47 protein-coding genes (2 of these 47 running past the window's edge) are annotated in these 57671 nt (G+C 53.1%); 29 read left to right on the top strand and 18 right to left on the bottom strand.

What is annotated here, in order from left to right; all coding sequences use genetic code 11:
* The 8 genes from PMI17_RS08145 to PMI17_RS08115 form a co-directional block, all read left to right on the top strand.
* Positions 1–3070 carry the 3' portion of a host specificity protein J gene (locus tag PMI17_RS08145; protein WP_007888103.1) on the top strand. Its footprint begins 107 nt before the window's first position, so 3070 of the gene's 3177 nt are visible here — the last part of the coding sequence; its start codon lies beyond the left edge, outside the window; its stop codon occupies positions 3068–3070.
* A complete protein-coding gene (locus PMI17_RS25700) occupies positions 3070–3378 on the top strand; it encodes a hypothetical protein (RefSeq protein ID WP_071531043.1) in 309 nt (102 codons plus the stop codon). The genes PMI17_RS08145 and PMI17_RS25700 overlap by 1 nt, the downstream gene beginning before the upstream one ends.
* Complete coding sequence (locus PMI17_RS25355) at positions 3378–4061, top strand: hypothetical protein (RefSeq protein WP_007888101.1); 684 nt, start codon at positions 3378–3380, stop codon at positions 4059–4061. Before PMI17_RS25700 ends, PMI17_RS25355 begins: the two co-directional genes overlap by 1 nt.
* An 89-nt stretch (positions 4062–4150) precedes the next feature.
* On the top strand, positions 4151–4378 hold the full coding sequence (locus PMI17_RS08135; RefSeq protein ID WP_007888098.1) for a hypothetical protein: 228 nt from the start codon (positions 4151–4153) through the stop codon (positions 4376–4378).
* A gap of 212 nt (positions 4379–4590) precedes the next feature.
* A complete protein-coding gene (locus tag PMI17_RS25695) occupies positions 4591–5958 on the top strand; it encodes a hypothetical protein (RefSeq protein ID WP_007888097.1) in 1368 nt (455 codons plus the stop codon).
* A 215-nt stretch (positions 5959–6173) separates the two neighbouring features.
* Positions 6174–6413 carry a hypothetical protein gene (locus tag PMI17_RS08125; protein WP_007888094.1) on the top strand — a complete coding sequence of 80 codons (240 nt, stop codon included), beginning with the start codon at positions 6174–6176 and terminating at the stop codon, positions 6411–6413.
* Positions 6413–7675, top strand: a complete 1263-nt coding sequence (gene umuC, locus PMI17_RS08120; RefSeq protein ID WP_007888092.1) for a translesion error-prone DNA polymerase V subunit UmuC — start codon at positions 6413–6415, stop codon at positions 7673–7675. Before PMI17_RS08125 ends, umuC begins: the two co-directional genes overlap by 1 nt.
* A gap of 53 nt (positions 7676–7728) precedes the next feature.
* Positions 7729–7971 carry a hypothetical protein gene (locus tag PMI17_RS08115; protein ID WP_007888090.1) on the top strand — a complete coding sequence of 81 codons (243 nt, stop codon included), beginning with the start codon at positions 7729–7731 and terminating at the stop codon, positions 7969–7971.
* Between the two features lie 129 nt (positions 7972–8100).
* Here the strand turns inward: PMI17_RS08115 and sapB are convergent, their stop codons facing one another.
* Positions 8101–9066 (bottom strand): putrescine export ABC transporter permease SapB, encoded by a 966-nt coding sequence (gene sapB, locus PMI17_RS08110; protein ID WP_007888087.1) that lies wholly within the window; start codon positions 9064–9066, stop codon positions 8101–8103.
* Positions 9067–9068: 2 nt separating this feature from the next.
* Positions 9069–10691: an ABC transporter substrate-binding protein SapA gene (gene sapA / locus PMI17_RS08105; protein ID WP_036620602.1), complete on the bottom strand. Its 1623-nt coding sequence runs from the start codon at positions 10689–10691 to the stop codon at positions 9069–9071.
* A 170-nt stretch (positions 10692–10861) separates the two neighbouring features.
* On the opposite strand from sapA, the gene PMI17_RS25350 reads away from it, so the two are divergent.
* A complete protein-coding gene (locus tag PMI17_RS25350) occupies positions 10862–11110 on the top strand; it encodes a hypothetical protein (RefSeq protein ID WP_157178874.1) in 249 nt (82 codons plus the stop codon).
* 43 nt (positions 11111–11153) lie between these two features.
* On the opposite strand, the gene pspF is transcribed toward PMI17_RS25350, so the two are convergent.
* Positions 11154–12152 carry a phage shock protein operon transcriptional activator gene (gene pspF, locus PMI17_RS08100; RefSeq protein WP_007888084.1) on the bottom strand — a complete coding sequence of 333 codons (999 nt, stop codon included), beginning with the start codon at positions 12150–12152 and terminating at the stop codon, positions 11154–11156.
* A gap of 164 nt (positions 12153–12316) precedes the next feature.
* On the opposite strand from pspF, the gene pspA reads away from it, so the two are divergent.
* From pspA to tyrR, 7 genes are all read left to right on the top strand, one after another.
* Positions 12317–12982 (top strand): phage shock protein PspA, encoded by a 666-nt coding sequence (gene pspA / locus PMI17_RS08095; protein ID WP_007888082.1) that lies wholly within the window; start codon positions 12317–12319, stop codon positions 12980–12982.
* 64 nt (positions 12983–13046) lie between these two features.
* Entirely contained in the window at positions 13047–13274 is a 228-nt protein-coding gene (gene pspB, locus PMI17_RS08090) for an envelope stress response membrane protein PspB (RefSeq protein WP_007888081.1), read from the top strand.
* Entirely contained in the window at positions 13271–13618 is a 348-nt protein-coding gene (gene pspC / locus PMI17_RS08085; protein ID WP_007888072.1) for an envelope stress response membrane protein PspC, read from the top strand. The genes pspB and pspC overlap by 4 nt, the downstream gene beginning before the upstream one ends.
* 58 nt (positions 13619–13676) lie before the next feature.
* Positions 13677–13925, top strand: coding sequence for a phage shock protein PspD (pspD, locus tag PMI17_RS08080; protein WP_007888070.1), 249 nt, complete (start codon positions 13677–13679; stop codon positions 13923–13925).
* The gene (locus PMI17_RS08075) at positions 13906–15303 is read left to right on the top strand and encodes a YcjX family protein (protein ID WP_007888068.1); all 1398 of its coding nucleotides are present in this window, start codon (positions 13906–13908) and stop codon (positions 15301–15303) included. The genes pspD and PMI17_RS08075 overlap by 20 nt, the downstream gene beginning before the upstream one ends.
* Entirely contained in the window at positions 15300–16373 is a 1074-nt protein-coding gene (locus tag PMI17_RS08070) for a YcjF family protein (protein ID WP_007888064.1), read from the top strand. Before PMI17_RS08075 ends, PMI17_RS08070 begins: the two co-directional genes overlap by 4 nt.
* Positions 16374–16586: 213 nt before the next feature.
* Positions 16587–18152 (top strand): transcriptional regulator TyrR, encoded by a 1566-nt coding sequence (tyrR, locus tag PMI17_RS08065; protein WP_007888059.1) that lies wholly within the window; start codon positions 16587–16589, stop codon positions 18150–18152.
* A gap of 81 nt (positions 18153–18233) precedes the next feature.
* On the opposite strand, the gene tpx is transcribed toward tyrR, so the two are convergent.
* Positions 18234–18737, bottom strand: coding sequence for a thiol peroxidase (gene tpx, locus PMI17_RS08060; RefSeq protein ID WP_007888056.1), 504 nt, complete (start codon positions 18735–18737; stop codon positions 18234–18236).
* A 156-nt stretch (positions 18738–18893) separates the two neighbouring features.
* Between tpx and ycjG the strand changes: the two genes are divergently transcribed.
* Positions 18894–19880 carry an L-Ala-D/L-Glu epimerase gene (ycjG, locus tag PMI17_RS08055; RefSeq protein WP_007888047.1) on the top strand — a complete coding sequence of 329 codons (987 nt, stop codon included), beginning with the start codon at positions 18894–18896 and terminating at the stop codon, positions 19878–19880.
* Here ycjG and mpaA read toward each other — a convergent pair.
* Positions 19849–20562 carry a murein tripeptide amidase MpaA gene (mpaA, locus tag PMI17_RS08050; protein ID WP_007888036.1) on the bottom strand — a complete coding sequence of 238 codons (714 nt, stop codon included), beginning with the start codon at positions 20560–20562 and terminating at the stop codon, positions 19849–19851. The genes ycjG and mpaA overlap by 32 nt on opposite strands.
* Before the next feature lie 210 nt (positions 20563–20772).
* Between mpaA and PMI17_RS08045 the strand changes: the two genes are divergently transcribed.
* The 3 genes from PMI17_RS08045 (at position 20773) to PMI17_RS25510 (ending at position 23921) form a co-directional block, all read left to right on the top strand.
* Positions 20773–22392 (top strand): ABC transporter substrate-binding protein, encoded by a 1620-nt coding sequence (locus PMI17_RS08045; protein ID WP_007888032.1) that lies wholly within the window; start codon positions 20773–20775, stop codon positions 22390–22392.
* 143 nt (positions 22393–22535) lie between these two features.
* Positions 22536–23519 carry a zinc transporter ZntB gene (gene zntB, locus PMI17_RS08040; RefSeq protein WP_007888030.1) on the top strand — a complete coding sequence of 328 codons (984 nt, stop codon included), beginning with the start codon at positions 22536–22538 and terminating at the stop codon, positions 23517–23519.
* Positions 23520–23774: 255 nt separating this feature from the next.
* Positions 23775–23921 carry a hypothetical protein gene (locus tag PMI17_RS25510; RefSeq protein ID WP_007888028.1) on the top strand — a complete coding sequence of 49 codons (147 nt, stop codon included), beginning with the start codon at positions 23775–23777 and terminating at the stop codon, positions 23919–23921.
* Positions 23922–23972: 51 nt separating this feature from the next.
* Here PMI17_RS25510 and ttcA read toward each other — a convergent pair whose 3' ends face one another.
* From ttcA to PMI17_RS08025, 3 genes are all read right to left on the bottom strand, one after another.
* Entirely contained in the window at positions 23973–24908 is a 936-nt protein-coding gene (gene ttcA / locus PMI17_RS08035; protein ID WP_007888027.1) for a tRNA 2-thiocytidine(32) synthetase TtcA, read from the bottom strand.
* A gap of 216 nt (positions 24909–25124) precedes the next feature.
* Positions 25125–28652 (bottom strand): pyruvate:ferredoxin (flavodoxin) oxidoreductase, encoded by a 3528-nt coding sequence (gene nifJ / locus PMI17_RS08030; protein ID WP_007888024.1) that lies wholly within the window; start codon positions 28650–28652, stop codon positions 25125–25127.
* A 138-nt stretch (positions 28653–28790) separates the two neighbouring features.
* Positions 28791–29447, bottom strand: a complete 657-nt coding sequence (locus PMI17_RS08025) for an MgtC/SapB family protein (protein ID WP_007888022.1) — start codon at positions 29445–29447, stop codon at positions 28791–28793.
* A gap of 189 nt (positions 29448–29636) precedes the next feature.
* Between PMI17_RS08025 and PMI17_RS08020 the strand changes: the two genes are divergently transcribed.
* A complete protein-coding gene (locus PMI17_RS08020) occupies positions 29637–29909 on the top strand; it encodes a DUF333 domain-containing protein (protein ID WP_007888020.1) in 273 nt (90 codons plus the stop codon).
* A gap of 16 nt (positions 29910–29925) precedes the next feature.
* On the opposite strand, the gene PMI17_RS08015 is transcribed toward PMI17_RS08020, so the two are convergent.
* A complete protein-coding gene (locus tag PMI17_RS08015; protein ID WP_007888018.1) occupies positions 29926–30918 on the bottom strand; it encodes a 2-hydroxyacid dehydrogenase in 993 nt (330 codons plus the stop codon).
* Between the two features lie 274 nt (positions 30919–31192).
* Here PMI17_RS08015 and PMI17_RS08010 point away from each other — a divergent pair, with 274 nt between their 5' ends.
* The 4 genes from PMI17_RS08010 to hhe all read left to right on the top strand — a co-directional run bounded on the left by PMI17_RS08010 (position 31193) and on the right by hhe (position 40644).
* Positions 31193–33811, top strand: coding sequence for a YdbH family protein (locus PMI17_RS08010; RefSeq protein ID WP_007888017.1), 2619 nt, complete (start codon positions 31193–31195; stop codon positions 33809–33811).
* Complete coding sequence (locus PMI17_RS08005; protein WP_007888015.1) at positions 33808–33996, top strand: YnbE family lipoprotein; 189 nt, start codon at positions 33808–33810, stop codon at positions 33994–33996. Before PMI17_RS08010 ends, PMI17_RS08005 begins: the two co-directional genes overlap by 4 nt.
* Before the next feature lie 11 nt (positions 33997–34007).
* Positions 34008–34328, top strand: a complete 321-nt coding sequence (locus PMI17_RS08000; protein WP_007888014.1) for a YdbL family protein — start codon at positions 34008–34010, stop codon at positions 34326–34328.
* 622 nt (positions 34329–34950) lie between these two features.
* Positions 34951–40644: a DUF4011 domain-containing anti-phage protein Hhe gene (gene hhe, locus PMI17_RS07995; RefSeq protein ID WP_007888012.1), complete on the top strand. Its 5694-nt coding sequence runs from the start codon at positions 34951–34953 to the stop codon at positions 40642–40644.
* Between the two features lie 168 nt (positions 40645–40812).
* Here hhe and azoR read toward each other — a convergent pair whose 3' ends face one another.
* Complete coding sequence (gene azoR / locus PMI17_RS07990) at positions 40813–41412, bottom strand: FMN-dependent NADH-azoreductase (protein ID WP_007888011.1); 600 nt, start codon at positions 41410–41412, stop codon at positions 40813–40815.
* Positions 41413–41644: 232 nt separating this feature from the next.
* Here azoR and hrpA point away from each other — a divergent pair, with 232 nt between their 5' ends.
* Positions 41645–45541, top strand: a complete 3897-nt coding sequence (gene hrpA, locus PMI17_RS07985; RefSeq protein ID WP_007888008.1) for an ATP-dependent RNA helicase HrpA — start codon at positions 41645–41647, stop codon at positions 45539–45541.
* 59 nt (positions 45542–45600) lie between these two features.
* On the opposite strand, the gene PMI17_RS07980 is transcribed toward hrpA, so the two are convergent.
* From PMI17_RS07980 to rstA, 5 genes are all read right to left on the bottom strand, one after another.
* Positions 45601–46407: a serine protease gene (locus PMI17_RS07980; protein WP_007888006.1), complete on the bottom strand. Its 807-nt coding sequence runs from the start codon at positions 46405–46407 to the stop codon at positions 45601–45603.
* Between the two features lie 279 nt (positions 46408–46686).
* Positions 46687–47157 carry an acid resistance repetitive basic protein Asr gene (asr, locus tag PMI17_RS07975; RefSeq protein ID WP_007888004.1) on the bottom strand — a complete coding sequence of 157 codons (471 nt, stop codon included), beginning with the start codon at positions 47155–47157 and terminating at the stop codon, positions 46687–46689.
* Positions 47158–47327: 170 nt separating this feature from the next.
* The gene (locus PMI17_RS07970; protein WP_007887996.1) at positions 47328–48815 is read right to left on the bottom strand and encodes a carboxypeptidase M32; all 1488 of its coding nucleotides are present in this window, start codon (positions 48813–48815) and stop codon (positions 47328–47330) included.
* A gap of 12 nt (positions 48816–48827) precedes the next feature.
* Positions 48828–50138: a two-component system sensor histidine kinase RstB gene (rstB, locus tag PMI17_RS07965; protein WP_007887993.1), complete on the bottom strand. Its 1311-nt coding sequence runs from the start codon at positions 50136–50138 to the stop codon at positions 48828–48830.
* Positions 50135–50860, bottom strand: a complete 726-nt coding sequence (gene rstA / locus PMI17_RS07960) for a two-component system response regulator RstA (protein ID WP_007887991.1) — start codon at positions 50858–50860, stop codon at positions 50135–50137. Before rstA ends, rstB begins: the two co-directional genes overlap by 4 nt.
* A 176-nt stretch (positions 50861–51036) precedes the next feature.
* Between rstA and PMI17_RS07955 the strand changes: the two genes are divergently transcribed.
* Complete coding sequence (locus tag PMI17_RS07955; protein WP_007887990.1) at positions 51037–51450, top strand: hypothetical protein; 414 nt, start codon at positions 51037–51039, stop codon at positions 51448–51450.
* Here PMI17_RS07955 and PMI17_RS07950 read toward each other — a convergent pair.
* Together PMI17_RS07950 and ydgH are read right to left on the bottom strand one after the other, a co-directional pair.
* Positions 51447–52838: an amino acid permease gene (locus tag PMI17_RS07950; protein ID WP_007887989.1), complete on the bottom strand. Its 1392-nt coding sequence runs from the start codon at positions 52836–52838 to the stop codon at positions 51447–51449. The genes PMI17_RS07955 and PMI17_RS07950 overlap by 4 nt on opposite strands.
* A gap of 211 nt (positions 52839–53049) precedes the next feature.
* On the bottom strand, positions 53050–54006 hold the full coding sequence (ydgH, locus tag PMI17_RS07945; RefSeq protein WP_007887988.1) for a DUF1471 family protein YdgH: 957 nt from the start codon (positions 54004–54006) through the stop codon (positions 53050–53052).
* Positions 54007–54544: 538 nt separating this feature from the next.
* Here ydgH and pntA point away from each other — a divergent pair.
* Positions 54545–56074: a Re/Si-specific NAD(P)(+) transhydrogenase subunit alpha gene (gene pntA / locus PMI17_RS07940; protein WP_007887983.1), complete on the top strand. Its 1530-nt coding sequence runs from the start codon at positions 54545–54547 to the stop codon at positions 56072–56074.
* Between the two features lie 11 nt (positions 56075–56085).
* Positions 56086–57474: a Re/Si-specific NAD(P)(+) transhydrogenase subunit beta gene (gene pntB / locus PMI17_RS07935; protein ID WP_007887980.1), complete on the top strand. Its 1389-nt coding sequence runs from the start codon at positions 56086–56088 to the stop codon at positions 57472–57474.
* A 77-nt stretch (positions 57475–57551) separates the two neighbouring features.
* Here pntB and uspE read toward each other — a convergent pair whose 3' ends face one another.
* Positions 57552–57671, bottom strand: partial view of a universal stress protein UspE gene (gene uspE / locus PMI17_RS07930; protein WP_007887979.1) — the final stretch only. It continues 837 nt past the right edge of the window; only the last 120 of its 957 coding nucleotides appear in the window; its start codon lies off the right edge, out of view — the gene reads right to left on this strand; its stop codon occupies positions 57552–57554.

Below are 57671 nucleotides of genomic sequence, written 5' to 3'. Positions count from 1 at the left end.
CCTGGCACTCGGAGAGGGTGAGTTTTATGGCGGATTGTCCGGTAAGCAGATTTTTCTGGACGGCACTGCGATTGAGAATGCTGACGGCTCTCAGAACTTCAGCGGTGTTGCGTGGGAGTTCAGACCTGGCACACAGGCGCAGAATTACATTCAGGGCATACCCGGCACAGAAAATGAAATCGCTGTTGGTACCGATATTTCCAGCTCAACCTCCTGGATTCATACCTTCACCAATACGCAGCTATCGGCGATCCGCCTGCGCCTCAAGTGGCCCGCACTTTTCAGGCAGGAAGATGATGGCGACCTTGTAGGTTACAGCCTGAATTACGCGGTAGACCTGCAGACCGACGGTGGCAGTTGGGTTACCGTGCTGAACACGTCAGTTACGGGTAAAACAACTACCGGCTATGAACGCAGCCACCGCATTGATTTACCGCAGGCCGGCAGCACGTGGACCATCCGCGTTCGCAAGATAACGCAGGATGCAAACAGCGCCAAAGTTGGCGACACGATGAGTCTCCAGAGTTACACAGAGGTAATTGACGCTAAACTGCGTTATCCAAATACAGCGCTGCTTTATATCGAATTCGACTCAAGCCAGTTTAACGGCAGCATCCCGCAGATCACCTGCGAACCCAAAGGTCGGATTGTTCGCGTTCCTGACAATTATGATCCTGTTACACGTTCGTATTCCGGCACCTGGCTCGGTACGTTTAAATGGGCGTGGACCGATAACCCCGCATGGATATTTTACGACCTTGTCGTTACCGATCGCTTCGGCCTTGGTGATCGTCTTACAGCAGCCAACATTGATAAATGGACGCTTTATCAGGTTGCTCAGTATTGCGATCAGATGGTTCCGGATGGAAGAGGCGGAAACGGCACCGAGCCGCGTTATAAATGTGACGTCTACGTGCAGACGCGTAATGATGCATACACGGTCATGCGAGACTTTGCGGCCATCTTCCGGGGTATGACGTACTGGGGTGGCGATCAGATTGTGGCGCTGGCCGATATGCCGCGCGATGTCGATTACAACTTCACTAATGCCAACGTGGTTGACGGGGAATTTGCGTATTCAAGCAGCACTACCAAAACGCGATATACCTCGGCGCTGGTTTCTTACTCCGATCCCGCAAATGGTTATGCCGATGCGATGGAACCTGTCTTCGAAAAAGACCTGGTGTCCCGCTACAAAGTTTATAACCAGCTTGAAGTGACCGCGATTGGATGTACTCGCCAGTCAGAAGCAAACCGTAAGGGGCGCTGGGGCATCCTGACAAACAACAAAGACCGCGTTGTTGCATTCTCTGTTGGTCTTGATGGCGACATTCCAATGCCTGGCTATGTCATCGCAGTTGCTGACGAATATCTTTCCGGTCTGGTAGCTGGCGGGCGCATCAGCTCCGTCAACAATCGCGCAATAACGCTTGATCGTGCTCCCGATGCTAAGGCGGGGGACCGGCTACAGGTCAATCTTCCGAACGGAACATCGCAAAGCCGGACCATTCAAAGCGTGAGTGGAAAAGTTGTCACCGTCACCGCTTCATACTCTCAAACACCAGAGGCTGAATGCGTATGGGTCGTGGAATCGACAGAGCTTTATGCACAGCAGTACCGCGTAACATCGGTAACTGAAAATGAAGACGGTACGTTTACCATTACCGCAGCAGCACATGACCCGGACAAATATGCGCGCATCGACACCGGCGCGGTAATTGATGATCGTCCTATCAGCGTAATTCCGCCCGGTAACCAGTCTGCACCATCTAATATCGTCATCGACTCATATTCGGTTGTTCAGCAGGGTATCAGCCTGGAGACGATGCGCGTGCAGTGGGATGCAACGCCAAACGCTATCAGCTATGAAGCTCAGTGGCGGCGTAATGATGGGAACTGGGTCAATGTGCTGCGCAACTCAACCACGTCATTTGAGGTGGGTAGCATTTACTCTGGCCGCTATCTGGTGCGCGTTCGCGCGATTAACGCCGCCGAGATTTCGTCAGGCTGGGGTTATTCTCTTGAGAAAACGCTGACGGGAAAAGTGGGCAACCCACCGAAACCTGTAGGGCTAACCGCGCTGGGCATCAACTGGGGCATCACTCTGACGTGGGGCTTCCCGGCGAATACGTCTGATACGCTGATGACGGAAATTCAGTACACACCTAACGCAGACCAATCCAGTCCTGTACTGCTCGCTGACGTTCCTTACCCGCAATCAACCTACACGCAGCTTGGCCTTCGTGCCGGACAGGTCTTCTGGTACCGCGCTCAGCTGGTAGATAAATCTGGCAACGAATCCGGCTTTACGGAATGGGTTCGCGGCATGGCAAACGACCAGGCATCGGATTATCTGGAAGACATTGCCGAGGACTTCTTTAATTCGGAAGACGGGCAGGCACTGCTTGAGCCGATTATTACCGACCCGGAAACCATACTGAAAGACATCCTCGCCAATTATGACGCGGTTGAACAGCAGTGGGCACAGTATGGTGATAACCGCGCGGGTATTATTCAGGCTCAGAAAGTAGCTGCTGATGCAGTGGCATCCGTGGCCGAATTGCGCACGGATGTTGTCGCTCAGTTTGCCGATCAGCAGGCTGCGATATCAGAAAAGCTCACAGCGTATGCTGATGCTTCTGGTGCCTCAGCAATCTACACCCTCAAGACAGGCATTAAATATAACGGACAGAACTACGACGCTGGAATGTCGGTAGCTGTGACGATCAACGGCTCGCAGGTTGATACGCGTTTTGCTGTGAACGCAAATCAGTTTGTCATTCTCAGCGGCACCGGCGATAACCGCTTTTCACCGTTTGCAGTGGTCGGTGGTCAGGTCTTCATGAATAGTGCATTTATTCAGGATGGGTCGATTGATAACGCCAAAATCGGTACTTACATCCAGTCAAACAATTATGTGGCTGGCTCGGTCGGTTGGCGAATGGACAAGGGAGGAAACTTTGAAAACAACGGTTCTGATAGCACAGGCCGCATGACCATGACCAATAATCAAATAAGCGTGTATGACGCTAATGGTGTATTACGCGTAAGAATGGGGAAATTGAGCTGATGGCATTCGGATATGGAACATGGGATGCAAATGGCAACGATAATAATACCGGACTTGTAAGGATAAATGCGTTAGGGACAATGACTATAAATGCATCAGGGAATTACAATCAGGCATTTTCATTACCATCTGGATACGTCCTTGATTTCCTCTTTCAGCCAACCGGAGAGCCGAGTAGTACTAACGCTAGGAAAACTATCGCCGTTAGTGGTTCATCTATCGTAGTAACTCAGGTTTCTAGTAGTAACTATTCAAATGGAACATTCCCCAATGTTCCGGGGATTATATTGGCATTCGCGAGGCTCTGATGTCATTCGGTTCTTTATTAACAGATCAGAGCGGCGTAGCTTTTTATATTGCTGATACACTGCCTCTAACCATGCTTGAAAAAAGAGTGCTGAATGTACCCTCTGCTTCTGGTGAGGGGAGCGTACAGGACCTTTACGCGAACGATGGAGTAATGCGATTTGTTTTCGTGAACAGCACAGGAGCTCAAGGCGGAAGCACAGAAACGTGTGAATTCCTGCAGCTCAATGGAAGCAATAATAGATGGCAACTGAACTGCAGAGGTGCAGCACGTACAGTTAACGTCTTCATATTTGGCTACCAGTTTCAGCCAATCCCTTCATGGGGCATACAAATAAATGATTCTCAGGGTAGGTGCATTTTAACCAATGAAACAAAGGTACTGCGGGATGTGCAAAACATTGGAGACTCTGGGAATCCTAACAATTCTGGTTACGTTATTAATCAAACGATTTCAGGCCAATGGGCAGTAGCGCCTACTATGACTGGGTATTTTGCCGGGGTAAATAACTCATCTGGTCAACCTATACCGGTAGTGGCTCGCTTTTGCTCCTCAGCGCGCTTTAATGGTAATTCAACACAGATTGCTAGCGGATATCTTGGCAACGTTGATGGAAATGCATCAAGTGCTACCTATACCAATTATCGAAACCGCATTACAGCCATAAATGTGGCTAGATATTAGTTTTATTTATCGTATTGATCTTCTATTGGATTTGATAGATTCACCTCACCTGCAATATAAAATATGCATATCAAATTATGGATGAAGAAATGAAAAAAATCATTGTTATTGCCTTGGGTATGTTGGCTGTAGGGTGTCAGTCTCTACCGCCTCAGCAATGCATTGCAAATGCAAAAATTGGCGGACAAGATACAAAGGTTTCTATTTACGGCGTAAGAAAGCAAGCCAATCAGACACAGTATTATGCAGGTAATCCATTTGGCTGGAAGTGGGTAAGCGCCAATAACTTCACAAGCTCCACTTGTGACAAAGCATAATCTGTTTACGACTTAATCATATTAAGATAAATTCCTTCTGCTGCTGTGAATCCCCCCTGTGCGGTGGGGCGACAGTCTATTTCTCTCGAAATATTGAATACAAACTAGACGCGGACCGACGACTGAAAGGTTCACCGGGAGGCACCCGGCACAGCAGCCCAATTATAAAGACCCGGCCATTGCGCCGGGTTTTTTATTGCCCGGAGAAAACTATGCCAGCAGGCACTATTGCATTAACGAATAATTCAGCCACTGTCACCGGCACTGGAACCAGCTTCACAACAGAATTTAAGGTGGGCGATTTCGTAGGCGTAATTGTAGGCAGCGCACCATACACAATGGTTGTCGCCTCAATTGCTTCAAACACTCAGCTCACTTTGAGCGTGCCATTCAATGGGCCTAGCGCTTCTGGGTTAGCCTGGTACGCGGTGCCTGCCTCACTGAAGATTGCCATCAGTCAGCAAACCCTGAACGACATTGGCACGAACGCGCGCGGCATGATTCTGCAGATGGATAACTGGCAGAAGATTTACAGCGATGCGGCATCAGTTACTGTGACGCGAACCGATCGGAGCACCTTTACCGGCCCGAGCTGGGGCTATATGGCTGCACAGTATTCCAATAAGGCAAACAAAGGGGCTAACAGCGACATTACTAGCCTGTCTGGACTGACAACACCGCTGAGTCTAGCTCAAGGTGGGCTGGGGGCTAACAACGCGGCTGGAGCTCGCAATACGTTAGGTCTGGGTTCGGCGGCTCAGCGTGATGCGGTGACATCTCAGGTAGACGCGACGGCAGGCCGTCTTCTTCAAGTTGGAAGTTTTGGTATTGGTGCACCAGGCCAGGCTTTGGCAGTAAGCGATACCTCACTACTAAATTTCATTTTTAAAGCTGGTATTGGTCAGTTTTATCGCAATGCATATGATACAGCGTACGGTTTCGCATACGGCGCATCTATCGTGGCTTGTGCTGGTGATACGTACACAAATCTTTGCGCGGGGTATGGCGGCGCAGGTGTGAGAGTAACGGCAGGAAATGCGACAACAAACGGTGTTATCTATAACCTTTACACTGACAGAAATACTACAAAAGCATCTGACGGCACTTTAAAGGCTGCATCTCCTGTCGCGCGCATTGTATGTTCGCAAGACAATACCCAGCGAGCTGATGTGGCAGAAGCCGGTTTTTCCTGGTGTGGATGTGGCACTGCGAACGAAGAGGCTGAAGGCATCACACTTTCACGGTTAGAAGCTGGCGTTTATGTTCTCACCGGTTCGGCAGGATTGGCCACAGAAGGTTGGCAGCTTCTTCCACCGCGCGATCCTAAAGGTTCTGGTGACCTGGGTATTGTTGAAGCCGAACAGACTGAAAGCGGCGGGCTGAAAATCAGTCTTTTTAAACGCCGCTACAAGCTCACAGATGACGGTGACATCGAAGTGGTCAAGGGCGACCTGATTGATGTCCCTGCCAACAGCTGGATTGATGTCCGCCTGGATATGCCGGAGGACTCTGCTTACAACCGCAGGCAGGCAGAGATGCAAAGTTCAGCAGTGGATGATGATCATCAGGCTGGAAGTTAAAAAAGCCCCGGCGACGGGGCAGCTTAGAACCGCGTCCATCTTCATGCAGGCTGCGGGGTGGGTGATTAAAGCCTAGTCACTTTCTCCGTACGCGCCCACCTAAATTCCTTTCCGAACCAACCCCTTCGCAAAAACCCTCATCAATCGACTTGATCAATTCCATCGATCGATATTACTGTATTTATATACAGTATCTATCAGGGAGGGAGATGACCATGCCCCGCGACTACGAAATCATGATGGCTTTTAAGCAGGCTATGAAGCGAGATGCAGCAGGACGCTTCACTATCAGCACGCTCGACTTTGTGAGCGAACTGGAGCGGCTCAACTGGCATTACACGCTTCGCGCAGCCAATAGCTGGATCGAGATGCACACCACCACTTTCCGCGACATTTCGACCGCAGATGGTGATGAGCGCACGTTTCAGGTGTTCAATCCAAATGGCGGCGTGTGATGTTTGCGCTCGTTGACGTGAATTCTTTCTACGCCAGTTGTGAGACGGTTTTCAGGCCTGATTTATGGGGAAAGCCGGTACTGGTGTTGAGCAATAACGATGGTTGCGTTATTGCCCGCAGCGCGGAGGTTAAGGCTTTAAACATCCCTATGGGAGCGCCTTACTTCAAGCTGAAAGAAGATATCAGGCGGCACAACATCACTGTGTTCAGCTCTAACTACGCTCTTTACGCCGATATGAGTAACCGGGTAATGACAACGCTGGAGCAAATGGCTCCAACCGTCGAGGTTTATTCGATTGATGAGGCGTTTCTCGACCTTACTGGCGTACGTAACTGCCGCGCCTTGGAGGATTTCGGGCGCGAAGTTCGCGAGCGAATCAAGCGTGACACACATTTAGTTGTCGGCGTTGGTATCGCCCAAACCAAGACGCTGGCAAAACTCGCCAATTATGCCGCTAAAAAGTGGACGCAGACTGGCGGAGTCGTCGACCTGTCGAATGTTGATCGGCAGCGTAAGCTGATGGCACTCGTGCCGGTAGAAGAGGTGTGGGGCGTTGGCCGGCGCATCAGCAAGAAGCTCAACGCAATGGGCATCATCACCGCTAAAGACCTGTCAGAGCAGAGCACGTACATCATCCGTAAACACTTCAACGTCGTGCTGGAACGCACTGTGCGCGAGCTGCGTGGAGAGCCATGCCTGGAGCTGGAAGAGTTCGCTCCAACCAAGCAGCAAATTGTTTGCTCCCGATCGTTCGGCTCTCGCATTACCGAATATGAAGATATGCGCCAGGCGGTTTGCTCCTATGCAGAGCGCGCCGCCGAAAAGCTGAGAAGAGAGCGGCAGTATTGCAGCCAGGTAGCGGTGTTTGTCAGAACCAGCCCGCATGCTGAAGGTGAGGTGTTCTACGGCAATCAGGCCATGGGCAGGCTACTTACCCCAACTAGCGACACTCGCGACATCATCCGAGTTGCTATGCAGGGGCTTGACCGCATCTGGCGTGATGGGTGCCGATACATGAAAGCAGGTGTGATGCTGGGCGACTTTTACAGCCAGGGCGTATCACAGCTCAATCTCTTTGATGAATTCAAACCACAGGCCAACAGCGAATCGCTAATGCGTGTCGTTGACGGTATCAACCAGAGCGGGAAGGGTAAATTATGGTTTGCAGGGCAGGGTATTCAGAAATCATGGGAGATGAAGCGCGAAATGTTGTCGCCGGCATACACCACCAGACTGTCAGACCTGCCCGTGGCGAAGTAACGTTTCTGCTTCAGCCGCTGCAGCATATCCTTCCTTCCAGCAATTCCTGCTGCATGGTGGAACTGAACGGACGCAGGTGCATTATCGACAAGCAGCGTTACCCGATAAACGGTGACACTGTGCTGATAGATATGTCGGGCATGTATGAGTGGGCGATGATTATGATTCAGCCGCGACGAATCATTACCGATGATGGTGCGTTCCTGATGGATGACTTGCTGGAGGATATTGCGGTGGTGGGCGTTGTAACTCATGAGGTACTGCAGATTCACGATGACGAGTTGCCAATAATTTAAATTATGCGGCAAAGGGTTAAACACGCCTTCAATGATGTGTATATAAAAGCGTGTCTTTATAGAGTTCTTATTATTTTATATAGAAAATACTCATTAAATATCAATATGTTGTGATTTAATGTGCATACCCTATCTAAGGGCATACCATTCCTTATGTTTCAGCGGATTAAGCGCCGCACCGAGAATATCCGACAACACGCTAACCAAAATAACCAGCCCACCAACCACCATTACGCCGGCGGAGATTGCCGCGTAATCCTGCTGGCGAATGGCATTGATCAGCCAGCGGCCAATGCCTGGCCAGTTGAACACCACTTCGGTTATCATCGCTAACGTCAGCATGGTAGAGAACTGTAGGCCAAGACGCGGAATCACCGGCGGCAGCGCATTGTGCAGCACGTGCCGACGAATCACGGTGAGACGCGATAATCCGCGCGTGGCGGCGGCTTTAACGTAATTTTTGTCCATCACTTCGCTGGTGCTGCTGCGCAGTAAACGGATCATTTCGGTGGTAGGCGCAACCGCTAATACCACCACTGGCAAAATCATGTGCGTTAAGGCGCTCACCATCATTTCGTGGCGCCACGGCGAATGGCTCAGCCAGGCATCAATCAAGGCGAAACCGGTAACATTTTGCACTGGATAGAGCAGATCGAAACGCCCGGAAACCGGCAGCCAGCCGAGCGTTAATGAGAAGAACAGGGTGAAGAGCAGAGCCAGCCAGAACACCGGCATTGAGAACCCCAGCAGCGCCAGCGCACTGATGGCTTTATCCTGCCATTTTTTACGCATTACACCGGCGCAGATCCCCAGCGGAATGCCGACCAGCAGCGCCAGCATAAATGCCAGCACGCACAGCTCCAGCGTGGCGGGAAACACTTCGCGCAGCTGGATATCGATCGATTGGCCGTTGGTGCTAGAGACGCCAAAATCAAACTGCAGCAGGCCTTTAAACCAGAACCACCAGGCATCAAACAACGAAGCACCTTCCAGCGGCGCGTTCGGCGTGAAGTAGCTCAGGCTAAAGCTCACCAGCGACAGCAAAAATAGGGTGATCAGCAGCAGCACCAGACGACGCAAAATATAGATGATCATGCTTACTCCTCGCTGCTCTCATCGCGGTAGACGCCAGCAAATGAGGCGTTACCAAACGGGCTCAGCACTAAGCCTTTAATATCATGGCGATAGGCCTGCAAACGCAGCGAAGAGGCCAGCGGTAATACCGGCAGCTCCTGCGCTAAAATCTGCTGCGCTTTATCGTAGCTATCAATGCGCGCCGACAGCTGCTGCGACAACAGCGCATGTTGTAGGGATTCATCAAAAGCTGGCGAGCACCAGTGCGCATAGTTGGTCTGTGAACGGATGGCTGCGCAGCTCAACAGGGGCCGGAAAAAACTGTCGGGATCGTTACTGTCCGTGGCCCAGCCGGTTAAGGTGAGATCGTGATTCATCTCCATTAATTGCGCTTCCTGAAAGCGGCCTTCAACCGGTGCAATAGTCACGCGCACGCCAACCTGAGCCAAATCGGCTTGTAACAGTTCAGCGGTTTTTAGCGGGCTGGGATTCCATGACTGCGACGATGAGGGCACCACCAGGCGCAAATGCAGATTCTCCAGACCGAGCGCTTTCAGTGCTTCACGTGCTTTAGCCGGGTTGTATTCGGTGACGCGCGCATCGCTGTCGTAAGCCCAGGAGGCACGCGGCAAAATCGAGGCGGCGGTCTCTGCGGTACCGTAATAGATCGACTCCATCAGGCGTTCGTTATTGATCGCCAGTGCCAGCGCGTGACGCACCTCCGGGCGATCAAGCGGCGGCTTGCGCGTATTAAACGCCAGATAGGCGATGTTCATGCCGGGGCGCAGCGTCATGCGCAGACGCGGGTCATCGCGCAAGATACTCAGCTGGCTGGCGGCAGGATAGGCCAGCACATCGCATTCGCCGGTCAGCAGTTTGGATAAACGTCCGGTACCGCCGACGCCGAGATCAATCACCACCTGCTGCAGGCGCGGTACACCTTTCCAGTACTGCGGATTACGCGCCAGCCGCAGATATTGTCCGGTGCGGTATTCACTCAGCTGGAACGGACCGGTGCCGACCGGTTCACGATCCATCTGCTCCTGCTGACCCTTAGCGCTGAGATTGTTGGCGTATTCCTGTGACAGAATCGGCGCGTAATGCGTGGCGATATGCCAGAGGAAGGAGGCGTCCGGGCTGTTGAGGCGAATCTCAACCGTATCGCTGTCGAGCTTCTTGACGCTCTGCACCGAATCGGCGAACTGCAGGCTATCAAAATAAGGATAGCTACCACCGTTAACGTTATGCCACGGATGCTTGCGGTCGAACATGCGCGCAAAGCTGAACACCACATCATCGGCGTTCATTTTGCGCGTCGGTTTAAACCAGTTGGTGTGCTGGAAGGCGACATCTTTGCGCAGGTGAAAACGGTAGGTGGCGCCGTTATCGCGCACTTCCCAGCTCTGGGCGAGGTCAGGAATCAGCCGATAGGTGTAAGGATCCACGTCGAGCAGACGGTCATAGAGCTGCGCCGCCAGCGTATCAACCACTAAGCCGCTACTCACCATTTGTGGATTAAAGGTATTGACCGTGCCGTTAACACAATAGACAAAACCGCTGTTGCGGATGTTGTCGGTTGGCGCGGCCCACGCTGACGCACTCATCATGCTGAGACCAAGCAGCAGAGAAGGGAATAATTTTGGCATAGAACTCAACGATTCTGAGGCAATAGCGAGAGTGTATCGCAAAGGTCTCGTACTCCCCAAATTCGCGACACTTCTGCTGTGTTTTTCGTCAAAGTGGCGATGGGGTAATCACATTGTTAATGTGGAAATGAGAAAAATTCTCAATTAGGGCTTTACAGATGATAATAAGAATGATTATTATTCTTCTGCGCTTCGACGGTGGCTCTACCGAAGAAGAGCACGACATTGCTCACATTGCTTCCAGTATTAGTTGCCCGCACTCTGTTGCGGGCTTTTTTTCGTCCTGTTTCGAGCGGCTGCTGCGTTGGCTGCGCTCGTCCACCCTGGTCACATACTTATGTATGTTCCGAGGGATGTCCTCGCTTGCCGCCTTGCTTCCGCTCGAAACAGTTAGAAAAAAACACTGTGCGATTCGCTAAAAAAAACAATTCAATACGTAGGGGCGCCATTTATGGCGACCTGCTAATCCTCGTCGCGCGCCTGAATACCATGCTTTTTCATCATGGCGCGCAGCTGATGGTAAGTAACGCGTAATAGCTCAGCAGCACGGCGCTGGTTGTATTTGGCCTGCTGTAAGCTTGCCTCAACTAACTCTCGCTCCTGCTGGTTTTGCCATTGGCGTATATCCAGCGGCAGGGAAGGTAGGGTGCTGATTGCGGGTTCAGTGAGGGTGTTGGGTGGCGGATTGCGCGGTGCGAAGGGATTAATGATGATGTTGTCCAGTTCGTCTTCGGCACTATGATGACGATAAACCGAACGCTCGACTACATTCTTCAATTCGCGCACGTTACCCGGCCAACTGTGATTCAGCAGCGTCAGCTGCGCACGATCGCTGAAGCCAGGAAACAGCGGCAAGCCCAGCTCGCGGCACATCTGGATAGCGAAATGATTGGCCATCACCAGAATATCGCTACGCCGCTCACGTAGCGGCGGCAGCTGCACCACATCGAAGGCGAGGCGATCGAGCAGGTCGGCGCGGAACTTGCCGGCGGCGGCCAGCATCGGCAGGTCTTCGTTAGTGGCGCAGACTAATCGCACGTTCACCTGCAACGATTGATTGCCGCCGACGCGCTCTAGCTGCCCATACTCAATCACGCGCAACAGTTTTTCCTGTACCAGCATCGGCGCGGTGGCCAGTTCATCAAGAAACAGCGTGCCACCATCGGCACGCTCAAAGCGCCCCAGATGACGTTTTTGCGCGCCGGTAAAGGCGCCAGCTTCATGGCCGAAGAGTTCAGAGTCGAGCAGGTTTTCATTCAGCGCGGCGCAGTTGAGGGAAACAAACGGGCCTTCCCAACGGTTTGACAGGTAGTGCAGACGGCTGGCGATCAATTCTTTACCCGTTCCGCGTTCACCCACCACCAGAACCGGCTTCTCCAGCGGCGCCAAACGCGATACCTGCTCCAGCACCTCAAGAAAGTTGTTGGACTCGCCTAACAGATTGTCTGAATTATTTGCCATGATGAAATTCGCCACTGATTAATCATTTTCACTACCTTAAGGGATGCGGTAGCGGATGTAAAATAAACAAAGCCTGTAAAATCAGTCTATTAAAAGTTGGCACGCGAATTGTATTAGTGAAGGGCGCCTCGCGCACCTACATACAAAATTTGAGGAACATCATTATGGGTATTTTTTCTCGTTTCGCCGACATCGTGAACGCTAACATCAACTCTCTGCTGGAACGCGCCGAAGATCCGCAGAAACTGGTACGCCTGATGATTCAGGAAATGGAAGACACGCTGGTAGAAGTGCGCTCTACCTCTGCCCGTGCGCTGGCGGAAAAGAAACAACTGGCACGCCGCATGGAGCAGGCTGAAATTCAGCAGGCCGAGTGGCAGGAAAAAGCCGAACTGGCGATTAATAAAGGTAAAGAAGATTTAGCGCGCGCGGCCTTAATTGAAAAGCAGAAGCTGACCGATTTAATCGCGGCCCTGCAGCAGGAATCGGCGCAAGTTGAAGAGACGCTTGAACGCATGAAAGGCGAGATTGGTGAGCTGGAGAAAAAACTCACTGAAACGCGGGCCCGTCAGCAGGCATTAACCTTGCGTCATCAGGCCGCATCCTCTTCACGCGATGTGCGTCGTCAGCTCGACAGCGGCAAGATTGATGATGCGATGGCGCGTTTTGAATCCTTCGAACGTCGTATCGATCACATGGAAGCTGAAGCGGAAAGTCAGCGTTTTGGTAAGCCGAAAGGTCTGGATCAGGAGTTCGCTGAACTGAAAGCCGATGATGAAATCAGCCAGCAGCTGGCCGCGCTGAAAGCCAAAATGAATCGCCCTGAGTGATCGCCACGGGCCTGGTAGCAGGCCCGAGTTAAAATGGTGTCAATGATTAAGGAGAGTCGAATTAATGAGCGCACTTTTTCTAGCCATACCTTTAACCATCTTCGTGCTTTTTGTGGCGCCGATCTGGTTATGGCTGCATTACAGCAACAAGCGCAACGGCGGCGCCGATTTGTCGTCGAGCGATTTGCAGCGTTTACAACAAATTACTCAGGATGCGCGCCGCATGCGTGAGCGTGTCGAAGCGCTGGAAGCCATTTTGGATGCCGAGCATCCGAACTGGAGGCAGCCATGATGAATGGGCGTAAATTGTGGCGCATCCCACAACAGGGCAAAGTGCGCGGCGTCTGTGCCGGCGTGGCAGAATATCTCGACATTCCGGTACGCTTACTGCGGGTGATTGTGGTGCTGTCGCTATTCCTTGGCTTATTTATGTTCACCATCGTTGCCTATTTTATTCTCGGTTTTGTGCTGGATGAGAAGCCCGCCGATGCCGCGGGTGAACGCACGCCGAGCGCACGGGAACTGCTCGACGAGCTGGAAGCCACGCTACACAGCGACGAACGTAACGTGCGTGAGATTGAACGCTATGTCACCTCGGAAACATTTAGCGTGCGTAGCCGCTTCCGCCAAATCTGATTTTTATCCCCGAGCCCGCTAATGGGCTCGCTTCTTCTACATTAAGGTAAGAGGCTCTATGCAAACTCAACGTTTTACTGCTCTGCGCCGTCGCGCGACACCTGCGTTGATGTCGGCGGGGAAATTTATCATCATTAGTGCAGTAACTTACGGGCCCGGCGGTATCGCTGGCTGGGCTGTTAAATCGGTGGCGCGCCGTCCGCTGCGCCTGTTGCTGGCGGCCGCCCTGGAACCGTTGCTGAGCAAAGCGTTTAAACGCTTGTCAGCACGATTCATCAGGGAGAACGATGAAAAGACTGCAAAATGAATTGCTGGCGCTGATGAACCGCGGTGTTGACCGCCATCTGCGCCTGGCCGTTACCGGCTTAAGCCGCAGCGGTAAAACCGCGTTTATCACCTCGCTGGTTAACCAACTGCTCAATGTGCACAGCGGCGCGCGTTTGCCACTGTTTTCCGTGGTGCGCGAAGAACGCCTGCTTGGGGTGAAACGCGTACCGCAGCGCGAACTCGGTACGCCGCGTTTCACCTACGATGAAGGTCTGGCGCAGCTTTATGGCACACCGCCGATGTGGCCGACGCCCACCCGCGGCGTGAGCGAAATGCGCCTGGCGCTGCGCTATCGCCCGGATGAATCGCTGCTGCGCCACTTCAAAGATACCGCCACGCTCTATCTCGAAATTGTCGATTATCCCGGCGAATGGCTGCTGGATCTGCCGATGCTGGCGCAGGATTATCTCAGCTGGTCACGGCAGATGGTTGGCTTATTGCAGGGCGATCGCGCCACCTGGTCTGCGCAATGGCGCAACTTGTGTGCCGATCTCGATCCCTTTGCACCCGCCGATGAGAATCGTCTCGCCGCAATCGCCGCCGCCTGGACCGATTACCTGCATCAATGCAAAACCGAAGGGTTGCACTTTATTCAGCCGGGCCGCTTTGTGCTGCCGGGCGATATGGCGGGTGCGCCCGCGCTGCAGTTCTTCCCGTGGCCGCAGGTTGAAGAGATGCAGGTCAGCAAACTGGCGCAAGCCCCTGCCGGCAGCAACTTTGCTATGCTGCAGCAGCGCTTTAACTACTATTGCCAGCACGTGGTGAAAGGTTTCTATAAGAATCACTTCCTGCATTTTGATCGCCAAATCGTGCTGGTCGATTGCCTGCAGCCGCTCAATAGCGGACCGCAGGCGTTCAACGATATGCGACTGGCGCTGACCCAGCTAATGCAGAGTTTCCATTACGGTCAGCGCACGCTGTTTCGCCGCCTGTTTTCGCCGGTCATCGACAAGTTGCTGTTTGCCGCCACCAAAGCCGATCACGTTACCTCCGATCAACACGCCAATATGGTCTCTCTGCTGCAGCAGCTGGTGCAGGACGCATGGCAGAACGCGGCGTTTGAAGGCATTAACATGGATTGCCTCGGCTTAGCGTCGGTACAAGCTACCGAAAGCGGGCTGGTTGATCATCGGGGTGAAAAGCTACCTGCGCTGCGCGGCAATCGGCTGGCCGATGATGAAGCGCTGACTTTTTATCCCGGCGAAGTACCGCCGCGCTTGCCGGGGCACAGCTTCTGGCAGCAGCAGGGATTTCAGTTTGAACAGTTCCGGCCGCGGCAGCTGGATGTTGACCGCCCGCTGCCACACATTCGCATGGATGCCGCGCTGGAATTTTTACTGGGAGATAAATTGCGATGAGCGACGAAACACCTTTAAAAGGACGCATTGATTTTGCCCGTCCGCTGACGGTGGATGCGGAAAAACCGCTGCGCGCGGCACAAACCTTTAGTGCGGAAACGGACCATGCGTTTCTTGCCACCGCAGAAGCCGAGCCGCTGGAAGAGGGCGAAGGCGAAAAAGTGGTGGAAGCCGCGCTGCGCCCTAAACGCAGCCTGTGGCGCAAAATGGTGAGCGTTGGCCTCGCTATTTTCGCGGTTAGCGTGGTGGCGCAGGGCGCGCAAACGCTGCACGACGCCTGGATAGTGCGCGACTGGTTTACGCTGGGCACCGGTGTGGCCGGTACCTTGATTGTTGCGGCCGGTGCTGGTGCGCTGATTGGCGAATGGCGTCGCTTGTATCGTCTGCGCCAGCGTGCCGAAGAGCGCGATATTGGCCGCGAACTGCTGCACAGCCACGGCGTGGGGAAAGGCCGCGCATTTTGTGAAAAGCTGGCGCAGCAGGCACAGCTGGATCAGGCACATCCGGCGCTGCAACGCTGGCACGCGGCGCTGCATGAAACGCATAACGATCGCGAAATCGTCACGTTATATGCTCAGCTGGTGCAGCCGGTGCTGGATCGTCAGGCGCGGCGTGAGATCAGCCGTCATGCTGCAGAATCTACGCTGATGATCGCCGTCAGCCCGCTGGCGCTGGTGGATATGGCGTTTATCGCCTGGCGCAATCTGCGGCTGGTGAATCGCATCGCAGCAATTTATGGCATTGAGCTCGGCTACTTCAGCCGTATTCGCCTGTTCCGTTTAGTGCTGCTGAATATGGCGTTTGCCGGCGCATCGGAACTGGTGCGCGAAGTGGGCATGGATTGGATGTCGCAGGATCTCGCCGCGCGTCTCTCCACCCGTGCTGCGCAAGGGATTGGTGCCGGTTTACTGACCGCGCGGCTGGGCATTAAGGCGATGGAGTTGTGTCGGCCCTTGCCATGGCTGGAAGAGGATAAGCCGCGTCTCGGCGATTTCCGTCGCGAATTAATCGGTCAGCTGAAAGAATCCCTGGTAAAAAGTGGGGATAAAGCAGGGCAGGCTGCTAAATAATCACTCCTTGCTTACCTTTCACGCTATGGTTGGCGTGAAAGGTAAAATTATCTGTGTCTCAGCCCATATTCGGCGGGATTTTTGTTGGTCGCTCCGCTACACTTCTTCCTATCACCTGCCTCTGGCTGTCAACTTTTCCTGACAGGCCTCTTCTGAGGCGCTGCAAGTTAGCGTATTATCACTAAAATCAAAACCTGACTAAGGCTCATCGCAATGCGTTTGGAAGTTTTCTGCCAGGACCGAATCGGTCTGGCGCGCGAGTTGCTCGACCTGCTGGTTGCCCGCAATATTGACCTGCGCGGCATCGAAATTGCGCCACTCGGTCGCATTTACCTCAATTTTACCGCGCTGGAATTTGAACCTTTCAGCAACCTGATGGCAGAAATTCGCCGTACACCTGGCGTGACAGATGTTCGTACCGTTTCGTTTATGCCATCTGAACGTGAGCATCGTGCGCTGAGCGCGCTGCTGGTAGCGATGCCGGAACCGGTGTTGTCTATCGATCTGAAATGCAAGGTCGAGCTGGCGAACCCGGCAGCACAAAATCTGTTTACCCTCGACGAACAAAAACTGCGTAATCAAAACGTCGCAACCTTAATCACCGGTTTCAATTTTCAGCGCTGGCTGGAAAACGAGCGGGTTGACGCCCAGGCGCAGCACGTGGTGATTCAGGGGCGTGATTTTCTGATGGAGGCGCGGCCAATTTATCTGGCGGAAGAAGAGGGACAGAGCGATCTGCCCGTCGGGGCGATGATTACGCTGAAATCGACGGCGCGCATGGGTCGTCAGTTGCAGAACCTGACCGTCACAGACGAATCTGAATTCGATCACATCGTCGCCGTCACGCCAAAAATGCGTCAGGTAATCGATCAGGCGCGTAAGCTCGCGATGCACGATGCACCGCTGCTGATCGTCGGCGATACCGGCACCGGTAAAGATATGCTGGCACGTGCCTGTCATTTGCGCAGCGCACGCGGCAAAAAGCCGTTCCTGGCGCTGAACTGCGCCTCGTTGCCAGATGATGTGGCTGAGAGCGAGCTATTTGGTCACGCGGCGGGTGCTTATCCCAACGCGCTGGAAGGTAAGAAAGGTTTCTTTGAACAGGCCAATGGCGGCTCGGTGCTGCTGGATGAGATTGGCGAAATGTCGCCGCGGATGCAGACCAAACTGCTGCGCTTCCTCAACGACGGGACTTTCCGTCGCGTGGGTGAGGAGCATGAAGTCCACGTCGATGTCCGTGTCATTTGTGCCACGCAGAAGAACCTGATTGAGCTGGTGCAACGCGGTGAGTTTCGTGAGGATCTGTTCTATCGGCTGAACGTGCTGACGCTAAATCTACCACCGCTACGCGAACGTCCGCTGGATATTTTGCCGCTGACCGAAATGTTCGTCGCCCGCTTTGCGGATGAGCAAGGGTTGCCACGTCCGCGCCTGTCATCGCAGCTAACGCCGTTCCTCACGCGTTATAACTGGCCGGGCAATGTGCGTCAGCTGAAAAATGCGCTGTACCGCGCGCTGACGCAGCTGGAAGGATACGAGTTAGGGCCGCAAGATATCGTGCTGCCTGAGCAGGCACTTGATGTGTCGTTGGGAGAAGAGGCGATGGAGGGGTCGCTGGACGATATAACCAGCCGTTTTGAACGTTCGGTGTTGACCCGTTTGTATCTCTCTTATCCCAGCACGCGCAAGCTGGCGAAGCGTCTTGGCGTATCGCATACCGCGATTGCCAATAAGTTGCGTGAGTATGGCCTGGGGCAGAAACGAACCGAGAGTGAATAACGCATAGAGTTACTGATCTAAACCTATGCGCCTCAAATAAACGCCGCCTTTTTAAGGCGGCGTTGTTATTTTGGCAGCCATTTACTTCAGTGCAGCCAGCGCTGCATCGTAGTTAGGCTCTTCGGTGATTTCGTTCACCAGCTCGCTGTAAATCACTTTATCGTTTTCATCCAGCACCACCACGGCACGTGCGGTCAGGCCTTTCAGCGGACCATCCGCAATCGCCACGCCATAATCTTCCTTGAATTCAGCACCGCGCAGTGAAGAGAGCGTGATGACGTTGCTCACGTTCTCAGCGCCGCAGAAGCGTGACTGGGCAAAAGGCAGATCCGAAGAGATACACAGCACCACGGTATTGTCCGCTTCACCTGAACGCTCGTTGAACTTGCGCACCGAGGCCGCGCATACGCCAGTATCAATGCTGGGGAAAATGTTCAGAACTTTGCGTTTGCCTGCATACTTAGAAAGGGATACGTCACCAAGATCTTTAGCGACAAGGCTGAACGGTTTAGCCTGCTCGCCAACTTGCGGGAAGTGACCTGCAACTGGCACCGGATTGCCCTGGAAGTGAACATTCTGAGACATACGATTTCCTTTTTTAACGACGGTGGAAGTCTGACTTTAGCAGCGTCAGATTAGATATAGCGCTAATTTATGACATAATTTTTAAGGGTTTACGAGCGCCTTTCCTGGCGATAATCGAGCCGGCTCGCAATTATGTTGCGGTTCTAAGGAGAAATAATGAGAACAGTAAAGAGTTATCCGGAAGCCTGGCCGTTGCATTCGCCGTTTGTTATTTCACGAGGCAGTCGCACTGAAGCGCATGTCGTGGTAGTGGAAATTGAGCAGGATGGCGTGAAAGGTGTGGGTGAAGCGACCCCTTACGCGCGCTACGGTGAAAGCGAAGAGTCGGTGCTGCAACAAATTGCTTCGCAGCTGAGCGCGCTGCAGGATGGTATGACGCGTGAAGCGTTGCAGCAGGCATTACCGGCCGGTGCGGCGCGCAATGCCATCGACTGTGCATTGTGGGATTTAGTGCGTCAGCAGCAGGGGAAAAGCCTGGTGGATTTGTGCGATGTCGCGTTGGCTGATGAAATCGTCACCGCACATACCATCAGTATCGACACGCCAGATGCGATGGCCAGCAGTGCACAGGCGCTATGGCAGCATGGCGCGCGCTTGTTGAAGATTAAAATGGATGACCATCTGATCAGCGAACGTCTGGTGGCCATTCGCAGCGCGGTGCCGCAGGCCACGCTGATCGTTGATGCCAATGAATCCTGGCATGCCGAAGGACTGGCGGCGCGCTGTCAATTGCTGGCCGATCTCGACGTGGCGATGCTTGAGCAGCCACTTCCGGCGGCGCAGGATGCCGCGCTGGGCAACTTTATTCATCCGCTACCGATCTGTGCAGATGAGAGCTGTCATACGCGTGAAAGCCTGACCCAGCTTCAAGGGCGCTATGAAATGGTGAATATCAAACTGGATAAAACGGGCGGCTTAACTGAAGCGCTGGCGTTAGCGGATGCGGCGCAGCAGCAGGGTTTTGCCATTATGCTCGGCTGCATGCTGTGTACTTCGCGGGCGATTCGCGCGGCTTTACCACTGACAACCCGGGCGAAATTTGCCGATCTCGACGGTCCAACCTGGCTGGCTGCTGATGTTGAACCGTCGCTGCATTTCTCTCACGGCGTACTCAAACCGCGGGCTGCCAGCGCAGCAGATTGATCATCGCTTCCAGATAAACCTCGGTGGCTTCATCCACCGAAATTGGCGGCATCTCGGCGGTAATGCATAACAGGCCGAGATCATCGCACCAGCTACCAAACGAGCCTGGCGTAGCATAACCCACGCTGCTGACGACCGGCAGCGCCGTTTGCTGCGCCAGCCACTGCGCTAAATCACTGTGATGGGGATCGTCGATACAAGCCAGCGGCTCATGCCAGGAAACCACCCAATGCGGCTTTATTTGGTGAATCAGCTGACATAGCGCGCGGGTTTCAGGTTCTGACGAAGGGCTGCTACCTGTTGATAGCACCACATCACGCTCATCGGCTTCGCTGTTCCAGCGATAAACCGTATCGCCGCTCTGCCAGTTAGCAGCGGGGAAATTACGATTGAGATCGACACCGTTAGCGTTAGCGCGCAGCCCCAGCTGACAGCCATCTGGATTCACAGCCAGAATGACGTGATGACGACGCAGAGCATCGGGCAAAGTGCGCATCGCGCCGGATAAGGTGGCAATAGCGGCATTCTCATCACCGTGTGTGCCGGCAATGATGAGGCCGCTTTCTGCATCCGCCGCGGGTGCAGGGAACCACAGCAGCGGGGCGCCCAGCACCGATTGCCCGTATTGCTGCCAGACAGCGTCCAGTTTGCCGCGTAGCGGACGTGGATGGTATGACGACATGACGTTCCTCATTGAGATGCTTCCAAACGCAGCCAAAGCTTACTGGCGCTCAAAGTAAAAAATGTGACCGATAATCCAGCCTCAACATAACGGTAAACAGCGCGTGGGGAAATAGCTATATATCAATCAGCAATTTGCGATAAAGTGCCGAAAGTTACTGGCGACACCCTTTGTTTAGCAGTCGCCATTTTTTCGCGTAAAGGAGTGGTGATGAATCTAACGTTTCGCATGACGCTGGCGGCCTTAATCGTAACCAGCGCAGTCTCACCCGCATTCGCCGCCAACGTTCCGTCGGGCGCCCAATTGGCCAGCACGCAGGAAATTGTTCGGCATATTAAAGATGAACCCGCTTCGCTCGATCCAATGAAGGCAGTCGGCCTGCCGGAAATTCAGGTGATGCGCGATCTGTTCGAAGGGCTAACCAATCAGGATGCGCATGGCAAAATCGTGCCCGGCGTCGCGCAGAGCTGGAGCAGCAGCGATAACAAAACGTGGGTCTTTACCCTGCGCAAAGACGCGCGCTGGTCAAATGGCGAACCGGTGACCGCGCAGGATTTTGTCTATAGCTGGCAGCGTTTAGTTGATCCAAAAAACAGTTCTCCGTTTGCCTGGTTTGCCGCGCTGAGCGGCATTGAGAATGCTGATGCGATCACCAAAGGGCAGATGAGCGCCGATAAGCTCGGCGTGTCCGCAATAGACGCCACCCAGCTTAAGGTGACGCTGTCACGTCCTGTACCATGGTTCCCAAGTATGGTCGCTAATGCAGCAATGTATCCCGTGCCGAAAAAAGTGATTGAAAAAGAGGGGGATAGCTGGACTTCTCCCGGCAAGCTGGTTGGCAACGGCGCCTATCAACTGCAAGATCGGGTGGTGAATGAAAAAATTGTGCTGGTACGTAACAGCCATTATTGGGATGACAAAGCTTCAGTGCTGACCAAGGTCACTTTTATTCCCATTAACGAAGAGTCCAGCGCGACCAAACGTTATCGCGCCAACGATATCGATATCACCGAATCCTTCCCGAAAAACATGTACGCGCTGCTGAAAAAAGAGTTGCCGGGCCAGGTTTATACGCCGGATCAGCTCGGTACCTATTACTACGCGTTTAACACCGAGAAAGGGCCGACCGCTGATGTGCGTGTGCGTAAGGCGCTGTCGTGGAGCATCGATCGCCGCATCATCGCGGAGAAAGTATTGGGCACCGGTGAAAAACCGGCCTGGCATTTCACGCCGGATGTCACCGCTGGCTTTACGCCGCTGAAAAGCTATCTGCAGCAGCATAGCCAACAGGAACTGAATGCGCAGGCCAAAGCCCTGCTGACCGCCGCGGGTTATGGGCCGGGCAAGCCATTGCACCTGACGTTGTTGTACAACACGTCAGAGAGCCATCAGAAAATCGCTATCGCGGTGGCGTCAATGTGGAAGAAGAATCTCGGCGTTGATGTCACCTTGCAAAATCAGGAGTGGAAAACCTATATCGATAGTCGTAACAGCGGCAGTTTTGATGTGATCCGCGCTTCATGGGTTGGCGATTACAACGAACCGTCTACCTTCCTCAGCCTGCTAACCTCCAGCCATAGCGGTAATATCGCGCGCTTCCGCAGTGCCGATTATGATGCGGTGATCACCAAAGCCAGCACCCAAACCAGCGTGGCGGCGCGTAACACCGATTACAACAAAGCCGAACAGATTATTGCCGATCAGGCCCCGATCGCGCCGATCTACCAATATACTAACGGACGCTTGATCAAGCCGTGGGTGAAAGGGTATCCGATCACTAATCCGGAAGACGTGGCGTACAGCCGCGAAATGTGGATTGAGAAGCACTAAATCGCCCGGTCGGCATTAACGTCAACCCTACCCATCGGGCGATCAGGATGATCGCCAGTCATCTTTGCTCACAGCCTGATGATTGCAACTGGTCTGCGCCACGCTAGACTGTATCGTATTGATTTTGATAGCGAGGCGAGTTCGTGAACGTCATTGAAGGTAAAGCACTACAAGTATCCGATGCCATTGTGTCCTGTCAGCTTGATGGCACCGGTGGCATGATCCCCATCGACGATAAAGACGTGATCAACTGCGAACGTCCCTGCTGGTTACACCTCAATTACACTCAACGGCAAAGTGCGGAATGGCTGCAAAACACGCCGCTGATTCCCGATTCCGTGCGCGATGCGCTGGCTGGCGACAGCATGCGGCCTCGCGTTACGCGCCTTGGCGATGGCTTTATGATTGTGCTGCGCAGCGTGAACCACAACGCCGATTCACGCCCCGATCAACTGGTGGCGATGCGCGTGTTTATCAACGACAAGCTGATTGTGTCGACGCGCCGCCGCAAAGTGTATGCAATTGACGCGGTACTGACCGATCTGCAAAACGGCAATGGACCGGTTGATGGTGGCAGTTGGCTGGTTGATGTGTGTGATGCGTTGACCGATCACGCCAGCGAATTTATCGAAGAGATGCACGATAAAATTATCGAGCTGGAAGATGCGTTGATGAACCAGGAAGTGCCGGCGCGCGGAGACCTTGCGCTGCTGCGCAAGCAACTGATTGTGATGCGCCGCTATATGGCACCGCAACGTGATGTCTACGCGCGGCTGGCTATCGAAAAAATGGCGTGGATGAACGATGACGATCGCCGTCGTATGCAGGAAGTTGCGGACCGATTGGGCCGCGGACTCGACGATCTCAACGCAGGCGTAGCGCGTACCTCAATTCTGGCGGATGAAGTCGCTTCGATTCTCGCGGAGTCAATGAACCGCCGCACGTACACCATGTCGCTGATGGCGATGATTTTCCTGCCCGCTACGTTTCTCACTGGGCTATTTGGCGTCAATTTAGGTGGCATTCCCGGCGGTAACTGGGCGCTTGGCTTCACCGCGTTCTGCGTGCTGCTTTTGGTGATGGTGGCGGGCGTGGCAATATGGCTGAAACGGCGTAAATGGTTGTAGGGCAGAAAAGCGGAGTAAACCTGATCGATATCAATATCCCGCCAGGTCAATCGGGGCAAACTCTTTCCCGCAGGTGAATGCAACGTCAAGCGATGGGCGTTGCGCTCCATATTGTCTTACTTCCTTTTTTGAATTACTGCATAGCACATTTGATTCGTACGACGCCGGCCTATCCGCCGGCTTTTTTTTGCCCGCTTGGCTTGCTCGCGCATCCTTTCCTATGCTTACAGGACATTCAGCAACAAGGAGAAGGGCATGCAACCGATTACTGCCAGCGAACCGATTCCTACCGATCCACCGCCAATTCCTGAACCGATTCCACAACCGCAACCGATTCCACCCGCACAGCCGCCTTACGACCCCGAATTTCCACCGATTCAAGATCCGCCACCGCACCGCTAATAAAAAAGGCGCGTAGCCAAAGCGACGCGCCTTTCGTTACATCAATGAAGATTATTTAATTTCCAGCACATCAAGGCGCACGCTGAGATTAGGCGCATCTTCCTCTTCTGGCTGCCAGCCCGCAGGCTGCACCGGCAGGCTTTCACGGTCGAAGGCCAAATCGCCGCCGTCGACGACCGCATCACCGTGCTTAATACCTTTGAAATCAAACAGATTTATGTCCGCCATGTGTGATGGCACCACATTTTGCATCGCGGTGAACATGGTTTCGATGCGGCCAGGATAGCGTTTATCCCAGTCACGCAGCATATCAGCCACCACCTGACGCTGCAGGTTCGGCTGCGAACCACACAGGTTGCAGGGGATGATTGGGAACTGACGCGCTTCGGCAAAACGAATGATGTCTTTCTCGCGGCAATAAGCCAGCGGACGGATCACGATATGTTTGCCATCATCGCTCATCAATTTCGGCGGCATGCCTTTCATTTTTCCGCCGTAGAACATGTTCAGGAACATCGTCTGGAGGATGTCATCACGATGGTGTCCAAGGGCGATTTTGGTACATCCCAGTTCGCTCGCGGTGCGATACAGAATGCCGCGGCGCAGGCGTGAACAGAGCGAACAGGTGGTTTTGCCTTCGGGAATTTTATCTTTAACGATGGAATAGGTGTCTTCGTTAACGATGTGGTACTCAACGCCCAGCTCATCCAGATAGGCCGGCAGAATATGCTCGGGGAAGCCAGGCTGTTTCTGGTCGAGATTCACCGCCACCAGCGAGAAGTTCACCGGCGCGCTCTGCTGCAAATTGCGCAGGATTTCCAGCATGGTGTAGCTGTCTTTACCGCCAGACAGACAAACCATGATGCGATCGCCTTCTTCAATCATATTGAAATCGGCAATGGCTTCACCCACGTTGCGACGCAAACGCTTCTGCAGCTTGTTGAGGTTGTACTGTTCTTTCTTTGTTACTTCTTGATTTTCTGACATTATTTTCACGCTTGAGAGTGAAGGCGAGGGCCGTTAGCGGCTGAAGCAATCTTCAACGGCAATAAACCCTATAAACATGACTGCGTATGGTACGGATTGCGGGCGCGAATGCTAGCCTGAAGTGATCTCTTTTGTGCGCAGAGAGCAATGCACTGGTAAATCTTATGTCCTGTTGAACCCGCAAAAAGCCCGGCCTCGGTTGCCGGGCTTGTTCATTTAGTCACTTCTCTCGCTTTTACCTGCCAATTCCACCAGGCGTTGATAACGCTGATTAGCGGCCTCTGTCGCATCCTGCCAAAGCTGCGAGGCCTCTTCGGGGCGCTGGGTTTGTAACTGGCGGAAGCGCTGTTCGTTCATTAATGCCTGTTCCAGTTCTGAAGTCGGTGGACGCGAATCCAGCGCCAGCGCAGCTTTACCTTGCTCCGCCCGGCGCGGGTCGAAGCGATACAGTGGCCAGAAACCGCTGGTGGTGAGCAAACGCATCTGCTCGTGGCTGTAGGCTAAGTCGTAGCCATGCTCTTCACACGGGCTGTATGCGATGACCAGCGACGGACCTGGCCAGGCTTCCGCTTCCTGAATGGCTTTTACCGTTTGGTTGAGCTGCGCACCGAGAGAGATCTGCGCCACGTACACATGGCCGTACAGCAGCGTAGACATGCCGAGATCTTTCCGTGCCTTGCGTTTACCTTGCTCACCAAACTTGGTCACCGCACCAAGCGGTGTCGCTTTTGATGCCTGACCGCCGGTGTTGGAGTAGCACTGCGTATCCAGCACCAGCACATTGACGTTTTCGCTCAGGCTCATCACGTGATCGAGGCCGCCGTAGCCGATATCGTAAGCCCAGCCGTCGCCACCAATCAGCCAGACCGATTTCTCAACCAGGGCATCGGCAGCCTCAGTTAATGCTTGGGCTGCGGGCTGTGACGAAGCGGCAAGCAGGGCGCGCAGTTGGGCTATCTGCTCACGTCGCTGCGATATGGTGACATTGTCACTTTTAAGTTCATCCACTAATGTGGCGGGCAATTGTGGCGCGCATTGGTCGAGCAAGCGCAGTGCGCGCTGTTTTTGCTGATCGACACTCAAGCGGAACCCCAAACCAAACTCGGCGTTATCTTCAAACAGCGAGTTCGCCCACGCCGGACCGCGCCCATCCGCGTTGGTGGTATAAGGCGTCGAAGGCAAATTGCCGCCATAAATCGAAGAGCAACCGGTGGCATTAGCAATTAATAAGCGATCGCCGTACAGCTGCGTCAGTAACTTGATATACGGCGTTTCGCCGCAGCCAGAACAGGCGCCAGAATATTCAAACAGCGGCGTAATCAGCTGCGAAGTACGGATATCAATACGTTCCAGCTGTTCAGCGGTAATCTCCGGCAGCGCGAGGAAGGCCGCATAGTTGGCCTTCTCAGTTTCAACATGTTCCAGCCGCGATTGCATATTGATGGCTTTAATTTCCGGATGCTGACGGTCGCTGGCCGGGCACACTTCCACGCACAGATTACAGCCGGTGCAATCTTCCGGTGCCACCTGCAAGACATACTTCTGCCCACGCATATCGCGTGATTTCACATCCAGTGAGGCCAGCGTAGCAGGCGCATCTACCAAGGCTTCTGGGCCGACAACTTTGGCGCGAATGGCCGAATGCGGACAAGCTGCGACACAATGGTTGCACTGCGTACAGAGATCGGGCTGCCAGATGGGCACCGCTTCGGCAATATTGCGCTTTTCCCACTGCGTGGTGCCAACGGGCCAGGTGCCGTCGGGCGGCAGCGCTGAGACCGGTAATTTGTCGCCGAGACCGGCTAACATCGCCGCGGTGACGGTTTTAACGAAATCCGGTGCGCTATCCGCTACCACCGGCGGGCGGTGTGAGCTGCGATTGTCAACCGGCTGCAGCGCTACCGCCTGCAGTGCCTGTTGCGCCATTGCCAGCGCCTGCCAGTTACGTTGCACCAGCGCTTCGCCTTTGCTGCTGTAGCTGCGCGCAATCGCGTTTTGTAGTTCAGTCAGCGCGCTATCGCCCGGCAGAATCTGCGTCAGCTGGAAAAAGGCCATCTGCATAACGGTGTTAATGCGCGCGCCTAGTTGACATTCACGCGCGATGCGCGCCGCGTTAATCACAAACAAGCGTGCCTGCTTGTCGTTCAGCTGACTCTGCACTTCCTGCGGCAAACGCGCCCACACTTCATCAGCAGCGTAAGGCGTATTGAGCAGGAAAATCCCGCCTGGCTTAAGCTGATCGAGCATCGAATATTTATCGATAAACTGCAGTTGGTGACAACCGATGAAGTCTGCCTGCTGAATCAAATAGGCGGACTGGATCGGATGTTCGCTGACGCGCAGATGGGAAACCGTCAGCCCGCCGGCTTTTTTCGAATCGTAGACGAAATAGCCCTGCACGTGCCACGGCGTAGCGTTGCCGATAATCTTCAGATTGTTTTTGCTGGCGCTAACGCTACCGTCGCTGCCCAAACCGTAAAACAGCGCTTCCAGCCGCGCGCGGTTGGGCACGATGTTGGCTTCCATCTGCAGTGAAAGGTGGGTGACATCGTCGTAAATCCCCACGGTAAAGCGTGCCGGTGGCAGATCGCGCTGCAGCGCGCGAAACACTGCCAATACCGCATCGGGCGCGAACTCTTTCGACGACAAACCATAGCGACCACCAATCACTTTCGGCAGCGATGTCCGCTCGCCGCGACTGTAGGCTTCAGCTAACGCAGTCATCACATCCAGGAACAGCGGTTCCCCTAGCGCGCCCGGCTCTTTGGTGCGATCAAGCACCGCAATGCGCTGTGCGCTTACAGGAATCATCTGCAACAAATGCGTTGCCGAGAATGGGCGATACAAGCGTACTTTTACCAATCCCACTTTTTCGCCACGCTGTTGCATCTCATCAATCGCTTCTTCAGCGGTGCCACAGCCGGATCCCATCATAATGATCACGCGTTCGGCTTGCGGATGGCCGTAAAACTCAAACGGCTGATAGCAGCGTCCGGTATTTTCGCCAAAGGCTGTCATCGCTGCTTCAACGTGTCGGGTGCAATCGTCGTACCAGCGGTTGGTGGCTTCGCGAGACTGGAAATAGGTATCAGGATTGGCGGAGGTTCCGCGAATGGTCGGACGATCCGGCGTGAGCGCACGGCCACGATGAGCGGTAATTGCTGCGCCAGGCATCAGCGCCTGCAAGGTTTCATCGCTGATCGGTACAATCTTGTTGATCTCGTGCGAGGTGCGGAAGCCATCGAAGAAGTGAATAAAAGGAATACGGCTATTCAGTGAAGCGATTTGCGCGATTAAGGCAAAATCCTGCGCTTCCTGCACACTGGATGCACAGAGTTGGGCGCAGCCGGTTTGGCGCACCGCCATCACATCGGAGTGATCGCCAAAAATCGACAGCGCGTGGGTCGCCACGGTACGCGCCGCTACGTGCAGCACAAACGGCGTCAATTGCCCGGCCAGTTTGTAGAGCGTGGGGATCATCAATAACAATCCCTGCGACGACGTAAAGGTGGTGGAGAGCGCACCGGTTTGCAGCGCGCCATGCACGGTGGCAATCGCGCCACCTTCCGACTGCATCTCAATCACGCGCGGCACGTCGCCCCAGATATTACGGCGGCCTTCACCTGACCAGCTATCTGCCAGTTCAGCCATCGTTGAACTGGGCGTGATGGGGTAAATGGCAATTACTTCACTGGTGCGGAAGGCGACCGACGCCACCGCACCGTTACCGTCGACGGTAATCATAAATCGTCCTTTGCTACGCTGAGAAACCCGCAAAATTTACGGGGGTTATCAGTTCAGTTTAGCAAAGCAACATGATGTGACTTTCTCATCAGTGTGCAAGCGGGATGCCAGCGCACAAGCTTCTAAAATTGATGATTTTTACATCATCTCCAGCGATTGAACGCCTTTGATTTCCATCACTTTGTCATAAATATTGTGCATCGGCGTGCGCCGTGACAATGTCACCTCAACGCTTAATTCGCACAAGCCATTCTCCTCGTCACGATTAACGACGGCGATATGCCCGTAACGCACGTTCTCGCGCTGTAGCACCAGTAAGACAATCGGCACGCTTTTCGGTTTGAGATGCACTAGCAATGTATGATGACGGCCAATCAGCCAGTGGCTAATGCGACGGAAGGTTTCCAGCACCACCAGCGCCAGCACGGTGCCATAAATGCCGATTTCGTACATGCCGCTACCGATCACCAATCCAATTGCCGCCGTCACCCACAAGCCAGCGGCTGTAGTAAGGCCTTTCACTACCTGTTTTTGAATAATGATGGTACCCGCGCCGAGAAAGCCCATGCCGCTGACGACCTGCGCTGCAATACGGCTGGGATCGAGCGCCACATGATCGCTAACTAGCATATCGGCGAAGCCGTATTTCGACACCAGCATAAACATGGCGCTGCCGATGCCGACCAAAATGTGGGTGCGCAGACCGGCTTCTTTAGCGCGTAGCTGGCGTTCCAGGCCAATCAGACCGCCGAGAATTCCGGCTAAAGCAATACGGATTAGCATATCCGTCAACATTGTTCTCTCCTTAGTTATTGATAATTGGGCAAGTAGCAGCGAGAAAAGGGTGGAAATATCCCAATCAGGATAATTCTGCTTGCAAAGCATGGAAGAAAATTTTGTAAAAAGCTGTGTCTCCCCTCGATCCCTTGCCACGCCTGACATATGCTGGTGCGACTTTTTCGCTCAATCCCCGGAGCCCCATCGATGAAAGCCGCACTTTTTCTGTTGGCCGGAGCCACATTGTTACTTTCTGCCTGCAGCAGCAATAGTGATAACGAACCGCCGCAACAAGCCACTGCCGCACACGTATCACCGCGCGTTGTGATGTCATCTATGGCTGAAGTGAATTGCAGTAATGCCGGGGGCTCGCTGGCGTTTTCACGTCAGTTAGATGGTTCACGCATAGGCATGTGTCAGTTGGCCAATGGTCGTCGTTGTGACGAACAGGCGCTGATGGGTGGAAGCTGCGCCCGCTAAGGCAGGCGCAGGATAATTACGCGGTGACCAGATTCGGGCTGATTTCACCCCGTTCCAGCTGCTGCAAATTGCCGAGTGTGGTTTCTGAAATCGCCGTTAGCGCTTCGGCAGTCAGAAATGCCTGATGGCCGGTAAACAGTACGTTGTGACAGGCGGACAGGCGGCGGAACACATCGTCCTGAATCACGTCATTAGATTTGTCTTCAAAGAACAGGTCGCGTTCGTTTTCATACACATCCATACCCAATGAACCAATCTTTTGTTGCTTGAGCGCATCAATCGCCGCCTGCGAGTCGATTAATCCGCCGCGGCTGGTGTTGATGATCATCACGCCGTCTTTCATTTGGCTGAACGCCTGGGCATTCAGCAGATGATGGTTTTCCGGCGTCAGCGGGCAGTGCAGCGTAATCACATCGGCTTCAGCAAACAGCGTTTTCAAATCGACATATTCCGCACCCAGTTCCAGCGCGGCCTGGCTTGGATAAGGATCGAACGCCAGTAAGCGCATGCCAAATCCCTTCAGGATACGCATCGTGGCCACGCCGATTTTGCCGGTGCCAACGATGCCTGCGGTTTTGTTGTGCATGTTGAAGCCGGTTAAGCCATCCAGTGAAAAGTTGGCGTCACGCGTACGTTGATAGGCGCGGTGAATGCGACGATTCAACGTCATCATCAGACCAACCGCATGCTCGGCCACCGCTTCCGGTGAATAAGCCGGTACCCGCACCACGTTTAAGCCCAGTTCTTTCGCCGCCGCCAGATCGACATTATTAAAACCGGCGCAGCGCAGCGCGATGTGCTTAACACCCAACGCCGCTAACTCTTCCAGCACCTCTTTGCTGGCATCATCGTTTACGAAAATGCACACCGCATCGCAGCCAGCGGCATTTTTCGCCGTGGCGGGCGTGAGCAGGAAGTCAAAAAACTGCAGCTCAAATCCAAAGCTGGCATTGACGTGTTCGAGGTATTTCTGGTCGTAATGCTTGGTGCTGTAAACCGCAACTTTCATTGTTTCGCTCCTGAAAAATGCAACGTCGGTATCCTCACAGGATAACGTTTTTCACGGCATTTTGCTGTTCTTCAGCCAGACTAAGCAGCTAACGCCTTCATTTGTGGGATATAACATGCCATCATTAAATCCGTCATAATTCGAACGTCAGGAGCGTTGGTGGCGTGTGTTCACCCCAATCTCTTACTGCAGTAAGCTCCTGGGGATTCACCCACTTGCCGCCTTCCTGTCATTCGAATTATTTAGGACTTATTTAAAGGGATAGTTAGCTACCATGCCGCGTGGCCTCCGCCGAACACTTGCTGCGCTACTGGCGCTGATACTGCTGCTATTGGGATTGCTGCTGACGCTCACGCAATGGTTGCCGCGTCTGGCCGGTATCTGGCTGCCGGAAAATACCCGAGTTGAGCTCAACGGCACGCCGCGCTGGCAGCAGGGTGCCCTGCATTTCCCGGCGGTGCGCTATCTGGCCGGTGATTGCGAACTGGCGAACGTCCACGATGCCGCGCTCGGCTGGCAGCAGAAACGTTGGCAGCTTAGCGCCGCTGACGTACAGCTCAACAGTGATTGCCTGCAATCACTGCCGCAAAGCGCCGCAAGCGGTGCACCACGTAGCCTGGCCGACTGGCAGAAGATGCTGCCCGGCGCCGATGTGCATTTGCAAAAAATCACTGTTCTGCCGTGGCAGCAATATGCTGGTCGATTCGATCTTACCTTAGATCAAGAGGTTCAGCGGCTGCGTTACCAAGGCGACAATCTCAATCTTGAGGCCCGTTTGCAGGGCCAACAGTTGCACATTAGTCAGCTGCAACTCAGTCATCCTTTATTGCCTAGACCGCTCAATCTGCACGGCGATGTGACTTTGCCAACTTTTGCCAACGGCTTGCCGGTAGCGGGTGAACTCAGCGCAGACCTTAACGTGGCGCAGTGGCCACAGCCGCTGGCGCTGACCCTCAACTGGCAACAGCAGCAGGGTGCGTTAACCGTGAAGCAGCAGGGAGATGAACTGCCGCTGCTGCAGCTGCCGTGGCAGGTTGATGAGCAGGAAATACGCATCACGCAGGGGCAATGGCGCTGGCCACAGGCCGACCAGCCGCTTTCAGGCGGTCTGGCGCTCACGCTGGAAAACTGGCAGCAAGGTCTGGAAAACACCCTGGTCAGCGGACGATTCAATTTGCTGACGCAAGGGCGCGGCGGCAAAGGCAATCTGGTACTGAGCGTTGGGCCGGGCAAACTCAGCATGATCGATAGCGCTTTGCCGTTCCAGCTAACCGGCGAGAGTAAATTCGCCGATCTGCAACTGTTCGGCAGCATGCCGGGCTTGTTGCACGGGGTATTAACCGATCCACAGCTCAGCCTGAAGCAGGGTGCGCTGCTGCGGTTGCGTGGCCGCTTACTTTCAACGCTGGAAGTGGATGAAGCACGCTGGCCGCTGGCGGGTGTGACGCTGGCTTCGCGCGGCATAAACGGTCGCCTGCAGGCGATACTCAAAGCGCACGATCCGAACTTTGGCCGTTTCACCCTGCATCTCGATGGGCGCGCCACGGATTTCTGGCCGGATAGCGGTATCTGGAACTGGCGCTATTGGGGCGAGGGTGCCATCGCGCCACTGGCGGCCAAATGGGATGTAAAGGGCACCGGCAGCTGGCAGGACACCTTGATCAGCCTCGATACGCTGAATACCGGTTTCGATCAGCTGGCCTATGGCATGGTGCAAGTCGCAAAACCGCGTCTGACGCTCTCCGCGCCGGTACGCTGGCAACGTGATCCGCAACAGCCCGCGTTTAACGGCGGCTTCACGCTGAAATCTGGCCAAACCCAATTTAGCTACGGCGGCTGGCTGCCACCTTCAGAACTCAATTTTGAAGCCAAAGGCAGCGATCCCAGCCATTTCCTGTGGCGTGGTCAGCTGACGGCGGAAGATATCGGACCGGTGCGCGTGCATGGCCGCTGGGATGGCGAACGATTGCGCGGCGAAGCCTGGTGGCCGGCGCAGTCGCTGACGGTGTTCCAGCCGCTGCTCAGTAGCGATCTGAAAATGCGCATTCAGTCGGGTGAACTACGCGCGCAGGTGGCGTTCTCGGCCGCCAGCGTTCAGGGTTTTGAGGCCGGTGGTCACTGGACGGTGAAAAACGGCAGCCTGTGGATGCCGGACAGTGAAATCAACGGTATCGATTTCTCGCTGCCGTTCCGCCTGAAAGATCATCAATGGCAACTTGGACGTCGCGGCCCAGTATCACTGCGCATCGCTGAAGTGAAAAACCAGTTCTCGCTGCAAAATATCACCGCTGATTTGCAAGGCCACTATCCGTGGCAGGAGCGCCAGCCGTTAACCCTGAGTAATGTCAATCTTGATTTGCTGGGCGGACACGTCAGCATGCCCGAGCTGCGTATGCCGCAGCATCAGGCCGCGCGCGTCTCGCTGAAAGAGATCAACCTTAGCAAGCTGGTCACCGCGATTAAGCCCAAACAGTTTGCCATGTCCGGTAAAGTTAACGGTGAGCTACCGCTGTGGGTGAATAATCCCCAATGGTTGATTGAAAAGGGTTGGATCGCTAACAGTGGGCCGTTGACGTTCCGCCTGGATAAAGATATGGCGGATGCGATTGTCAGCAACAACGTTGCCGCCGGCGCGGCGATGGATTGGCTGCGCTATATGGAGATTTCGCGTTCGTGGGCCACGCTCGATCTGGATAACTTCGGCAACTTGATCATGCAATCGGAAGTGAAGGGCGTCAGCCAGTTCAGTAACCGTCGACAATCCGTCAATCTGAACTATCGACATCAAGAGAATCTGTTCCAGCTGTGGCGCAGCCTGCGCTTTGGCGATAATTTGCAATCCTGGGTGGAGCAAAATGCCACCTTACCCTCGAAAAAGGATCCCCAACCATGAGCCTCAGGGCATTACTGGTGCTGGCAGCCTGGCTGCCATTGAGCGGCTGCGTGCCGCGTATTGAGGTGGCGGCGCCGAAAGAGCCCATCACCATCAATATGAACGTGAAAATTGAGCATGAGATTCACATCAAGGTGGATAAAGATGTGGAAGCGCTGCTGAAGAACCAGAGCGGCCTGTTTTGAGGAGATGCATGATGAAACGCAAGGCAATCGCGCTCGTTGTAGCGCTGCTGTTGGTGCCATCAGCGTGGGCGTTGACGCTCGATGAGGCGCGTCAGCAGGGGCGCGTAGGCGAAACGCTGAGCGGCTATGTCGCGGCGCGCCAGCAGGATGACGTAACGCTCGAACTGGTTAAGCGTATTAACGCCGGCCGAATGGAGCAGTATCAGCGCGTGGCGCAGCAAAACAATCTAACCGCCAGCGAAGTGGCGCGCATCGCCGGTGAGAAACTGGTGAATCGCGCCGGCAGCGGCGAGTATGTGCGCGGTATCAATGGGCAGTGGCTGCGTAAATGAACCGATCATTGAGGACCAGGGGATTTTTTTACAGCGGATGCCGTGAAAATGCTTCCGCACATCGCAGCCGCTACGACATCGCATCTTATAGGGCAATCATCTCAATGAATCGCAACCGCTCGTCTGGCCATCAGTGAATATTCTCTTCCTGCGCGTATAAATACAGCCATAGTTGTGAGCAAACCAACTGCATCAATGTCAATAGTGCATAACATTGGCCGCGGGGTTATTGGTACTGTTTAAAGTGGGACTTAGGCTACCAAATATATAAAGTGAAACAAGTATGTAGTTGTTATGCGTTATCCGCAGACAAATTAAATGGCTAAATGAAGTGCTTAAAATTCAATATAAGTTAAGCATTCTTAATCATCAGACACTTGTGTTCTCAAGTGCTCAGTGTATGATTTTTGCCATTATGATGCTTACTGACTATGCAAAAAGACAAAATCTTGATTTGTCTTTAGGGGCTCTGTTATTCAACGCATCAAGAAATGTAATCATAATCTCTGTATTACGAATACACGTAAAGCATCATTAGCTCGCCTCATACTCCTGACAGATTCCGCCCGGATATGATGCGCGATTTAGCTCATTACTTTAATTTAAAACTTTAAGGCATGTTATGGCAGAGCACTCTTCATCAGATGATGACGGTTCACAAGCTTATATACTCAAGGCACTTGAGGATATGCGGCGCAAGTTACTGGATCTGACTTCACGCAACAGGCTGCTAAATTTCCCGGTCGCTCAAAAACATTCTTCATTGCGTATTGTTGATGAGTTGCCCGATCAGCTTTACAGGTCATTGATTTCTGAAGAACCCATGCAGTTTGCAGCCGTTCCAGATCCTTCAATACTTCAGCTTCAACAATTTGGTTTCATTAATAAAGACGAGAATTCGACAGATGAAAAAAATAAAAAGTCGATGCCTGATGCCAAAACCTGGGCAGCAAAACTAGGAATTAATACCAGCTATGAATTGCTGAGCCAGCCGAAAGACAATGTGTCTGCTGAAGATTACCAGCTTGTGGTCAAAGCCTGGCAGGATATTCTTGAGTCTCTTAAAGAGACTACTACGCCTCTAGCCGGCGCATGGAATAACGCTTTACAGTCTGAGCCACCAGCACCGCGACTTATCACTTCGCTGATACAACTCGGTTATAAAGATTTAGGTGAATTCGAGCGCGATGCGAAAGCGGGTAAACCGCTTCGTACTCCTTCTATACGTAAATCCCTCACTGACGATCAGATTCAGACGCTTTATTATCCTTCAGAGCTTGAAGCCATGTTGCGTTCATTGCATGGCAAAGCTCAGGTTGCTATTGAGGAGACTGGCGCTGGCATTCTTTATCTTGCTTTGGGATTTTTAGAATGGTTTGAAAGTGAGGATTCCGATAAGGCGAGACTGGCACCACTTTTCACTATTCCTGTAACTTTGGAAAAAGGCAAACTTGACCCGCAGGCAGGTCTTTACCGTTATCATTTGCGCTATACCGGCGAAGACATTCTGCCAAATCTTTCTTTGCAGCAAAAACTTCAGGGTGATTTTGGTATCGCGCTGCCTGATCATAGTGATGATCTGTTGCCTGAAACCTACTTTAAGCAAATCCAGACGATCATTGAGAAAAGCAAACCACATTGGACCGTTCGCCGTTATGGCGCCTTAAGTCTGCTGAACTTCAGCAAGATGCTGATGTATCTCGACCTCGATCCTGATCGTTGGCCTCAAGGCAACAAGAATCTGCTCAATCATGAAATTATTAAACGACTTTTCACCTCACAGGCTGGAGATGCACTGGACCGCGCCTCCGGTGGATCAAATGAGTATGCGATTGATAATTTCAGCGATATACATGAAAAATTCCCTCTAATTTATGATGCTGACAGTTCTCAGCATAGTGCGCTCATCGACTCCGTTAATGGAGAAAATCTTGTCATTGAAGGTCCCCCGGGAACGGGCAAATCGCAGACAATTACAAACCTGATTGCTGCAGCAATGCTGAATGGTAAAAAAGTTCTCTTTGTTGCTGAAAAACTTGCGGCGTTAGAGGTGGTGAAACATCGCCTTGACAAGGCTGGGTTGGGTGATTTTTGTCTTGAATTGCATAGTCATAAGTCCCACAAACGCAAGGTATTAGAAGACATCCAGAAGCGATTGAGCAACCCAGCATTGCAACAAACTACTGCACAAATTGATGCGGAAATATCGCGCTATGAAGACCTGAAAAATGTTTTAAACAGTTACGCTCAAGAAATTAATCAGGAATGGAAAAATACCGGCCTGACGATACATCAAATCCTAACGGGAGCAACGCGCTACCGACGCGAATTGGATATTGATCCTACACTTCTGCATATCGAAAACTTTTCCGGAAACACGTTTGACCGCGTTTCACAGTTGAGGCTGCGAGATCAAATAACACAGTTTAAAGACGTCGTGGTGGAGTTTCGTCAGCAAGTCGGCGAGAAAGCAGAATTGGCCGAACACCCGTGGTATGGCGTCAATAATATCGACATTCAGTTATTCGATTGCGATAGGATCGTTGCATTGCTGAGTGACTGGAATGCTGAGCTATTTTCCTGGCAGGAGGCGCTATCTGATTTCCTACAAAATCATGCAATTTCTTCTGCCAGCTATGATGACCTCTGCTGGCATAGTCAACTGGTTGAATTATCCGGACAACTACCTCAGCTCTCTGACAACATTGACTTTGAAGCTTTTAAAAAACTGGATGTTCAAAGTATTGAACAACTGAAAAACTGGCTAATTAACTACTACGAAGTTCAAGCCGACTATCTTAAGCTAGCTGGTTTTCTTGACACTGAAAAATTGCGTCTTCTTGAAGAAGGCACTGCTGCACCAGACTTACCCGACATTGCTTTAAGGTTTGGCCTTGAAGGCGCAACTACACTTGCTGATGTTGTGCGCATGATTCGGGGGCTTGAACAATTGCATAAAGATTTTGAGTCCGACAAGGCGGGCTTCTCTGCACTACTCGAAGCGTTGCCGCCAATAGTTGCTCAAAAGTTTCCAGCTACTGCTCAAGGGTTTAGCCAGGTTATCACCTTCATTGATATCGCCTCAGCGCTACCTACCGATTTAATCAAATTCAGACACGAAAGATTTGATGATGACAGCATCGATCCGGTCCTTAAGGAGTTATATCAGCGTCTGGAATCATTACAGATATTGCGTGACCAGCTTAATTCGCGCTTTGTTTTAAGCAAAGTCAAAGATGATGAACAGCTTAAAAAAATTGAAATGAGCCTACATGAATCTGGCTTGTTCAGCGGGTTAAGTAGTTCCTGGCGCCAGGCGAAGAATGCGCTAATTGGATTATCTACCGACTCCAATGCAAAATGGAAAACGCTGAATGATGAGCTACCTAAGCTTCGTCAATATGCGCAGGAGCTGGCTGAACTCGAAACTTGCAACTTTAATCAAGTTCTAGGGGAGCTTTACCGGGGGCTGGATACGAAAACGGATCAGCTAAGACAGATCCGTGACTGGTACTGCAATGTGCGCAGAGCGTGGGGCATCGGATTCGGAACCAATGTTGCGATTGGCAGCGCATTGCTCACATTAGACAGCCAGATTTTTAGAGGCATTCAGCATTTAAAACAGCAGGGTGCAGACGTGCAAATCTCTCTGCATCTCGCCCAACTTAAAGAACACCAACGGACGTTTTCATCCGGCATGCTGAATTTAGGCTGTGATCAGCTGCTGGCCGGCGAGATAAACTTATTTACACCTATTATTGCAAGCCTGAAAGACGCGCTGTTTCCGATTCAACAATGGTTTACTGCTGAGCAGCTTTCTCTAAATACGGTAAATGAAAATATTGATGTCCTGCAGCAGTTACATGTTCGGCAGCGTACTTTAATCGACAATACACTGCCCGGCGAGATCTTTGCTGCAGCTCGTAAACTCGCTATTGGGGTGGATAAAAATAACGCCTACTCTCTTAACGTCATGAATGAAACCATTACGTTTACCGAGGAGTTAATCGATAAAATTCACAGTGCTGAGCTGGCTTGCTGCATCAAAAAGCTAAGCGGTGGGGATGCGTATCGCAGTTTGCAGTCGGAGTTAGTCACTCTTCAGCATGTGTGGAAAGCCCATATTAATGCCCAGGCGAACTTTGCGGGCGAGACACAGCTCACAGCAGCCGAATGGTATAAAAAGAGCGGAAAAAGCCTTGATGCACTGATTACACGCAATAAAGATGCCATTCATAAGCCTCGTTGGCTCAATGGCTGGCTCAACTTTATCCGCAGATCGAAAGAAATCGAGAACAGTGGGCTGCAACGGATTCGTGATGCAGTTATGAGCCATACGCTCGCGATTGAGCTGAGCGATACTGGATTGCAGGTTGCAGTCTTCGATCAGCTGGCACGTGAAATCGCTTCAGATCGTCCACATTTGCTTCGTACTTCTGGCAATAGTCGCAGTGCTTTGCAAAAATCATTCCGGGATTATGACAAAGCGCTACAGAAACTGCAGCGTGAGCGCATTGCAGCTATTATCGCCAGTAACCCAATTCCTCAAGGATCATCCGGTGGACGAAAAGCTGACTATACGGAATTGGCCCTAATCCGTAATGAGACTGGCAAGAAGACGCGACATATCCCGATTCGCCAGCTAATTAAACGGGCAGGCCAAGCGCTACTACAGCTGAAACCATGTTTTATGATGGGACCTATGTCTGCGGCTAACTATCTTGAGCCTGGTGATATAGAGTTTGATCTCATTGTGATGGATGAAGCGTCACAGGTTAAACCTGAGGATGCGTTAGGTGTTATTGCACGTGGTAAGCAGATCGTTGTAGTAGGTGATCCCAAACAGCTTCCTCCAACTAGTTTCTTTGATCGCGCAGGAATTGAGGATGAAGATGAGGACACTGCGGCTGTAAGCCAGACCGACAGCATCCTTGATGCGTCCCTGCCACTTTTCAAAATGCGTCGCCTACGCTGGCATTACCGTTCAAAACACGAGAGTCTAATTGCCTATTCCAATCGCCATTTCTATAACAGTGATTTGGTTGTGTTCCCTTCGCCGAACGCCCAGGCACCAGAATTTGGCGTTAAATTTAGCTTTGTCCAAAACGGCCGCTTCGTTAATCAGCAAAATATTGAAGAAGCTCGCGTCATTGCTAAGGCGGTTGCCCTACATGCAATTCAATCGCCTGATGAGTCGTTAGGTATTGTTGCGATGAACTCTAAGCAGCGTGAGCAGATTGAGCGTGCCATTGACGAAATGTGTCGTGAGGATGCACAGGTCAGCGTTGCTATTGACCGCCTAAGAGCCAAAAGTGATGCATTGTTCGTTAAAAACCTTGAAAACGTGCAGGGGGATGAGCGAGATGTCATTTTCATTTCCTTCACCTACGGACCAGGTGAAGTCGATGGCAAAGTTTATCAACGCTTTGGCCCCATCAACTCAGATGTCGGCTGGCGTCGATTAAACGTGCTTTTCACGCGCTCTAAAAAACGTATGCATGTTTTTAGCTCAATGCGCTCGGAAGATGTGCTGTTAAATGAAACGTCTAAACGAGGTGTACAGGCGCTGCGCGGATTCCTGCACTTTGCAGAAAAGGGCAATATTGACGGACTCGGTCAATCCACAGGGAAAGCACCAGACAGTGATTTTGAAGTTGCTGTTATTAATGCGCTCGAGCATGCGGGCTTTTGCTGTGAACCCCAGGTTGGTGTGGCAGGGTTCTTTATTGATATCGCGGTAAGGGATCCAGGCAAGCAGGGGCATTACTTAATGGGTATTGAGTGCGATGGTGCAACATACCACTCAGCTAAATCTGCTCGAGATCGAGACCGGCTCCGGCAGGATGTTCTGGAAGGACTAGGGTGGAGAATTCGTCGTATTTGGTCAACTGATTGGTTTAGTAACCCAAACGAAATATTAGATCCGATTATTCGTGAACTAAATCAACTAAAAACGCTTATCGATAAAGACGATTATTCGCAAGAAGAGGCGATTGCTAAGTTAGTTGCACACGAGAGAGAAAGCAGCACCGATGTGGCGAATTATAGTAATGCCAATGAGCCTCTTAAAATGCGGCTTGAGCGATTTGCGCGTGAAGTTATTGATGCGGAAAACCCATTTATAGCAGATGAAAGTAAGCTACTTAGGCCAGCCATGATTGAGGCTCTGGTTGAGCATCTACCTCTTTCGCGATCAGAGTTTGTTGAACGTATTCCTAAATATCTAAGGGAAGCAACGGAAAGCAAAATGAGTAAGGCGTATCTCGATAGTGTATTAGCCATTATTGATGGCCAAGAGATGGACAATCAGCGTTGAGTGCACTTATAGCTTGGGGCATAACTGCCTTAGGCTGAAATAATTAGCGCCCACGTGCCCAACACATAGCGATAAATCATCGGCGACCAATTACAACCTCATCGAGAAATCACCAAAAAAAATGCCCGCCAGATAAGTCTGACGGGCATTCATCACGTGCAAAAATGATTACGCAGCAACAATTTGTTTGATGGCGTCTTTGGCATCGTTAGCCGCTTTGGTGGCTACTTCAGGACCATAAGCGATGCCTTCCGCGAACACGAAGTTCACGTCAGTGATACCGATAAAGCTGAGGAACAGTTTCACGTATGGCGTCAGCAGATCGCTGGCCGTATCTTTGTGGATGCCGCCACGGCTGGAGAGGATTACCGCACGCTTGCCGGTCACCAGGCCTTCTGGACCTGCTTCGGTGTAACGGAAGGTCACGCCAGCGCGGGCAATCAGGTCAAAGTAGTTTTTCAGCTGGGTTGGGATGTTGAAGTTGTACATTGGCGCCGCAATAACCACGGTGTCATGGGCTTGCAGTTCAGCAATCAGTTCGTCAGATAACGAGAGCGCTTCCTGCTGACGCGGAGACAGCGGGGCGTCTGAAGGACGCAGCGCGCCAACCAGCTCACCATCCAGGACTGGAATCGGCTGAGCCGCTAAATCACGCACGGTCACTGAGTCACCTTTGGCGCGTGCTTCTTCAGCGTAGAAGTCAGCCAGTTGATTTGACTGAGAGTATCCAGCGAGGATGCTTGATTTCAGAACTAAAACTTTGCTCATGGTATTTTCCTGTGCGTTACGCGGTTGGCTTACCGCTCAATGCTTTACACTGTACGGAGTTAGCCCGCGAGGTAAAAGCGCAATATTTCGAGATCTATGTTCGAAATTATTGAACAAGCTCGCACGTCCCGCTCAGGCAGGCGTTCCAAATTGTGCTATGATGGCGACCATTAATTGCTTGAATCCGCCGGGAAAGTCTCCGGTTTGCTGCAACAATAGGTAACGCATCGCTATGTCATCATCCGCACCTTCTCCTTTAGCCTCCCTTTGGACGCGGCTCGATAATCTGACGCTGCGCGATGGTCAACGCCTGCGCCGACGTTTGCTGGGCGCGGCAAAGGTGAAAAATCCGGTTAAGCAGCAGGAGATTGTGGCTGAACTGGAACCGGAATTTGTCGCGGCCGAACAGCGCCTTGCGCAGCGTACGGCGGCGACTCCGCGCATTACCTTCCCAGAAAACCTGCCGGTAAGTCAGAAGCAGCAGGACATTGCCGATGCCATCCGTGAGCATCAGGTGGTGATTGTGGCGGGTGAAACCGGATCGGGTAAAACCACCCAGTTGCCAAAAATCTGTCTGGCGCTGGGGCGCGGCGTCAAAGGCCTGATTGGCCACACTCAGCCGCGTCGTCTGGCGGCGCGCACCGTAGCGAACCGCATCGCCGATGAGCTGGAAACCTCGCTCGGTGGCACCATCGGCTACAAGGTGCGCTTTAACGATCAGGTCAGCGAAACCACTCAGGTTAAGCTGATGACTGACGGTATTTTGCTGGCTGAGATCCAGCAGGATCGCCTGTTATTGCAGTACGACACCATCATTATCGATGAAGCGCACGAACGCAGTCTGAACATCGATTTCCTGCTCGGCTATCTGCGCGAACTGCTGCCGCGTCGTCCCGATTTAAAGGTGATCATCACCTCGGCGACCATCGATCCGCAGCGTTTCTCGCGTCACTTCCATAATGCGCCGGTGATTGAAGTTTCTGGCCGGACTTATCCGGTGGAAGTCCGTTATCGTCCGATGGTGGAAGACGCCGACGATACCGATCGCGATCAGCTACAGGCGATTTTCGATGCGGTGGATGAGCTTGGGCAGGAGAGCCGCGGCGATATTCTGATCTTTATGAGCGGCGAACGCGAAATTCGCGATACCGCCGATGCGCTGATGAAGCGTGATATTGCACACACCGAGATTCTGCCGCTGTATGCGCGCCTGTCGAATGCCGAACAAAACCGCGTGTTCCAGTCGCACAGCGGACGCCGCATCGTGCTGGCCACCAACGTCGCGGAAACCTCGCTGACGGTGCCTGGCATCAAGTACGTTATCGATCCCGGCACCGCGCGCATTAGCCGCTACAGCTTCCGCACTAAAGTGCAGCGCTTGCCGATTGAGCCGATATCTCAAGCCTCCGCTAATCAGCGTAAAGGGCGCTGCGGCCGCGTTTCCGAAGGGATCTGTATTCGTCTCTATTCAGAAGACGATTTCCTTAGCCGCCCGGAATTTACCGATCCGGAAATTCTGCGTACCAATCTCGCATCGGTGATTTTACAGATGACGGCGCTGGGGCTGGGCGACATTGCCGCTTTCCCGTTCGTCGAAGCGCCCGATAAACGCAATATTCAGGATGGCGTGCGCCTGCTGGAAGAGCTGGGCGCCATTACGCTGAGTGAAGATGAAACCTATAAGCTGACACCGTCAGGCCGCCAGCTGGCCCAGCTACCGGTCGATCCGCGTATGGCGCGTATGGTGCTGGAAGCACAAAAGTTTGGCTGCGTGCGGGAAGCGATGATCATCACCGCCGCGCTGTCGATTCAGGATCCGCGCGAGCGTCCGTCGGACAAACAGCAGGCTTCTGATGAAAAACATCGGCGCTTTGCCGATAAAGAGTCCGATTTCCTTGCGTTCGTTAACCTGTGGAATTATCTGCAGGAGCAGCAAAAAGCGCTCTCCAGCAATCACTTCCGCCGCCAGTGTAAAACTGACTTCCTCAACTATTTGCGTGTGCGCGAATGGCAGGATATCTATACCCAACTGCGCCAGGTAGTCCGAGAGCAAGGCATGCCGGTCAATAGCGAACCGGCGCCGTACCGCGAAGTACACTGCGCGCTGCTTACCGGCTTGCTGTCGCACATTGGGCAGAAGGACAATGAGAAGCAGGAGTTCACCGGCGCTCGCAACGCGCGCTTCTCGATCTTCCCCGGTTCCGGCCTGTTTAAGAAGCCGCCAAAGTGGACCATGGTGGCCGAACTGGTCGAAACCAGCCGCTTGTGGGGCCGCGTTGCCGCGCGTATCGATCCGGAGTGGATTGAGCCGCTGGCGCAGCATCTGATCAAGCGCAGCTACAGTGAACCGCACTGGGAAAAAGCGCAGGGCGCGGTGATGGCGACGGAAAAAGTGACGCTTTACGGCCTGGCGATCGTGCAGGCGCGTAAAGTTAACTACAGCCGCATCGACCCACAGCTGAGCCGTGAGCTGTTTATTCGTCATGCGCTGGTGGAAGGTGATTGGCAGACGCGTCACGCGTTTTTCCGTAATAACCTGAAGCTACGCAGCGAAATCGAAGATCTGGAACACAAATCGCGCCGCCGCGATATTCTGGTCGATGACGAAACGCTATTCGCGTTCTACGATCGCCGCATTGGCAGCGACGTGGTGTCGGCGCGCCATTTCGATAGCTGGTGGAAACAGGCCAGCAAAGAGAATCCCGATCTGCTGAGCTTTGATAAGCAAATGCTGATCAAAGATGGCGCCGATAAAGTCAGCCAGCTCGATTACCCTAACTTCTGGCATCAGGGCAACCTGAAACTCAAACTGAGCTATCAGTTTGAACCGGGTGCGGATGCCGATGGCGTGACGGTGCACATTCCGCTGCCGCTGCTCAACCAAATTGAAGAAACCGGTTTTGAGTGGCAGATTCCGGGCGTGCGCCGCGAACTGGTTATCGCGCTAATCAAATCCTTGCCGAAGCCGGTACGCCGTAATCTGGTGCCTGCACCTAATTACGCCGAAGCGTTTCTTGGTCGCGTCACTGCCATGGAACAACCGCTGCTGGATGCACTGGAGCGTGAGTTCCGCCGCATGACCGGCGTCACCATTGACCGGGAAGCCTGGCAGTGGGATCAGGTGCCCGATCATCTGAAAATGACTTTCCGCGTAGTCGATGAGCACAATCGTAAACTGCAGGAAGGCAAAAACCTGCACCAGCTCAAGCTGTTGTTGAAGGGCAAGGTGCAGGAAACGCTGTCAAAAGTGGCGGATGATGGTCTGGAGCAGAGCGGGTTGCACATCTGGAGCTTTGGCGACTTGCCACAAAGCTACGAGCAAAAACGCGGCAGCTATCAGGTTAAAGCCTGGCCTGCGCTGGTCGATGAAAAAGACAGCGTGGCGATTCGTCTGTTTGATAGCGAAGCCGAGCAGCAGAAAATGATGTGGCGCGGCCAGCGTCGTCTGCTGCTGCTGAACATCCCGTCGCCGACCAAGTATCTGCACGAGAAGCTGCCAAACAAAGCCAAGCTTGGGTTGTACTTCAATCCGTACGGCAAAGTACTGGAGCTGATCGATGACTGCATCGCCTGCGGCGTGGATAAGCTGATGGCAGACGCGGGCGGTCCGGCGTGGCAGCAGGAGAACTTCGAACAGCTGCGCGACAAAGTGCGTGCCGATTTGAATGAAACCGTTGTCACTATCGCCAAACAGGTCGAACAGATCCTGACGTGCGTGTTCAATATCAACAAGTTTTTGAAAGGACGCGTGGATATGTCGCTGGCGCTGGCATTAGGCGATATTAAAGCGCAAATGAATGGCCTGGTGTATCGCGGGTTTGTTACCGGCAACGGCTGGTCGCATTTGGGCGATACGCTACGTTATCTGCAGGGTATTGAGCGGCGTCTGGAGAAACTGCCGGTGGATCCGCACAGCGACCGCGCGCGCATGCTGAAAGTGCAGGCGGTTGAGCAGGCATGGCAGACATGGCGTAATAAATTGCCACCGCAGCGGCAGGATGATGCGGAAGTGCTGGCGATTCGCTGGATGCTGGAGGAGCTACGGATTAGCTATTTTGCGCAGCAATTGGGTACGCCTTATCCGATTTCGGATAAGCGCATTCTGCAAGCGATGGAGCAGCTGAGTTAATTAGTAGAGCGATGTGATGGAGGTCGCCATGAATGGCGACCCCCCGCGCAGCGGGCGGGTTATTGTGCTAACTCTTCCAGCTTATCTTTAAAGGACGGCACCGCAATGGCGCGGTTATCGGCGCGGTAACGATCTGCCGGTGCGGGCGCCGAACTCTGCACCGCAATTAACTGCCACTCATCGCCATTTTTCAACAGCAGCGGCGAACCGCTGTCGCCTGGCAAGGTATCGCACTGGTGCGATAACACCGCACGCTGTGCCCAGCCGGTAACTAAACAATCACTGTGCGAATAGAGCGTATCCAGGTGATCGGCCGGATATCCCGCTTGCGTCACTTTGCGCTCGGTGGTTTTCAGTGCAGCCGTCAAATCGCCACGGGAACCTTCAAACAGCGGAATCGGCACAATGCCGGACGGCGGGTTATGCAAAATAACCAGCCCGTAATCGTAAGGTGCAGCACCCGGCGGCACGATCCAGCCTTCGCCGTCAGCCTGCAATCTGCGCGCTAAAGAGGGCTCTACGCGCGCATCAATATCATGAATCTCGTAACGCCAGCCTTTTGCGCTGGCCATAAAACGCAGCGCTACCGGCTTATCGAACTTGCCCGGCGGCGCCAGCAAACAGTGCCCGGCAGTTAACGCCAGATGGGCAGAAATCAAGGTGGCAGTACAGAGGTTACCGCTTTCGGTCTCTAACTGACCGATGGCATCCCAGGGCGCAGCACTCACGTCGCTAATCGCCTGGCGGTGATCTTTGCCAAAGAACAAGGTTTTGATGTCTTCCGGGCTAGGCCCATCTTCATCATCGGCATGTGCTGCGAGGTTAAAACTGAAAAGACCAACAAGTAACAGGATAGCCAGGCGCATAGTTCTCTCAATGGCGAGAATAAGTAGAAGTTGTTGTCATCACGCTTGAGCGATAACTATAGTCGGTGAGCGGTAAAAAAGGGAGAAATATTGGAGTAATCAGCACGCTACAACGACTAGATAAAAAAGCTGGCTGCAACTATGCCACAGAGGATCATCACAATCAGAATAATTTCGAAGCGATAGCGACGCACCATTTTTCGCTACTCCAGTAAATAAACACCCGGCTTAACCGGGTGTTTTCAATCATTAATGCGGTGTTGGCGCTAAAGGTAAACCTTATTTAGCCGCTTTTTTCACTTTGTGATGCTTTTTAGCAGCCTGAGCTTTCTGTGCAGCTGGCTTAGTTACTTTGTGGTGCTTTTTAGCAGCCTGCGCTTTCTGTGCAGCTGGCTTGGTTGCTTTGTGATGCTTTTTAGCAGCCTGGGCTTTCTGCGCAGCTGGCTTGGTTGCTTTTTTGTGGTGCTTTTTAGCAGCCTGGGCTTTCTGTGCAGCTGGTTTGGTTGCTTTTTTGTGATGCTTTTTAGCGGCCTGGGCTTTCTGTGCAGCTGGCGCTTTCTTCTCTACTTTCTTGTGCTTCTTAGCAGCCTGCGCTTTCTGAGCAGCAGGTTTCTTATGATGTACTGCTTTGTGTTTCGCTGGAGCAGCAGTCGTTGCTGGCGTTGCAGGAGCAGCTGTAGTCTCAGCAGCGAAAGCAACAGAAGACATACCCATAGCAGCGGCGATCACCAGTGCAAATAATTTTTTCATTGCAAAATCCTCGAACTATTTTTTCATGTGTAGCCCACTGCGGGGCCGGTGAAAACACTATATGAAAAACAATTCAGGCTTTCCGTGAGGCATTGGTATCGGCGTGTAACGGATTGTACAAAGCGGCGTAAAGGAAGTGAAAAGGGCGGCCGCATGGGCCGCCGCGCAGTTTACTCAGAGAGATAGCGTTGTTCAAGGTGCTGACGGAAATAGTGCGGATTCAGCGCTTCGCCAGTAGCGTTAATCAACAGCTGCTGGGTGGGGAAACGGCTGCCATGCTGCCAAATGTTCTGCTGTAACCAATCAAACACCGGCTGCAACTCGCCTTGCTGAATCAGGCTATCTACCTGCGGGATCGCACGTTTCACCGCCTGGAACAGCTGAGCAGCGTACATCGCGCCCAACGTGTAGGTTGGGAAATAGCCAAAGGCACCGTCGGTCCAGTGGATGTCCTGCATGCAGCCATCGCGATAATTACCGCGCGTATCAATGCCCAGTGATTGCTGCATCTTCTCGTCCCACAGCGCCGGGATGTCTTCCACCTCAATGTCGCCTTCGATCAAGGCACGCTCGATCTCGTAACGCAAAATCACGTGCGCCGGATAGCTCAACTCATCGGCATCAACGCGAATAAAGCCTGGCTTCACGCGCTGCGTCTGGCGGATAAAGTTTTGCAGCTCAAGCGCTGGTTGATCGCCCATCAGCGCCACTACCTGCGGATGAATGTGCTGCAGAAAGGCTTTGCTGCGTCCGAGCTGCATCTCCATAAACAGACTTTGTGACTCATGGATGGCGGTAGAACGCGCCTGCGCCACCGGCTGACCGCGCCACTGCTGCGGCAGATTTTGCTCATAGCGCGCGTGCCCGGTTTCATGGATCACGCCCATCATGGCGCTGAGGAAGTCGTTCTCGTTATAACGCGTAGTGATGCGCACATCTTCCGGCACGCCGCCGCAGAATGGATGCGCACTGACATCAAGTCGACCGTGATTAAAATCGAAGCCCAGCGTCTTCATCACGCTCAGGCCCAGCTGCTTTTGTGATTCAATCGCGAATGGCCCAACGGGTTGTGCAATGGGCGATTGTTGTTGCTTCACTACCGCTTTCTGCAACAGGTCTGGCAACCAACTTTTCAAATCACCAAAGGTTTGATCCAGCTGGGCGCTGGTCATGCCCGGTTCAAACACATCCAGCAGCGCGTCATAGCGTGAAACGCCGAGCGCATCGGCTCGCAGCTGCGCCTCTTCACGGCTCAGCTTCACCACTTCTTTCAGATTGGCCGAGAAACCCTGCCAGTCGTTAGCCGGACGCTGCTGACGCCATGCATGCTCGCAACGCGAACCGGCCAGCGATTTGGCTTCCACCAGCGATGCAGGCAGCAACGTTGCCTGCTGCCATGCCCGCTGCATCTCGCTCAGGTTAACCTGCTCGACATCATTCAGTGATTCCTGTTGCGCCGCAGCAAACAGCCCGCCGAGACGTTTATCAGTCAGCACTTCGTGCATGAACACGCTAAGCTCGGCCATCGCTTCACCGCGGGCCTGGCTGCCGCCTGGCGGCATGGTGGTTTGCATATCGACACCGGCAATGGCGCCTAAATGGCCAAAGCGGGAAAGACGCTGAAAAGTGCGGCTAAGTTCTTGATAAGCTGAAGTCACGTAAAAAGCTCCTTATGACGGTAAGCGTGGCGCAATGTCCCGCAAGGGTAGATCAACCGGCCAGCAAAAGCGAACGCTGGCACCGCCTAGCGGGCTGCTCTCGATGGAGACATTTCCCTGCATAGCCAGCGCGATAGAGTGCACGATCGCCAGGCCTAAACCGCAACCGCCGGTGGCGCGATCGCGGCTTGGATCCAGACGTACGAAAGGTTCGAAAACCCGGGCTCGTTCCTCCTGCGGAATGCCCGGGCCATCGTCTTCCACCTGCAAACAGCCGATAGCGCCATCAAACCACAAACTGACGCGCAATCGCTGTTGCGCATAGCGCAGCGCGTTGTTCACCAGATTATCCAGCACGCGCTCCATCAGGCGCGTATCGGCGCTGCCGACGTTTTCCAGCTGCGGAATATCCAGCGCGATCTGTGTCTGCGGATTCATGGTCTGCACATCTTCAATATGCACGCGAAGCCATTGGGCGAGATCAAAGGTTTGCAGATGAAGATCGACGCGGGGGCGATCGAGGCGCGCGTAGGTCAGCAACTCCTCTATCAAACTCTCCAGCTGCCCGACATCGCGGTTCAGCGCGGCGGATTCCGCTGCGGTCAGATTATCGCTCATCTCCAGCCGATAACGCAGGCGCACCAGCGGGGTGCGCAACTCGTGCGCGATACCATCGATTAACTGTTTCTTGCTGGCCACCAGCGTATTGATGTTCTCCGCCATCTGGTTGAAGGCCACGCCAAGGCTGTGCAGGCTGGAGGTACTTTCAAAATGGGTGCGTACGTCCAGCTCGCCACGGCCAAAACGCTGCGCGGCTTTCTCAAGGCGCTGCATCTCTTGCCAGTGCGGACGCAGCCAGATAAATACCGGCAGCGCCAGCGACATGCCAATAAATGCCAGCAGCGCAATATCCAGAATCCGCATTTGGTGCAGGTAGAAAAGATAGGGAATAGGGCCAACGGAGAGAACGTAATGGCTACGCGGGATGTGCTGCAAAAAAGTGTACTGATCGTCGATCGCCACAATTTCACCGGCGCGCAGGCGTTTCATGTCTGCTTCATCGAGCTGATATTTGCTCATGGGTTCGATATTCAGGTCAAATGACAGATCGAGATCGAGGCTGCGAATGGTTTTACTCCAGTCGCGGGGCGGGATCTCGCGCAGTTCGCTGCGCATTAAAAACAGTGAACTGGCCATCAAATCGTTCATCGACTGGCGACCCGCGCGTTCGGCGGTGAATTTGTACACCAGACCGACCAGCAGCGTCATCACCAGAAAACAGACGAACAGCAGCAAATAGAACTGAATAAAGAGCTTTCTCATGCGGAGCGGGTATCCCAGGCCTGTGGTGCGAACAGATAGCCTTTATTACGGATGGTTTTAATGCGGAACGGCTCGGTAGCGCTGTCGTACAGTTTTTTACGCAGGCGAGAAATCGCCACATCAATACTGCGGTCCATGCCATCGTAGGTCACGCCACGCAGCGTTTTCAGCAGCGCATCGCGGTTGAGAATCTGCCCAGCGTGATTGGCCAGTTCCCACAGCAGATCGAAATCGGCGGTTGAGAGCACAATATTCTCTTCAAATAAGATGACCTGGCGATTAAGCGAATCGATGGTCAGCGAACCAAAACGCAGTACGCGCTGCGAACTTTGAATAGCAGGCGTCACTTCAGGCTGACCGACATGTGCCTGGCGCAGGTGCAACCGCAGGCGCGCCAGTAATACGGCGGGTGGCGTGGTTTTGAGAATGTAATCGTTAGCGCCCATCTCCAGCGACAAAATATGGTTCATGTCGCTATCGAGCGAAGTCAGCAGCACAATTGGGCCTTGCCAGCTGGCGCGCAGATCGCGGCATAAGGTCATGCCATCTTTGCCAGGCAACATGATGTCCAGCATTACTAAATCGGGATCGTGGGTGGCAATGGTGGCTTCGGCGCGGTCACCGCGCGTTTCAACAATCACTTCAATATCGTGGCGGCCAAGGTAAGCGGCGATCAATTCGCCAACTTCTGGCTCATCTTCCACATAGACGATTTTATTCATAATTCACTGAGACGGGTGAGAATGTCAGCAGCATAGCTTTTCCTGGTCCTGAGCTCTACGCTACCGCACGAAATATCCCTGCCTTACTGGTATGTATACCGTGAAATGTGCCATTATTAGCGGCGCGTTGTCGCGCAAGGTTCGGAACCGTAACGAAAAACAGGAGGAGTGCGAGGGTGTCTGATAAAGAGCTGGCTTCAGCCGGATACAGTGATCGCATCTGCTTCAATTACAGTGATTTTCTCTCCGCTTCCTGCAAAAAACGCTGGAGTTTTGTCGATGCCATTTACGGCGTGATGCCCATTTTTGGCATGGTGACACGTAAATCAGCGCATAACCTTCCGGCCAGCGACGATCACCTGAAAGAATTAGCATTACAAATCATTTCAACTCAGGTCAGCGATGAGATTAACATCGCGCGTCTGATCACCCTGGCCGAGCAACAGCACATCAGTCGCTTCGATATTCAGCTGCCTTATCCGTTGTCAGCTGAGCAGCTTGACGCTATTCATCAGGAATACCACAAGCCGCTTAATCTGACACAGCAGGATGACCTGCTGTGCGTTTCCATTCCGGTCCAGCCGCACTAATTCTTCAACTGCCACAACGCGGGCAGTGATGCAGCAATCAATAACACAATCGCGATGCGTTCCAGCTGTGACAATACGTTGTCGCCACGGCCGCCGCGTCGTGCATACAGAAACAGCAACAAACCTGGCGCATAGAGCACCACCGAAAGCAATAAATGCAGTGGACCGGATGCATACAGCAGCCAAATACCGTAAGCGCTAGCGCCAATGCCGGTGAACATCGCCCAGGGTTTGTTCTGACCGCGTACCACCTTAATCAGATATAAACCGACCAGCAGATAGGGCACTAAAATCATTTCCGAGGCGATGGTCAGCAGCGTGTTGTAATCCGCGCCGGTCACGGCGATCAAAATCAGACACACCTGCACGCTGCCATTGGTGAGCCATAACGATGCAGCAGGTGAGTTGTGACGGTTCTGCCGTGCAATGCTGCGTGGAAATGCGCCTTGCTGTGCCGCCAGGAACGGTACTTCAGCGGCCATAATCGTCCAGCTGAGATAAGCGCCACAAACGGAGATGATCAAACCGACTGCAATCACCGCATCGCCCCAATGTCCTAGCAGGTGTTTCATTAAGCCGGCCATGGAAGGGTTGCGCATCTGCGCCAGCTCGGCGCGCGGAATGACGCCCAACGACAGCAAGGTCACCAGCAGATAAACCAGCAGCGCCGCCAGCACCGCCATCAGCGTGGCGCGCCCAACATCCTGTTTGTTACGTGCGCGAGCAGAAACCACCACCGCACCTTCGACACCAATAAACACCCACAAGGTGATCAGCATGGTTTGCTTCACCTGCTGCCACAGAGGTTCCCCCAGCTCAACGCCGCTAAAATCAAAGCGGAAGCGATCGTAATTGAACGCCAACAGCGCCAGCACTACAAATAGCAGCAGCGGTACCAGCTTACCTAACGTTGCCAGTAGATTAATGCTGGCCGCAGTTTGGACGCCGCGCAACACCAGGCAATGCACCAGCCACAACAGCACCGATGCACCGAGCATTGCCTGCCAGGTATTACCATCACCAAACACCACGTGTTCGGGTGTATCGGTGAAGAAGCTCAGAGCGGAGAAGACAATCACCAGATAGGAGACGTTAGCAATCACCGCACATAGCCAATATCCCCACGCCGAGCAAAATCCCATCAGCTCACCAAACCCGGCGCGCGCGTAGGTAAAGATGCCGCCATCCAACTCCGGTTTCAGTCGCGTGAGTAATAGCATGGCGAGCGAGAGGAAAATAATCCCCACGCCGGTGATAAGCCAGCCGATCAGCAGCGCGGCCGGACCGGCGACCGCTGCCATATTTTGCGGCAGGCTGAAAACACCCGCGCCGAGCATGGAGCTGAGCACTAACGCAGTGAGCGCGCTAAGACCTAATTTTTTATCCAAAACGCCCATCCTAAGCAGCAGAGTATGCTGGGTGGTGACGATTCCTTTAGTGTCTCAGGTGGCGATTTGCCAACTTTAAAACGGAATCACCTAAAACAAGGCGGCAGATTTTACGGAGTGCGAACAGGGAAGGCAATGCAAGACTATGCAAATCTGCGCACAGATTATGCAATCAATTGAGAAGGGCGGCGAATACCGCCCTGAGGGGAATTTATTTGAACAGATCGGCCGTAACGGTCAGATTGCCGCCACTCTGGTTCTGCCATTGGCGTGTAATGTGGTAGTACTTGGCACCTTTCGCCACTGCACGCTTGCCAACCGCTTCGGAGATTTCGGTTGGTGTACCAAAGTGATCGGAGAAGGTGATGGTGTCGAACGGTTGCATTTGAGCAGCGGTAATCGCATTCACTTCCTGCACGCTGCGGCCGTCCGCAGTTTTCACGGTGTAACGTTCGCCAGTGGAGCTTTGTGTTTCGAAGAAACGCCCCACATTGCGGCTTGGCGTCTCAGAGGAGGCCACTCCCGGGATGGCTACTTTCGTCGCTGCGGTGCCACCGGCGGCCAGCGCTGCTTTACCGGCTTCTGAATCAGCAGGGATGGAGTCTGAGGTGTTTTGCACCTTACGCTCTGGCGCATCGGCTTTGTACACATAAGCGGTAACGTACTGGTTGCCGCCATTGTTGGCATCAACCTGACGCACAATAAAGAACGAGGCCGCGCCCTTATTTTTCGCCGCTTTACCAATTGCCTCGTTGACATCCGGCTGGCTAGAGAAGAATCCATTGACCGATACGGTATCGTATGGCTCAAGGCGATAGGCTTCTGCTTTCGGCAGCTCTTTCACGCCTGAGAAGCTGCGATATTTGGTTGAGTCATCCGCTTTCGGGGCATTGGCTTTATAGAGATCAGCCGTTACGCGCCAGTTACCGCCATTGCCGTTACTGTCATTGATACCTTGCACATAGAAAGAGTCGGCGCCTTTGGCATCGGCTTGTTTAGAGATGGCATCAGTCGCATCGCCAATGGCATTGAAACGGCCGCTGATATTAATACGTTCGAATGGTTTCAACGCGGCCGCTTGCTCTGGCGTTAACTCTTTAGCAGCAAAAGCATTTGCTGCCAGCAGTGATAACAAGGTTGACGCCAGAATGGTGTTCTTCAGCTTCATAAAAATGATCCTTCGCCTTACGCAAAATGAGTACGAAAACGTGCTGGACTCTTGATGTATAACAGATTAGCCGCTGATTATTGCATGTAATAATCGGCCTGTCTCAGCCAATTTAAGCGCATAGGATTGACAATAATTGCGGATTATTCTCCGGGCTGTCATTGGCTTGTGCTAAGGCTTTTTTTTGCACAGTTAATCACTTAATCTGGTAACACTTAGCGCCATAATAGTTAACGCATTGTTAATTAAAGGTTTTTAAAAATACTTAATTCGACATGACACGATTTTGCGCAGCAGAATATTTTTTAATACGCCCTAAATGCAGTGGCAATACATAGCATTCAATCTTTGCGTCTGAATATTTGTGTGAATGTCATAAGTGCGCGTTATCGCTGTAGATCACTCTTCATATTTTCAGTAGGTTATAAAGACTTTGTTACATTGTGCATTTTGCTCATAAGAAGCTGAAACACCGTTTCGGCTTTTGAGCATTTGCCACTTATAGAACCTCATCCTTTAATTGTTGAAAGGAAACAGTATGTTAATTGGGATACCCAAAGAACGGTTAGCCAATGAGTCGCGCGTGGCCGCCACGCCGAAGACCGTTGAGCAACTGATCAAGCTGGGATTCAGCGTAACCGTTGAACAAAACGCCGGGCTGCGCGCCAGTTTCGATGATGAAAGCTTTATTGCTGCTGGCGCCACCGTGACTAACGGCGCTGAAGTATGGCAGTCAGATATCGTATTAAAAGTGAATGCGCCTGACGATCAAGAGATCGAACTAACGCGCGCCGGCAGCACGCTGGTGAGCTTTATCTGGCCGGCGCAAAACCCTGCGCTGCTGGAGAAATTGGCTGCGCGTAACGTTACCGTGATGGCAATGGATTCGGTGCCGCGTATCTCACGTGCACAGGCGCTTGATGCGCTGAGCTCAATGGCGAATATCGCTGGTTATCGCGCCATCGTTGAAGCAGCTCATGAATTCGGCCGCTTCTTCACCGGTCAAATCACCGCTGCCGGTAAAGTTCCACCGGCGAAAGTGATGATCATCGGTGCGGGCGTGGCGGGTCTTGCCGCAATCGGCGCCGCGGGCAGCTTGGGCGCCATTGTGCGCGCTTTCGATACGCGTCCGGAAGTGAAAGAACAGGTGCAAAGTATGGGCGCCGAGTTCCTTGAGCTGGACTTCGAAGAGGAAGCAGGCAGCGGCGATGGCTATGCCAAAGTGATGTCTGAAGCCTTTATTAAAGCGGAGATGGAACTGTTTGCGGCACAGGCGAAAGAAGTCGACATTATTGTCACCACCGCGCTCATCCCTGGCCGCCCGGCACCCAAATTAATTACCACGGAGATGGTTGCCAGTATGAAGCCGGGCAGTGTCATCGTTGATCTGGCGGCGCAAACCGGCGGCAACTGTGAATTGACGGTTGCCGATCAGGTTACGCTGACCAGCAATGGCGTGAAAATTATCGGTTACACCGATCTGCCAAGCCGCCTGCCAACACAATCTTCTCAGCTGTACGGCACCAACCTTGTCAACCTGCTGAAACTGTTGTGCAAAGAGAAAAATGGTGAAATCACCGTTGATTTCGACGATGTGGTGGTGCGCGGTGTCACGGTGATTCGTGATGGCGAAGTGACCTGGCCAGCACCGCCGATTCAGGTTTCGGCGGCGCCAAAAGCACAACCCGCAGCGCAACCTTTGCCTAAGGCTGAAGCCAAACCGGTTTCGCCGTGGCGTAAATATCTGCTGCTGGCGCTGGCATTAGTGCTGTTTGCCTGCCTGGCGAATGTTGCACCGGCTGACTTCTTATCACACTTCACCGTCTTCGCGCTCTCGTGCGTGGTGGGTTACTACGTGGTGTGGAACGTGAGTCATGCCTTGCATACGCCGTTGATGGCCGTCACTAACGCCATTTCCGGCATTATTGTGGTGGGCGCGGTATTGCAGATGGGCCATGGCGGTTGGGTAACGATTCTCTCGTTTATTGCCGTGCTGATCGCCAGCATCAATATTTTCGGTGGTTTCACCGTCACCCAGCGCATGCTGAAAATGTTTCGTAAGAATTAAGGGGTAGCAACATGTCTGGCGGATTAGTTACTGCAGCATATATTGTTGCCGCAATTCTGTTTATTTGCAGCCTTGCAGGTCTCTCGAAACACGAGACCTCTAAGCAGGGTAATATTTTCGGTATGAGCGGGATGGCGATTGCGCTGCTCGCCACCATTTTTGGTCCAAACACCGGTAACGTTGCCTGGATTTTACTGGCAATGGTGATTGGCGGTGCGATTGGCCTGCGTTTGGCGAAGAAAGTCGAAATGACTGAAATGCCTGAGCTGGTGGCGATTTTGCACAGCTTCGTGGGTTTGGCGGCGGTGTTGGTGGGCTTTAACAGCTACATCGATCATGCTCCAGGCCTGGCACCGGTGATGGAAAACATCCATCTGACCGAAGTGTTCCTGGGTATCTTCATTGGTGCAGTGACCTTTACCGGCTCGCTGGTAGCATTTGGCAAGCTGCGCGGAAAAATTTCCTCTTCTGCGCTGATGTTGCCACATCGTCATAAAATGAACCTTGCTGCGCTGGTGGTCTCTTTCCTGCTGATGCTGTGGTTCGTGCAGACCGATAGCACTGGCGCACAAGTGTTTGCGCTGTTGCTGATGACGATTATTGCACTGGTGTTTGGCTGGCATCTGGTGGCATCAATTGGCGGCGCCGATATGCCAGTCGTGGTCTCGATGCTGAACTCATATTCCGGTTGGGCGGCTGCGGCAGCAGGTTTCATGCTCAGCAATGACTTGCTGATCGTGACCGGTGCCTTGGTAGGTTCCTCCGGTGCCATCCTCTCTTACATTATGTGTAAAGCGATGAACCGCTCGTTTATCAGCGTTATCGCCGGTGGCTTTGGTACCGACGTTAGCGTGGGTGGTGAAAGCGAGGAGGTGGGTGAACATCGTGAGATCACCGCTGAAGAGACCGCCGAACTGCTGAAAGCCTCGTCTTCCGTGGTGATCACGCCGGGTTATGGCATGGCGGTGGCGCAGGCACAATATCCGGTTGCTGAGATTACCGAGAAACTGCGCGCGCGCGGCATCAAGGTTCGCTTTGGCATTCACCCGGTTGCCGGTCGTTTGCCGGGCCACATGAACGTGCTGCTGGCGGAAGCCAAGGTGCCTTACGATGTGGTGCTGGAGATGGACGAAATTAACGATGACTTCAGCGATACCGATACCGTGTTGGTTATCGGTGCTAATGACACCGTCAATCCGGCTGCGCTGGAAGATCCGCGGAGTCCAATCGCCGGTATGCCCGTTCTCGAAGTGTGGAAAGCGCAGAACGTGATTGTGTTTAAACGTTCGATGAGCACCGGATACGCCGGCGTACAGAATCCGCTGTTCTTCAAAGACAATACGCAGATGCTGTTTGGCGATGCGAAGGCGAGTGTGGAAGGCATTCTGCGCGCGCTATAAACAAGCAGGGCGGTGAAGTGATTCACCGCCCTGGATGCAAGGAGCAAGGACGGCCAATGCGTGCCGTCCTTTTTTATTTAATCGTCTTCATCTTCTTCGTCATCGTAATCAATCGGCGATTTAAAATCGTCCGGTTTGATTGCCAGCAAATCACAGCGCAAATGATCGATCACCTGTTCCGCCGTGTTGCCCAGGAA

Origin of the sequence: Pantoea sp. GM01, assembly GCF_000282675.1 — a bacterium.
GTDB classification, from domain to species: Bacteria; Pseudomonadota; Gammaproteobacteria; order Enterobacterales; family Enterobacteriaceae; genus Pantoea; species Pantoea nemavictus.
The sequence above is the reverse complement of the archived record's forward strand: the minus strand, read 5'-3'. Positions and strand labels throughout refer to the sequence as shown.

What these genes read in the sequence shown, in the direction of transcription:
- azoR (WP_007888011.1), bottom strand. Translation starts at nt 41,412, where the DNA reads ATGAGCAAAGTTTTAGTTCTGAAATCAAGCATCCTCGCTGGATACTCT.
- pspA (WP_007888082.1), top strand. Translation starts at nt 12,317, where the DNA reads ATGGGTATTTTTTCTCGTTTCGCCGACATCGTGAACGCTAACATCAAC.
- pntB (WP_007887980.1), top strand. Translation starts at nt 56,086, where the DNA reads ATGTCTGGCGGATTAGTTACTGCAGCATATATTGTTGCCGCAATTCTG.
- PMI17_RS08010 (WP_007888017.1), top strand. Translation starts at nt 31,193, where the DNA reads ATGCCGCGTGGCCTCCGCCGAACACTTGCTGCGCTACTGGCGCTGATA.
- PMI17_RS08115 (WP_007888090.1), top strand. Translation starts at nt 7,729, where the DNA reads ATGGTGGAACTGAACGGACGCAGGTGCATTATCGACAAGCAGCGTTAC.
- PMI17_RS08070 (WP_007888064.1), top strand. Translation starts at nt 15,300, where the DNA reads ATGAGCGACGAAACACCTTTAAAAGGACGCATTGATTTTGCCCGTCCG.
- PMI17_RS25350 (WP_157178874.1), top strand. Translation starts at nt 10,862, where the DNA reads ATGATTATTATTCTTCTGCGCTTCGACGGTGGCTCTACCGAAGAAGAG.
- pspB (WP_007888081.1), top strand. Translation starts at nt 13,047, where the DNA reads ATGAGCGCACTTTTTCTAGCCATACCTTTAACCATCTTCGTGCTTTTT.
- pntA (WP_007887983.1), top strand. Translation starts at nt 54,545, where the DNA reads ATGTTAATTGGGATACCCAAAGAACGGTTAGCCAATGAGTCGCGCGTG.
- sapB (WP_007888087.1), bottom strand. Translation starts at nt 9,066, where the DNA reads ATGATCATCTATATTTTGCGTCGTCTGGTGCTGCTGCTGATCACCCTA.
- PMI17_RS08000 (WP_007888014.1), top strand. Translation starts at nt 34,008, where the DNA reads ATGAAACGCAAGGCAATCGCGCTCGTTGTAGCGCTGCTGTTGGTGCCA.
- PMI17_RS08125 (WP_007888094.1), top strand. Translation starts at nt 6,174, where the DNA reads ATGCCCCGCGACTACGAAATCATGATGGCTTTTAAGCAGGCTATGAAG.
- ydgH (WP_007887988.1), bottom strand. Translation starts at nt 54,006, where the DNA reads ATGAAGCTGAAGAACACCATTCTGGCGTCAACCTTGTTATCACTGCTG.
- PMI17_RS08005 (WP_007888015.1), top strand. Translation starts at nt 33,808, where the DNA reads ATGAGCCTCAGGGCATTACTGGTGCTGGCAGCCTGGCTGCCATTGAGC.
- hhe (WP_007888012.1), top strand. Translation starts at nt 34,951, where the DNA reads ATGGCAGAGCACTCTTCATCAGATGATGACGGTTCACAAGCTTATATA.
- pspD (WP_007888070.1), top strand. Translation starts at nt 13,677, where the DNA reads ATGCAAACTCAACGTTTTACTGCTCTGCGCCGTCGCGCGACACCTGCG.
- asr (WP_007888004.1), bottom strand. Translation starts at nt 47,157, where the DNA reads ATGAAAAAATTATTTGCACTGGTGATCGCCGCTGCTATGGGTATGTCT.
- rstB (WP_007887993.1), bottom strand. Translation starts at nt 50,138, where the DNA reads ATGAGAAAGCTCTTTATTCAGTTCTATTTGCTGCTGTTCGTCTGTTTT.
- mpaA (WP_007888036.1), bottom strand. Translation starts at nt 20,562, where the DNA reads ATGTCGTCATACCATCCACGTCCGCTACGCGGCAAACTGGACGCTGTC.
- PMI17_RS07980 (WP_007888006.1), bottom strand. Translation starts at nt 46,407, where the DNA reads ATGCGCCTGGCTATCCTGTTACTTGTTGGTCTTTTCAGTTTTAACCTC.
- PMI17_RS08045 (WP_007888032.1), top strand. Translation starts at nt 20,773, where the DNA reads ATGAATCTAACGTTTCGCATGACGCTGGCGGCCTTAATCGTAACCAGC.
- sapA (WP_036620602.1), bottom strand. Translation starts at nt 10,691, where the DNA reads ATGCCAAAATTATTCCCTTCTCTGCTGCTTGGTCTCAGCATGATGAGT.
- ycjG (WP_007888047.1), top strand. Translation starts at nt 18,894, where the DNA reads ATGAGAACAGTAAAGAGTTATCCGGAAGCCTGGCCGTTGCATTCGCCG.
- umuC (WP_007888092.1), top strand. Translation starts at nt 6,413, where the DNA reads ATGTTTGCGCTCGTTGACGTGAATTCTTTCTACGCCAGTTGTGAGACG.
- PMI17_RS25355 (WP_007888101.1), top strand. Translation starts at nt 3,378, where the DNA reads ATGTCATTCGGTTCTTTATTAACAGATCAGAGCGGCGTAGCTTTTTAT.
- pspF (WP_007888084.1), bottom strand. Translation starts at nt 12,152, where the DNA reads ATGGCAAATAATTCAGACAATCTGTTAGGCGAGTCCAACAACTTTCTT.
- tpx (WP_007888056.1), bottom strand. Translation starts at nt 18,737, where the DNA reads ATGTCTCAGAATGTTCACTTCCAGGGCAATCCGGTGCCAGTTGCAGGT.
- ttcA (WP_007888027.1), bottom strand. Translation starts at nt 24,908, where the DNA reads ATGTCAGAAAATCAAGAAGTAACAAAGAAAGAACAGTACAACCTCAAC.
- PMI17_RS08075 (WP_007888068.1), top strand. Translation starts at nt 13,906, where the DNA reads ATGAAAAGACTGCAAAATGAATTGCTGGCGCTGATGAACCGCGGTGTT.
- PMI17_RS25510 (WP_007888028.1), top strand. Translation starts at nt 23,775, where the DNA reads ATGCAACCGATTACTGCCAGCGAACCGATTCCTACCGATCCACCGCCA.
- PMI17_RS08020 (WP_007888020.1), top strand. Translation starts at nt 29,637, where the DNA reads ATGAAAGCCGCACTTTTTCTGTTGGCCGGAGCCACATTGTTACTTTCT.
- tyrR (WP_007888059.1), top strand. Translation starts at nt 16,587, where the DNA reads ATGCGTTTGGAAGTTTTCTGCCAGGACCGAATCGGTCTGGCGCGCGAG.
- PMI17_RS25700 (WP_071531043.1), top strand. Translation starts at nt 3,070, where the DNA reads ATGGCATTCGGATATGGAACATGGGATGCAAATGGCAACGATAATAAT.
- PMI17_RS08135 (WP_007888098.1), top strand. Translation starts at nt 4,151, where the DNA reads ATGAAAAAAATCATTGTTATTGCCTTGGGTATGTTGGCTGTAGGGTGT.
- PMI17_RS08015 (WP_007888018.1), bottom strand. Translation starts at nt 30,918, where the DNA reads ATGAAAGTTGCGGTTTACAGCACCAAGCATTACGACCAGAAATACCTC.
- rstA (WP_007887991.1), bottom strand. Translation starts at nt 50,860, where the DNA reads ATGAATAAAATCGTCTATGTGGAAGATGAGCCAGAAGTTGGCGAATTG.
- pspC (WP_007888072.1), top strand. Translation starts at nt 13,271, where the DNA reads ATGATGAATGGGCGTAAATTGTGGCGCATCCCACAACAGGGCAAAGTG.
- nifJ (WP_007888024.1), bottom strand. Translation starts at nt 28,652, where the DNA reads ATGATTACCGTCGACGGTAACGGTGCGGTGGCGTCGGTCGCCTTCCGC.
- PMI17_RS25695 (WP_007888097.1), top strand. Translation starts at nt 4,591, where the DNA reads ATGCCAGCAGGCACTATTGCATTAACGAATAATTCAGCCACTGTCACC.
- PMI17_RS08025 (WP_007888022.1), bottom strand. Translation starts at nt 29,447, where the DNA reads ATGTTGACGGATATGCTAATCCGTATTGCTTTAGCCGGAATTCTCGGC.
- hrpA (WP_007888008.1), top strand. Translation starts at nt 41,645, where the DNA reads ATGTCATCATCCGCACCTTCTCCTTTAGCCTCCCTTTGGACGCGGCTC.